General features: G+C 57.5%; 43 protein-coding genes and 2 pseudogenes (1 of these 45 running past the window's edge). 14 read left to right on the top strand and 31 right to left on the bottom strand.

The window, feature by feature from the left end; all coding sequences use genetic code 11:
• Positions 1 to 78: 78 nt before the first annotated feature.
• The 12 genes and pseudogenes from HMPREF3142_RS29945 to tssB form a co-directional block, all read right to left on the bottom strand.
• A pseudogene (locus tag HMPREF3142_RS29945) lies at positions 79 to 1,192 on the bottom strand (IS3 family transposase).
• A 168-nt stretch (positions 1,193 to 1,360) separates the two neighbouring features.
• Positions 1,361 to 1,882 (bottom strand): hypothetical protein, encoded by a 522-nt coding sequence (locus HMPREF3142_RS28290; RefSeq protein ID WP_072072276.1) that lies wholly within the window; start codon positions 1,880 to 1,882, stop codon positions 1,361 to 1,363.
• Positions 1,879 to 3,801 carry a LysM peptidoglycan-binding domain-containing protein gene (locus HMPREF3142_RS19725; protein WP_070612396.1) on the bottom strand — a complete coding sequence of 641 codons (1,923 nt, stop codon included), beginning with the start codon at positions 3,799 to 3,801 and terminating at the stop codon, positions 1,879 to 1,881. The genes HMPREF3142_RS28290 and HMPREF3142_RS19725 overlap by 4 nt, the downstream gene beginning before the upstream one ends.
• 17 nt (positions 3,802 to 3,818) lie before the next feature.
• Positions 3,819 to 4,220, bottom strand: a complete 402-nt coding sequence (locus HMPREF3142_RS19720) for a DUF4431 domain-containing protein (protein ID WP_223170026.1) — start codon at positions 4,218 to 4,220, stop codon at positions 3,819 to 3,821.
• An 11-nt stretch (positions 4,221 to 4,231) separates the two neighbouring features.
• The gene (locus HMPREF3142_RS19715; RefSeq protein WP_162823128.1) at positions 4,232 to 6,922 is read right to left on the bottom strand and encodes a type VI secretion system Vgr family protein; all 2,691 of its coding nucleotides are present in this window, start codon (positions 6,920 to 6,922) and stop codon (positions 4,232 to 4,234) included.
• 1 nt (position 6,923) lies between these two features.
• Entirely contained in the window at positions 6,924 to 9,557 is a 2,634-nt protein-coding gene (gene tssH, locus HMPREF3142_RS19710; protein ID WP_070612394.1) for a type VI secretion system ATPase TssH, read from the bottom strand.
• 264 nt (positions 9,558 to 9,821) lie between these two features.
• Positions 9,822 to 10,313, bottom strand: coding sequence for a type VI secretion system effector Hcp (gene hcp / locus HMPREF3142_RS19705; RefSeq protein WP_002902160.1), 492 nt, complete (start codon positions 10,311 to 10,313; stop codon positions 9,822 to 9,824).
• A gap of 4 nt (positions 10,314 to 10,317) precedes the next feature.
• Positions 10,318 to 12,021 carry an OmpA family protein gene (locus tag HMPREF3142_RS19700; RefSeq protein WP_070612393.1) on the bottom strand — a complete coding sequence of 568 codons (1,704 nt, stop codon included), beginning with the start codon at positions 12,019 to 12,021 and terminating at the stop codon, positions 10,318 to 10,320.
• Positions 12,018 to 12,707, bottom strand: coding sequence for a type VI secretion system protein TssL, short form (gene tssL, locus HMPREF3142_RS19695; RefSeq protein WP_048267826.1), 690 nt, complete (start codon positions 12,705 to 12,707; stop codon positions 12,018 to 12,020). Before tssL ends, HMPREF3142_RS19700 begins: the two co-directional genes overlap by 4 nt.
• Positions 12,704 to 14,047 carry a type VI secretion system baseplate subunit TssK gene (tssK, locus tag HMPREF3142_RS19690; protein ID WP_176747621.1) on the bottom strand — a complete coding sequence of 448 codons (1,344 nt, stop codon included), beginning with the start codon at positions 14,045 to 14,047 and terminating at the stop codon, positions 12,704 to 12,706. The genes tssL and tssK overlap by 4 nt, the downstream gene beginning before the upstream one ends.
• A gap of 9 nt (positions 14,048 to 14,056) precedes the next feature.
• A complete protein-coding gene (gene tssC, locus HMPREF3142_RS19685; RefSeq protein WP_008805195.1) occupies positions 14,057 to 15,601 on the bottom strand; it encodes a type VI secretion system contractile sheath large subunit in 1,545 nt (514 codons plus the stop codon).
• A gap of 42 nt (positions 15,602 to 15,643) precedes the next feature.
• The gene (tssB, locus tag HMPREF3142_RS19680; protein WP_070612391.1) at positions 15,644 to 16,135 is read right to left on the bottom strand and encodes a type VI secretion system contractile sheath small subunit; all 492 of its coding nucleotides are present in this window, start codon (positions 16,133 to 16,135) and stop codon (positions 15,644 to 15,646) included.
• 629 nt (positions 16,136 to 16,764) lie between these two features.
• Here tssB and HMPREF3142_RS19675 point away from each other — a divergent pair.
• Positions 16,765 to 17,331, top strand: coding sequence for a DJ-1/PfpI family protein (locus tag HMPREF3142_RS19675; protein WP_008805196.1), 567 nt, complete (start codon positions 16,765 to 16,767; stop codon positions 17,329 to 17,331).
• Between the two features lie 157 nt (positions 17,332 to 17,488).
• On the opposite strand, the gene HMPREF3142_RS19670 is transcribed toward HMPREF3142_RS19675, so the two are convergent.
• Positions 17,489 to 18,250: an SDR family NAD(P)-dependent oxidoreductase gene (locus HMPREF3142_RS19670; RefSeq protein WP_070612389.1), complete on the bottom strand. Its 762-nt coding sequence runs from the start codon at positions 18,248 to 18,250 to the stop codon at positions 17,489 to 17,491.
• Between the two features lie 108 nt (positions 18,251 to 18,358).
• On the opposite strand from HMPREF3142_RS19670, the gene HMPREF3142_RS19665 reads away from it, so the two are divergent.
• Together HMPREF3142_RS19665 and HMPREF3142_RS28285 are read left to right on the top strand one after the other, a co-directional pair.
• Positions 18,359 to 19,273, top strand: a complete 915-nt coding sequence (locus tag HMPREF3142_RS19665) for a LysR family transcriptional regulator (RefSeq protein ID WP_070612388.1) — start codon at positions 18,359 to 18,361, stop codon at positions 19,271 to 19,273.
• A 302-nt stretch (positions 19,274 to 19,575) separates the two neighbouring features.
• Positions 19,576 to 19,764: a cold shock small protein YmcF gene (locus tag HMPREF3142_RS28285; RefSeq protein ID WP_008805199.1), complete on the top strand. Its 189-nt coding sequence runs from the start codon at positions 19,576 to 19,578 to the stop codon at positions 19,762 to 19,764.
• A 53-nt stretch (positions 19,765 to 19,817) separates the two neighbouring features.
• On the opposite strand, the gene HMPREF3142_RS19660 is transcribed toward HMPREF3142_RS28285, so the two are convergent.
• Genes HMPREF3142_RS19660 through HMPREF3142_RS19645 form a run of 4 tightly spaced genes read right to left on the bottom strand, consistent with a single transcriptional unit; the run spans position 19,818 to position 22,119 of the window.
• Complete coding sequence (locus tag HMPREF3142_RS19660; protein WP_053091284.1) at positions 19,818 to 20,288, bottom strand: ATP-binding protein; 471 nt, start codon at positions 20,286 to 20,288, stop codon at positions 19,818 to 19,820.
• Entirely contained in the window at positions 20,281 to 20,619 is a 339-nt protein-coding gene (locus HMPREF3142_RS19655; protein ID WP_012541991.1) for an STAS domain-containing protein, read from the bottom strand. The genes HMPREF3142_RS19660 and HMPREF3142_RS19655 overlap by 8 nt, the downstream gene beginning before the upstream one ends.
• On the bottom strand, positions 20,609 to 21,823 hold the full coding sequence (locus HMPREF3142_RS19650; protein WP_008805202.1) for a PP2C family protein-serine/threonine phosphatase: 1,215 nt from the start codon (positions 21,821 to 21,823) through the stop codon (positions 20,609 to 20,611). The genes HMPREF3142_RS19655 and HMPREF3142_RS19650 overlap by 11 nt, the downstream gene beginning before the upstream one ends.
• Before the next feature lie 8 nt (positions 21,824 to 21,831).
• Positions 21,832 to 22,119 (bottom strand): hypothetical protein, encoded by a 288-nt coding sequence (locus HMPREF3142_RS19645; protein ID WP_032735379.1) that lies wholly within the window; start codon positions 22,117 to 22,119, stop codon positions 21,832 to 21,834.
• Positions 22,120 to 22,192: 73 nt separating this feature from the next.
• On the opposite strand from HMPREF3142_RS19645, the gene HMPREF3142_RS19640 reads away from it, so the two are divergent.
• Positions 22,193 to 22,627, top strand: a complete 435-nt coding sequence (locus HMPREF3142_RS19640) for a globin family protein (protein WP_070612574.1) — start codon at positions 22,193 to 22,195, stop codon at positions 22,625 to 22,627.
• Between the two features lie 2 nt (positions 22,628 to 22,629).
• A complete protein-coding gene (locus HMPREF3142_RS19635; protein ID WP_070612386.1) occupies positions 22,630 to 25,317 on the top strand; it encodes a hybrid sensor histidine kinase/response regulator in 2,688 nt (895 codons plus the stop codon).
• A gap of 7 nt (positions 25,318 to 25,324) precedes the next feature.
• Here the strand turns inward: HMPREF3142_RS19635 and HMPREF3142_RS19630 are convergent, their stop codons facing one another.
• The 3 genes from HMPREF3142_RS19630 to HMPREF3142_RS19620 all read right to left on the bottom strand — a co-directional run bounded on the left by HMPREF3142_RS19630 (position 25,325) and on the right by HMPREF3142_RS19620 (position 28,677).
• On the bottom strand, positions 25,325 to 26,194 hold the full coding sequence (locus tag HMPREF3142_RS19630; protein WP_012542000.1) for an aldo/keto reductase: 870 nt from the start codon (positions 26,192 to 26,194) through the stop codon (positions 25,325 to 25,327).
• Between the two features lie 78 nt (positions 26,195 to 26,272).
• Positions 26,273 to 27,475: an MFS transporter gene (locus HMPREF3142_RS19625; RefSeq protein ID WP_032732861.1), complete on the bottom strand. Its 1,203-nt coding sequence runs from the start codon at positions 27,473 to 27,475 to the stop codon at positions 26,273 to 26,275.
• Positions 27,476 to 27,540: 65 nt separating this feature from the next.
• Entirely contained in the window at positions 27,541 to 28,677 is a 1,137-nt protein-coding gene (locus HMPREF3142_RS19620) for an alpha/beta hydrolase (protein ID WP_032691172.1), read from the bottom strand.
• 172 nt (positions 28,678 to 28,849) lie between these two features.
• On the opposite strand from HMPREF3142_RS19620, the gene HMPREF3142_RS19615 reads away from it, so the two are divergent.
• Both HMPREF3142_RS19615 and HMPREF3142_RS19610 read left to right on the top strand, forming a co-directional pair.
• Positions 28,850 to 29,734, top strand: coding sequence for a LysR family transcriptional regulator (locus HMPREF3142_RS19615; protein ID WP_012968422.1), 885 nt, complete (start codon positions 28,850 to 28,852; stop codon positions 29,732 to 29,734).
• A 331-nt stretch (positions 29,735 to 30,065) separates the two neighbouring features.
• Entirely contained in the window at positions 30,066 to 30,452 is a 387-nt protein-coding gene (locus tag HMPREF3142_RS19610; protein ID WP_012542004.1) for a VOC family protein, read from the top strand.
• Between the two features lie 136 nt (positions 30,453 to 30,588).
• Here HMPREF3142_RS19610 and HMPREF3142_RS19605 read toward each other — a convergent pair whose 3' ends face one another.
• The 3 genes from HMPREF3142_RS19605 to HMPREF3142_RS19595 are packed head-to-tail and all read right to left on the bottom strand — an operon-like array spanning position 30,589 to position 34,708.
• Complete coding sequence (locus HMPREF3142_RS19605) at positions 30,589 to 32,376, bottom strand: aryl-sulfate sulfotransferase (protein ID WP_070612384.1); 1,788 nt, start codon at positions 32,374 to 32,376, stop codon at positions 30,589 to 30,591.
• A gap of 23 nt (positions 32,377 to 32,399) precedes the next feature.
• A complete protein-coding gene (locus HMPREF3142_RS19600; RefSeq protein WP_049157973.1) occupies positions 32,400 to 33,143 on the bottom strand; it encodes an ABC transporter ATP-binding protein in 744 nt (247 codons plus the stop codon).
• On the bottom strand, positions 33,140 to 34,708 hold the full coding sequence (locus HMPREF3142_RS19595; RefSeq protein ID WP_070612382.1) for an ABC transporter permease: 1,569 nt from the start codon (positions 34,706 to 34,708) through the stop codon (positions 33,140 to 33,142). Before HMPREF3142_RS19595 ends, HMPREF3142_RS19600 begins: the two co-directional genes overlap by 4 nt.
• 222 nt (positions 34,709 to 34,930) lie before the next feature.
• Here HMPREF3142_RS19595 and HMPREF3142_RS19590 point away from each other — a divergent pair, with 222 nt between their 5' ends.
• On the top strand, positions 34,931 to 35,998 hold the full coding sequence (locus HMPREF3142_RS19590; protein WP_012542008.1) for an ABC transporter substrate-binding protein: 1,068 nt from the start codon (positions 34,931 to 34,933) through the stop codon (positions 35,996 to 35,998).
• Here the strand turns inward: HMPREF3142_RS19590 and HMPREF3142_RS19585 are convergent.
• Both HMPREF3142_RS19585 and HMPREF3142_RS19580 read right to left on the bottom strand, forming a co-directional pair.
• Entirely contained in the window at positions 35,995 to 36,939 is a 945-nt protein-coding gene (locus HMPREF3142_RS19585) for a LysR family transcriptional regulator (RefSeq protein WP_049009845.1), read from the bottom strand. The genes HMPREF3142_RS19590 and HMPREF3142_RS19585 overlap by 4 nt on opposite strands.
• 171 nt (positions 36,940 to 37,110) lie before the next feature.
• Positions 37,111 to 37,998 carry a LysR family transcriptional regulator gene (locus tag HMPREF3142_RS19580; protein ID WP_032735372.1) on the bottom strand — a complete coding sequence of 296 codons (888 nt, stop codon included), beginning with the start codon at positions 37,996 to 37,998 and terminating at the stop codon, positions 37,111 to 37,113.
• Between the two features lie 95 nt (positions 37,999 to 38,093).
• Between HMPREF3142_RS19580 and HMPREF3142_RS19575 the strand changes: the two genes are divergently transcribed.
• The 4 genes and pseudogenes from HMPREF3142_RS19575 to HMPREF3142_RS19560 all read left to right on the top strand — a co-directional run bounded on the left by HMPREF3142_RS19575 (position 38,094) and on the right by HMPREF3142_RS19560 (position 41,765).
• Positions 38,094 to 38,882, top strand: coding sequence for a substrate-binding periplasmic protein (locus HMPREF3142_RS19575; RefSeq protein WP_070612380.1), 789 nt, complete (start codon positions 38,094 to 38,096; stop codon positions 38,880 to 38,882).
• Between the two features lie 5 nt (positions 38,883 to 38,887).
• Positions 38,888 to 39,678 (top strand): annotated as a pseudogene (locus HMPREF3142_RS19570) (amino acid ABC transporter ATP-binding protein).
• Positions 39,678 to 40,352 (top strand): amino acid ABC transporter permease, encoded by a 675-nt coding sequence (locus HMPREF3142_RS19565; protein WP_012542012.1) that lies wholly within the window; start codon positions 39,678 to 39,680, stop codon positions 40,350 to 40,352. The pseudogene HMPREF3142_RS19570 and the gene HMPREF3142_RS19565 overlap by 1 nt, the downstream one beginning before the upstream one ends.
• Positions 40,353 to 40,358: 6 nt before the next feature.
• Positions 40,359 to 41,765 (top strand): MmgE/PrpD family protein, encoded by a 1,407-nt coding sequence (locus tag HMPREF3142_RS19560; RefSeq protein WP_064171117.1) that lies wholly within the window; start codon positions 40,359 to 40,361, stop codon positions 41,763 to 41,765.
• Between the two features lie 37 nt (positions 41,766 to 41,802).
• On the opposite strand, the gene HMPREF3142_RS19555 is transcribed toward HMPREF3142_RS19560, so the two are convergent.
• Together HMPREF3142_RS19555 and HMPREF3142_RS29520 are read right to left on the bottom strand one after the other, a co-directional pair.
• Positions 41,803 to 43,419 carry a peptide ABC transporter substrate-binding protein gene (locus HMPREF3142_RS19555; RefSeq protein WP_044612819.1) on the bottom strand — a complete coding sequence of 539 codons (1,617 nt, stop codon included), beginning with the start codon at positions 43,417 to 43,419 and terminating at the stop codon, positions 41,803 to 41,805.
• Positions 43,416 to 43,532, bottom strand: coding sequence for a hypothetical protein (locus HMPREF3142_RS29520; RefSeq protein ID WP_012542015.1), 117 nt, complete (start codon positions 43,530 to 43,532; stop codon positions 43,416 to 43,418). Before HMPREF3142_RS29520 ends, HMPREF3142_RS19555 begins: the two co-directional genes overlap by 4 nt.
• Before the next feature lie 71 nt (positions 43,533 to 43,603).
• Between HMPREF3142_RS29520 and mpaA the strand changes: the two genes are divergently transcribed.
• On the top strand, positions 43,604 to 44,311 hold the full coding sequence (gene mpaA, locus HMPREF3142_RS19550; RefSeq protein WP_008805227.1) for a murein tripeptide amidase MpaA: 708 nt from the start codon (positions 43,604 to 43,606) through the stop codon (positions 44,309 to 44,311).
• Here mpaA and ycjG read toward each other — a convergent pair.
• Positions 44,308 to 45,273, bottom strand: a complete 966-nt coding sequence (gene ycjG, locus HMPREF3142_RS19545) for an L-Ala-D/L-Glu epimerase (protein ID WP_070612377.1) — start codon at positions 45,271 to 45,273, stop codon at positions 44,308 to 44,310. The genes mpaA and ycjG overlap by 4 nt on opposite strands.
• 102 nt (positions 45,274 to 45,375) lie before the next feature.
• On the opposite strand from ycjG, the gene tpx reads away from it, so the two are divergent.
• Entirely contained in the window at positions 45,376 to 45,882 is a 507-nt protein-coding gene (gene tpx, locus HMPREF3142_RS19540; protein WP_008805229.1) for a thiol peroxidase, read from the top strand.
• 71 nt (positions 45,883 to 45,953) lie between these two features.
• On the opposite strand, the gene HMPREF3142_RS19535 is transcribed toward tpx, so the two are convergent.
• The 3 genes from HMPREF3142_RS19535 to HMPREF3142_RS19525 all read right to left on the bottom strand — a co-directional run.
• On the bottom strand, positions 45,954 to 47,006 hold the full coding sequence (locus HMPREF3142_RS19535; RefSeq protein ID WP_023297459.1) for an AbrB family transcriptional regulator: 1,053 nt from the start codon (positions 47,004 to 47,006) through the stop codon (positions 45,954 to 45,956).
• A 101-nt stretch (positions 47,007 to 47,107) separates the two neighbouring features.
• Positions 47,108 to 48,649: a transcriptional regulator TyrR gene (gene tyrR, locus HMPREF3142_RS19530; protein ID WP_012542019.1), complete on the bottom strand. Its 1,542-nt coding sequence runs from the start codon at positions 48,647 to 48,649 to the stop codon at positions 47,108 to 47,110.
• 227 nt (positions 48,650 to 48,876) lie between these two features.
• Positions 48,877 to 49,037: the 3' portion of a YcjF family protein gene (locus HMPREF3142_RS19525; RefSeq protein WP_008805232.1), read on the bottom strand. The gene runs 901 nt beyond the window's last position; 161 of the gene's 1,062 nt are visible here — the last part of the coding sequence; the start codon falls outside the window, past its right edge — the gene reads right to left on this strand; it ends in the stop codon at positions 48,877 to 48,879.

The following is a 49,037-nucleotide window of genomic DNA, read 5'->3' as shown; positions in this document are numbered from 1 at the left end:
TTGGCAATTTCATCAGTGCTTGTCTTATAACGTTTGGCAATTTTTGATAGAGAATCTCCTGGTGTAAGCACACCCGTTTTAGTTCCACGCACTTTTTGAGATTTCCGGGGTTTCAGCCATCAGCCGGTATTCTTCCGGCGTCAGGTTATTCAGGGATTCGTGGGGGCGCTCGCCGTTATATTCAGCCAGCCAGCGCTCTGTAATTTCCCGTGCTTCATTCAGTGTTCTGAACAGATAAAAATCCAGTATTTCTGTTCTGTATGTCCGGTTGAACCGTTCGATAAAGGCATTCTGCGTTGGCTTGCCGGGCCTGATAAAATCCAGCATCACACCATGCTCTTCTGCCCATTGTGCCAGCGTCAGCGAGACCAGTTCCGGACCGTTATCCATCCGCATCTTTAGCGGATATCCGCGGTTTGCCACGATCCTGTCCAGCACTCTCACGACCCGCTGCGCCGGGATATTCAGGTCAATTTCGAGCGCCAGTGCTTCGCGGTTAAAATCATCCACCACGTTGAAGGTCCGGAAGCGTCTGCCGCACACCAGCGCATCGTGCATAAAATCGATGGACCTGCTCTGGTTCATCGCCTCTGGCGTCACCAGCGGAACCGGATTGCGCACTGGCAGGCGCTGTTTTCCCTTACGGCGAAAAATTCAGTTTCAGCAGGCAGTAAATCCGGTGAACGCGCTTATGGTTCCAGCTTTTGCCCTGCCTGCGCAGCACCTGAAAAAGCTTTTCAAATCCGTATCGCGGATAGCGTTCAGCCGCCACGGTCAGCGCCATAATGACTGGCTCATCACGTTGCGTATCAGGCTGATAACGAAATACCGTCCTGCTCAACGACAATATACTGCATGCCTGACGTAAGCTCATGGCAAACTGCGCGGTCAGATAGCTGACCAGCTCACGCTTTATCGCTGGTTTTAAAGCTTTTTTTCAATAACGTCTTTCAATGCGCGGCACTCGAGGCTCAGGTCCGCAAACATCTGTTTCAACCGGCGGTTTTCATCTTCGAGGTCCTTCATCTTTTTGATATCAGAGGCTTCCATACCGCCGAACTTCGCTTTCCAGTTGTAGTACGAGGCCTCAGAAATCCCCGGCTTCGCGGCACACATCTTTGACGGTGCGTCCGGCTTCGACGGACTTCAGAACGGCGATGATCTGGTGTTCGGTGAATCGGGCTTTGCGCATGGCGATCTCCTCCATGAACATAATCAGTATGCAGGAAGATCTCTAAATGTGAATGGTCCGCTTTACCGGGATGCTTACATGACATTTCCCCAGCAATGGCGCTTGAAAAACACAACATACTTATGATTAATGAAATGTATCTAAACAAAACAACTGACCCCAATATCATTAAGGACTGGAAGGGAGTATCTTTGATCTTATAGATTGGCAAATGGACCTTCCTAAAAGCTTATAGCTAATAATTCCATCAACATTCAACTCATTCGTAAAGATATGCCCAGGGGCTTTTGAATCGAACGTATAAATAAATAATTTATTATCTTTCATTGCATAAAAAAGAACTCCATCAAATCCAGAAACTTGATCATCAGAGTAAGATGATAATATTTTGGCAATCTGAGTTCTGGATGATAAGTCTGTTATGGATTTTATTAATATATTGTCATCAATACCTTTTGGGAGCGTATTCAAATATACGTTATCAATATAAGGAGTATAATCATTTTGATCGCACGAAGGAGTGTGAGGATTGTCCACACCGTAATAATTTCTAAAAAAGCCATCAAGGACATATTTATAATCACTTGCAGAAGGCAATGCCTTTACAAGTAAGGATATTCCTCCGGGATCACCTGCCATCACTCTCAATGACAACAACAGTAGCATACTTATACCTATAAAATTTTTCATCGACCGCCACCTTCATCTTTCACAGATTTAGTTTTGCTATCAAACCCGAATAAATTATTGTTTACATCGTCAACATCAACTATAGGTAATTCCGCTGAATTTTTTGAATAATATTCTTTATACGCGACAGGTATATAATATTTATAAAATTTTTGATACACAGGAGTTTCCTTTTTTTTTCTAACAGTCATGCTGAATCTAGATGTTGGTTTCGTGGTACTATACATCGATAACTTAATAGTACCTCCACCATATGCTTTACCTCCTTGATTTCCGCCTAAGCCAGCAATATCACCGTTACTCGTTTTTCCATACACAAATGTTACATGTCCATTGCCTGTAAATTCATCACTTGATTCGACATAAGTACGAAAGACCATCAATGCACCATATACAGGATTTTTTATCTCGATAAACTTAGTTTTATCATAAACTGGAAATTGAGAAGACTTTGTAAAACTCCTGGAGTAGTCATACCCTGTTTCTTTCAAGCAATAATTTGCAAACGAAGCACACCATGCCGTACTACCCAATGACCCTTTAGAACCCGTAAGATTATGATAATTATCAGTGATTTTCTTCTCTCCTGTTCCATGCCATTCCGTAACCTCGCGGATTGCAATCGCCATCCATGGTGCCTCTCTCTGATCATGGGGAAGCAAGGCTATCGGTTTATCCGATTTTTTAGAGCCTACTGATTCCAGTGTTTTTTTATCTAAATTGACCGATTGCACATTGGGTGAAGTTCTACTAACTGGGGGCTGAGGTTTGGGTGCCTGTTTGTCAGAGACTAAGACAGGGCTGCTACCTTTTGAGCAGTTTGCATCATTTGAAATCAATATCGACTGACCTGGATAGATTTTGTTTAGATCTACGATATTGTTCCAACGAGCGAGTTCATCAACAGTTACGCCATATTGTGCTGCGATCTTCGCCAGCGTGTCACCAGGTACAACGATATAGATTAAGGGGCTATTAGTTTTGGCACCATAAATCGTCAAGTGTTGACCAGGGAAGATCTTACTCACATCTTTTATATTATTGTTTTTGGCAATTTCATCAGTGCTTGTCTTATAACGTTCGGCTATTTTTGATAGAGAATCTCCTGGCATGACTATATAATCTATCGGTTTCAGAGCGCTCTTCTCACGTGGCACTTTGGGAGTCTCGGCAAGTGTTTTTGCAGAGAATTGAGAAAAGTTTCGCGTGAGCAGTATATTCTTCGTTTCATCCCCAGCAACAGCTGAATAAACAACATCCTCTTTTCCAGCAGAATTAGTATATTTGACGACAATAACCATTCCTTGTTTGGTATGAATAATTGTCTTTAGCTTGCCGTAAACGTCTGTTTTCCACTCGTAGCTAGTACTTCCTAGTGTTACCTTAAATGGCACATTAGCAATTGGGCGAGAGCCGTCTGAAACCGTCAAGTTTGTCACATATACCCATTTTTCAGTACCAGCCTTCAGGCCACCTTCTTTTTTACTGATCGCATCCACAACTTTGCCGAATTCTTTATCATTCAAGTCAGATATTTTTTTATCTTTTGCAACGCCACTCTCTGAACTTATAAAGTTAGCATAAGCTACGGGATCATTACCTGCGGTTTCAGGAGCATACTGCGACATCATCTCAGATATGGTGTCATTTCGGTATTTTCGCCTCAATAATGCACATTTCTCACGCTCCCCAGCTTCAATACTGGAAAAAATCGCAAATGTATTTTCTTTCGGATTATATACAGTGCCGGCACCTATTCGCCCTTTTTGCTTACTTGCATCAGGCAATGCCATAATATTTCCGGGGTTGTTAAATCTCCAGTTTAATGTCCCTGCAGTTTTTAGCAAACGAGTCCCATCACCAGCTTCGTACTCAACCGTCTTGGTTTCAAGATGGTATGTCGCTTTTATAAATCTCATACATCATCCTTTTTATTTTATTCTGTTGGCTGAAAGCTGGTGTCGTTTAATAAGACGGAAGTCATATGATAGCCTGTGACAGCAAGCATAATTTTTCCATCTACAGTGACATGGTGATTAAGTAGATTGCGTTTAGTTTTATAATCATCACCACTAACAATGAGCTGAATATTGCTGTTCCAACCTTTTTGCTCAGTATTAGCATCAACCACGCACTTTAGCGGACTATTTATATGCAGGATCCAGTAGAGTAATTTTTCGTCATGCGCCCTATCTTCCCCCCAATTTGGGGGGCCGTAAAATATTTCTTCTTTCATTACTCCTGTGAGTACAATCTTATCCCCCTCTTTCAGGCATGCAGCATATACACCGAAGCTATAAAATAAGATAACCAGACTCAACATAAGTTTCATAAGCATACTTAACACTATCAACTATCCTTTGTTAAACTTAATAAAGTTGAAATCATTGATTCAGTCAATGCTGATGTTCTATCATCTTCAAAACCCATTTCACTTAAATGAAGATCGGCATCAGGTGCTTCATCCTCAAAATCCTCCATACTGTCGTCTTCAGTTGATGAGACAGAAAGCTCCTCTTTACTCCAAGTTTCTCGGCCAATGATTAAATTTAATGTATCGCTTTCAGGAAGTACTATTTTGGGGAAACGACCTGAAGTGTCTACTGTTCCGGTAGACAGAATTTTTCCAGCGCTATCAGAAATACTGTACGGCTGATTTATCAGCCAGTTCATACTCTGGCTGACACTATCCGCACCTGGAAAAGCAAAACGTAAACTGTGCTCTCCAGGCTCCATTACAGGAAATACAGGCATTTTGACTTTTTCAGAAGCGCTTTCCTGACGCCCGTAATATCCTGCTTTCGTGCGATATTCGCCTGCAGTAGCAGATTCAATCGCATTTGCATCAAGTCTGATATAACTCCCCCCACCATTCAGGGTCAGCTTCTTCTTCGCGATGATTTTGATTTCATCCTCCGTGCTGACAATGCTGATTTCCTTCCGGGCAAGCAGCGCCATCAGGTCATTCTGCGCCTGCATCTGTACCGGTCCCTGATTCGCTATCAGCCTGATCCCAAGCTTTCGCACAAACACGCTCAGCGCACTGCCCACCCCGATGAACAGGTTTTTCACCACGCTGACATCCGCATTCTTTCCGGCCGTGGCAATCAGGTTATGCCCGGCTGAGACCTGCAGATGCTCCCCGCTGGTCAGCGCTATCCCCTCCGGCGCGCTGACCAGCAGTACCGATTTTTTGAGGTCCGTCAGCTGCTGCTCCAGCAGGGTAATTTGCGCCTGGAGATCGGCCGGGTTCGCGGTCGCCTTCTGCGCGTCACCGGAGATGGACATCATCTGCTCCCGGGCTTCAGCCAGATTGCTGACCGCCGGCTCTATATCCAGCACCTGCCCCTGAGCCTTCGCCTGTCCGTCCGCGCTGATAAAAATACCCTTCTGTGCCCGGATAGCTCCCCAGCTGTCGGTTCTCAGCTCAAAGCCTTCGCCGCGCGGCTGCCTGTCACTGTCCACCAGGTGCCCCAGGTTCAGCTGGCTCTTGCCGCCATACTCCGTCGACACCTTGATATGTTCTTTCCCGCGCTCATCGTCGAGGCGGATTTTGTTGTTGGCCGGGGTGCGCAGGACGTTACGTTTGTCATTGCGGATGGTGACATGGTCGCCGTGCGCCGAGTCGTGCAGCACGCCCGCGATATACGGCCGGTCGGGGTTACCATCCTCAAAGCCAATCGCCACCTCCGTCCCCGCCAGCAGCGGCAGGTGCAGACCGTAGGTGTCTCCGGCATACGGCCGCGACTGGCGGACCCACAGGCTCTCGAACCCGGTTTCCCAGCGCGCCCGGTCAAACAGCATATTCACCCGGTAGCGCCCGTGTTTGTCGATATGCCCGTAGGTGTCGTTTTCCCGGGTGCTGGTCACGCGGGCCGGCAGCGTCCCGGCCATCACCGGACGCGCGCCGGGCTCAGGCCTGTAGCCGACGTCCGGGCTGTCCGGTATGCCGGCAAACTCCACCGCAAAGTCGGCATCGCGCCGGGCGTGGCTGTGCATCGCCGTGACGAGCACGCCATCAGCAAACTCCCCGGCCACCTCCTCTCCGCCGGTGACCTTCAGCACCTGTCCCGGGCAGAGCGTCGGGCAGCTGGTGGTGGCCTGCATCCGGGTCTGGCCGTTCAGATAACGCTCATGGCGAAGCCGGGCGTAAAACGCCCCGGACTCCGGCGCCGGATGGCGGTCATGGACATTCCCCGCGGTCAGGTAGTTATCTCCCCAGTGGTAAGCCTCACCAAAGGTGGTGGTCTCCCCGCGGGTGACATCCACCTGCGCGTTCATGTCCGCCGTCGCCTCGCGGTAGTTGTAGTCGCGGGTACTGACCTGCTGCTCCACGACGCGGTGGCGGCATGCCATCTCCCACACCGCGTCCACCCCGGCCGACTGCTGCCCTGACGGCGGAACCGAAGGCAACGTCAGCCCCTTCTCATAGCCCTGCTGACTGTCGCAGAACTCAGCGACGTCGATGTGCAGCCGCGTGTCGGCGGTAAAGCGAAACCAGATCCCCACCTCACCCAGCAGCCGGGTGATAAAGCGCAGGTCATCCTCGCCGTACTGCATCACCTGCTCGCGGCGCGGATACGTTTTTGTCAGTGAGAACAGAAAATCCTGACCGCGCAGGCCGTGGCGCTCGCGGAGGATTTTTTCCACAATCTGCGGAACGGACTGGTCCTGGTAAATGGCGTTCTGGTGCGAGCGGTTAAGCAGCGCCAGGCGCGGCTGAAGCGTCAGCGCGTAGTGCGTTTCATCCCTGGAGGTACTGAGCCGTTCAAACCCCGTCACCACGCCCTGGATCACCCGCACGGGTTGCTGAACATTGATGCCGAAGCCCTGAGCCACCGGCGCCTGCAGCGTCAGGGAGGCTGCCTTCATCAGCATCATCTCTTTGCTGATGGCATGGTCTGCGCTGGTGAATTCGATACGGTAGCGGAACGGCTGGCTCAGGGCTTCATCGCCCTCAAACGCCAGCACATCAAGCCCGGCTTCACATCCCTTCACCGAAAGCAGGTGGTGGTTGTGGCTGAACAACAACGATTTCACGCTACTCATCGGATATTGTCCCCTCGTCAAACGCCATCACGACGCCTTCCTCTTCGTGATACCCCAGCGTCACCTGGCGCGGTTTCTGCCCCGCCGCCATATGGCTCAATAGCTGCTGGCTCAGCGCCGGCAGGATCTGCTGATTCAGCAGACTGTCGACGTTGCGGGCGCCGGTGTCCGGTAGCAGGCAGGCCTCGGTCAGCACGTCGAACAGGCTCTCGCTGAGGGTGGTGGTGATTCCGTAATGGCAAGCCAGACGCTGACTTACCTGCCCGAGCTTCATGCCGACAATGGCGCGCAGCGCTCCCGCCGGCAGCGGACGGTAAATCACCGTCTGGAAGCGGGCCAGCAGCGCCGGCTGGAAGTGACCGCGCAGCACCGGGCGCAGCAGCTCGTGCAGGTCTGATTCGCTGGCCTCCGGCTGTTCAGCCAGCAACTGCATCAGGAGGTCGCTACCGAGGTTGGCGGTCATCAGGATCACGGTGTTGCGAAAGTCAATTTCACGCCCCTCGCCGTCGCGCATTACCCCCCGGTCGAAGACCTGGTAGAACAGGTTCATCACATCGCGATGAGCCTTCTCCACCTCATCGAGCAGCACCACGCTGTAGGGGCGTTTGCGCACCGCCTCGGTCAGGATCCCGCCCTGGCCGTAGCCGACGTAGCCCGGCGGAGAACCCTTCAGCTGGCTGACGGTGTGCGGCTCCTGGTACTCGGAGAGATTGATGGTGATCAGCGCTTTCTCGCCGCCGAACAGCGCATCGGCCAGGGCGAGCGCCGTTTCCGTTTTGCCGGTGCCGCTCGGCCCGACCAGCAGGAACACCCCCTGCGGACCGTTCTCCGGCGTCAGGCCGGTTTTCGCGGCGCGCAGGCGCCGGGCAATAGCGCTCAGGGCCGCCTCCTGGCCAACCACCCGTTTGCCGAGACTCTCTTCCAGACTCAGCAGCTCCGTCTGCTCATCTTTCATTAGCAAGGAGAGCGGCACGCCGGTCCAGTCGGCAATCACCGTCGCCACGGTGCGGACGTCGACGTCCAGCCCGAGCAGCGGATTGCCCTGTTGGACGGCAATAAGCGCGTTTTGCAGGTCGTTAATTTCCGCCTGGCGGGAGATATCGCGGCGACAGGCCAGCAGCGCCTCCGTCAGCTGCAGCTCCTGACCATACTGAGTTTCAAGGGTATCCAGCGCCAGAATAAGGCGGATCTCCTCCTGCTCAATGGCCGCCAGCCGTTCGCCGCGGGCGCTGTTGCCCAGCGCAATATCTTCCAGCAGCGCCTGTTTCTCCATCGCCAGCGCGGTGAGCTGCGCCTTCATGCGGGTCAGCGGCTCAGGCACGGTATCGAGACTCATGCGCAGGCGGGCGGAAGCGGTGTCGAGTAAATCCACTGCCTTGTCCGGCAGCTGGCGACCGGTGATGTAGCGTCGTGACAGCGTCACGGCGGCGCGCACCGCATCATCCGTGATATGCACGCCGTGGTGGTCGGCATAGCGGGACTTCAGGCCGCGCAGCATCAGGCAGGCGGTGTCGTCGTCCGGCTCATCCACCTTGACCATCTGAAAGCGGCGCTCCAGCGCGGCGTCGCGCTCGAAGTACTGCTTGTATTCAGACCAGGTGGTGGCGGCGATGGTCCGCAGCTCGCCCCGGGCCAGCGCCGGCTTCAGCAGGTTGGCGGCATCCGCGCCGCCCGCCTGATTACCCGCGCCGATGATCGTGTGCGCCTCGTCGATAAACAGCAGCACCGGCGAAGGCGACTGCTGTACCGCCTCAATGATATTTTTCAGCCGCTGCTCGAACTCGCCTTTGACCCCGGCGCCGGCCTGCAGCAGACCGAGGTCGAGGGTGCGCACCGACACCGGCTTCAGCGCGTCGGGGACGTTGCCTTCGGCAATGCGCAACGCCAGGCCTTCCACCAGAGCGGTCTTGCCCACGCCCGGCTCGCCAACGAGGATCGGGTTGTTTTTTCGCCGACGGGAGAGAATATCCACCATCTGGCGGATTTCCGTGTCGCGTCCAAACACCGGGTCAATCTGGCCGTCTCTGGCTTTGGCGGTGACGTCGAGAGTGAATTTGTCCAGCGCGTTCTGCAGCGCCGGGTTGAGCCCATCCGCATTCAGTTCGCTGCCCGCAGGACGCCCCACAAATTCCACGTCCCCGCCATGAGGCTGCGCTGGCGGACGTTCGTCGGACTGGGCATCCAGCAAGGGGCGCAGGCGTTCCAGCTGACGCTGGCCCAGCGTTAACAGCGGCCACAGGCCATCGCACTGGATCAGATTCTGTTTTTCAACCAGCGCCATCAGCAGGTGAACACTGCGGATCTGCGCTTCGCCGCTGAGAGAGGCAATCAGCCAGGCCTCCTGCATCAGCCTCAGGGTATGGTCAGAGAGCTGGGGACGATGACGTACCGAGCGCGGCTGTTTATCCAGCCAGCTCAGCAGATCCTGCCACAGCGCATCCATATCCCATTCATAGCGCCGCGCCAGCACCGTCAGATCGCCTTCCCCCTGTTCCAGCAGTTTAAGCAGCCAGTGCTCGGGCAGGATCTCGGCATGCGCCCGCGTCTGGCACAGGGAGGCCGCCCCCTCCATTGCGCGGGCACAGCAGGGATTAAGACGGCGTAACAGGCTGGCTGGATTTTCCATGAGATCCTCTCTTATTGGTTCCGGACACGCTACCGCCCGTCGCTGTTCCCGAACAGGAACCCCAAGCGCACAAGGTCAGGCAGACAGATTGTGTTTTTCTTTGCTGAGAACCCGTATCTCAGGCGCTCAGCAAAAAACGGCGGGCAGAGAAACGCTGCCCGCATCAGGCGATCGCCCGCAATAAACCCCGGTCGCAGCGATAACGATGCGGCCGGGATGAGCGAACGTCGCCTGCGCGCCAGCGGCGCGAAATATGACGGGCAATTACGCGGTGGCGCGTTCGTTCCAGCTATCGGAGTGAATGATGTTGCCGTCTTTATAGGTCCAGGTGATCTTCTCGTAGCGCAGCTCAATCTGTTCCAGATGGTTGTGCTTCTCGTAGGCAGGGTTTTTGATGTCGTGCATCAGGGGATTCACTTTCACCACCTTGACGTTCTCAAGTTTGGTATTGAAATACTCCACTTCCTGGCCGGCATCGTTGATTCTGTACCACTTGAACTCAGCGGATTTCAGGGTCTGGCCGGTGGTCACTGCCTTGTACAGGTACGGGCTGGAGGAGTCGATCTCCTTGGTGAACAGGAACGGCGTATGGATACGCGTGCCGGTCAGTTTGCCGGTGTTGTTATCGGTCGGGATGTACAGGTTGTGCTCCTGAGCCACCACTTCGATACTGCCTTCACGATCCTGAACGTCGACAGACCCTTTAATGTCCGCGCCGCCGTCGTCTTTCAGCCAAAGATAAACAGGAATTGCCATGGAATTACTCTCCATTGTGTAGTGAAGCGCCATCATCCTGGGATGACGCAGAGGGTTGTTCCGGTAACCGGCAGGCGTCTACCTGCGGCACCAGACTGATTTCGACACGACGGTTCAGCGCACGGCCCTCCGGCGTATCGTTTGTTGCAATTGGTCGGCTTTCGCCATAGCCCTGAACGGCAAAGCAGCTGTCCGGCACGTCGCCGGTATCGCGCATCCAGTCGCGGACCGATTCCGCACGTTTCAGCGACAATAGCTGGTTGGCTTTTTCCTCACCGACGCTGTCGGTGTGGCCCGCCACCACGATCAGCCACCCGGGCCTGGCCTTAATGTCCATCAGCGAGTTGACCAGCCGCTTTGTCGAACCAGGCTTCAGTACCCATTTCCCGGTATCGAATAGCGACATGCTGTCAAGGCGGATGACGTCCGGCGCGACGCGCTGCACCGGCCTGGGTGGCGGAGGCGGCACGTAACCGCGAATCGCCTCCAGCAACGGCAGGCGAATCTGCTCCCCGCGATACAAGCCCAGACTCAGGCGCAGCGGGACGCCGTTACGCTCCCAGCTATCGAGCAGCGCGGCATCTTCACGCAGCACCCTGACAGCGCTGGCTTTTGGCCGATAATCATCCATCGCAATCCGCTCATAACGGGCAATATCGACGCCCACGCGCTGCAGCAGTTGTCGATTGTTCCAGCCACTGCTGAGCAGCGCGGCGACAGCCGCGAGGGTGAAAATCGCGAGCGCCGCGCGCCAGGCCCTGCCTCGTGGCGTGAGCCCCCGTCCCGCCGGTAACTGCGGCAGGATGAATTCCGGCAACGCTGAAGCATCTTCGGTGTCGCTCTCATCTGGCTGCCAGCCAGCTACCCGCGACAGGCCGCTATGTCGGGATAACCACGTCGTCCAGGCCGACGATGCCAGACTTCCAGGCAGCGAGGGCCCGAGCCCCCACAGCACGGCCGCTGGGGTCAGAGGCGGCAGGTCGGTATTTTCTTCCGTCAACACGGCATGGACGTGCTGTTCAAACCAGCCCATCAGGCTGTTCATCAGCACCTGCTGCTCCAGCGCGGCCGCCCCGCCGGCGCTTACCCAGGCCGGTACGGAACAGGGGGCGCAGGAGGGCTGCCAGACTTTCACCGCTTCGCCCGGCATCGCCGCCTGCCACAACAGGTCGCGACTCATCGCGCTGCCCACCTGCCCCTGCAGCGCCAGCGGTACGGCATACCCCGTCTGCTGACGCAGCTGGCTGAGTTGCCAGCGCAGGGCCAGCAGAGCGCTGGTCAGCGCATCGCTTTGCACATGCCGCTGCGGGCAGACGCAGAGCAGCACCGACAGCTGAGGCCCCCATTCCGGCCGCTGGCTCAATACCTGGCGCGCGATCTGCTGCAGCTCCTCCGTCTTTTCCACACGGATCCAGCAGCCCTGTTTGACGACCCGCACCGGTGACGCTTGCGGCCAGACAAACGGCAGATCGCCGCAGACGAGGACCACCGGCTGGCGATAAGCGACCGCCGGGAGATGGTCCAGGCTTGACGCAACGTTACGTCGGGTACGACGACTGGCGATGCGCCAGATCCCGATGATCAGGGCCAGCGTGACCAGCAGAATGAGCCACGCCCCCCAGCGGGGAACCGGCAAAAATAGCAGGCACACCATCGCACTCAGCAGACTGGCCCACAGCGCCAGCCCACGCTGCTGCGCGGGGCTCATTTCACCGACCCCGGTAACAGGGTCAGCAGCAGGTGATCGAGCCAGTGGTTCAGCCCCCACCACAGGACGAGTACCACCATCACGCTCAGGCCAATTCGCACGGGCCAGGAGGCCAGCCAGCCGCTTATCCCCAGTCCGGCACGATTCTCTACCAGTACGGGAGCGGTTGACGGGCATTGAAAAGGTGGGACATGCTCACTGAGCGCGTTGATCAGCTTCAGGCGCTCGGGATCGTTGAGGGAGCGAAAGCTGCCAACAAAACCCAGCAGCATCACCCGCTGAAAACAAGTGACCACGGCCAGGTCGGGCGCCGGTTCACGCAGCACATCACGCATCCGCTCGCACAGGGTGTCGCCGGCATCCATGGTGCCGAGGAAGTGCCCCTGCAGCGGAATGTCATACCACTGCAGGCAGGCCTCATCCTCCACGCCGCGCCCTTTCACGGCTTCATCGAGCAGCGCGCACTGGGCGGTGAGAATATGCTGACAGCTGGCGTCATCAAGCCCGCTCGCCTTCAGCTCATGTTGCACGCGCTCGACATCAGCAATACAGCGCTGCCATAGCGTGTACCCTTCCTCATCGCGGAACTGCGGGCCGTGGCGCAGGCTGATAACCTGTAGCCAGGTGTTCTGCAGCAGCGCATCAATATCAATGGACGCGGCGTTACCGCGTTTAGGCTCATTCACGTTCGTAGTACCGCAAAAAGTTCAAGTTCAGGCTCACCGAGCATCCCCGGGACGTAAAACATACAGGTGCCGCTCTGCAGCATTTCCGTCGCCAGAGGGTGGGACACATCGAGGCTGAAATACTGATTTTCCAGACGCAGCGGGATCGCCGCCGGCACATGACGCAATGGCATCAGGGGCACCCCTGTCCGCGAGGAGTTGACGATGGCTTTGACATGATCCGGACTGCCCACTTTGCACTGTCGCGGAAACTGCTCCTGCAGTCGGGCGACCGGTACCGAAGAACGAACCGACAGGTAGTAGTCAGCCCCTTCCCGCAGCCGGGCATCGTGCAGACGCGCCTGCCAGAAGTGCAGCCGGGCATCATGCTCCAGCGCAATCGCCACCACCCGCGACGGCAGGCTCGCCTCCAGCAGGTCGCTCAGTAAATCAAACAGCGGCGGAAAAACCGCGTTCAGCTGGTCATGCTGATAGATCGGGACGGCATTCGCCTGATGGGTGAGCGAAAAGGTCAGCAGGCTGCCAGCCAGGCGCGCCAGCTCCGGATAGAGGCGTTCCGGCGGGCTCTGTTGGTAACGCAGAAAGTACCCCAGCACCGGCTCGGCGCTGTTCAGCGCGTTCAGCAACCAGAACAGAGAGACATCGGCCACGGCAAAATCAGCCATCCGTTCATTGCTCTCGCGACGCATGGCCATCAGGCGCGTCAGACGAGCCCGAAGCTGAGTAAGCAGCTGTTCAAGCTGCGTCGCCAGCCAGCGGCTGCCCTGGATCTGCAGCAGCGGCGGGAGAAACGTCTCGTCGATAAGCCAGGCCCCCTGCGAGTCCCGCTGCAGGCGAACAAGCGGACAGGTCAGGTAATCGCTGTTGTCCTGATGGGCGAAACGGAGGGTCAGCTCCGGCTGCATGACGGCAATCTGTCGGGTATCTTCCCCGAACTGGTTGCGGACATCGCGCCAGTGCTGCCGGAAGCGCACCGGCCTTTCGGCCACCTCCTCCGGCTTCAGGCAGTTGCCGCCATTCGCCTGCATCAGGGGCAGCGCCAGCACGATCACCGCCTCGCCGTCCGCGCCGTCCAGTGACAGCGCGGACGGCAGCGCATCGGCATTGTCCGTATCAATCATCGTGCCATCCTGGAACCGGACCTGCAGCCTGTGAGCCTGCAGGCGGCCCAGTTTAAGCATCTCTGGTTCGAAGGTCGCCTCAACCACTCCCCATGGATGGTTAAGACCTATCCGGGCAATCACTTCCGCAGTCCAGGCTGCATACGCAGCCTGCTGTTGAAAATGCTGGGGCGACACCATAATGCCCCGGCCCCACAACGGACGTTCCGTTTTCATCATCGTCCGAACCTACGCCTTCGCCTTTGGCATCTGGCTAACCAGCGACAGATTGACGTCCATCCCCTCGACCTGGAAGTGCGGCACCGCGTAAAGCTTCACGCGGAAGAAGCCTGGGTTATCCTCAATATCTTCCACCACCACGCTGGCATCGCGCAGCGGATGGGAGGCCTGCAGCTCGTCGCCGGGGTCGGTCATTTCAGTCACCAGGCTCCGCACCCAGGTGTTCAGCTCCAGCTCCAGCAGCCGCCGGTCCTTGGTGGTGCCGATATTCTCGCGCTGGATCATCTTCAGGTAGTGCGCGATGCGCGACAGCAGGAAGATGTAAGGCAGACGCGCGTTGATGCGGCTGTTGGCGGTGGCGTCGGCGGTATCGTACAGCGCCGGTTTCTGCGCGGAGTTGGCCGAGAAGAAGCAGGCGTAATCGCGATTTTTGTAGTACGACAGCGGGATAAAGCCCAGGCTGGCAAACTCAAACTCCCGCGTTTCCGGGATCATCACCTCGGAAGGGATCTTCACCTGGTTGCCGGTGCCCAGATCGTACAGGTGGATGGGCAGATCTTTCACCGCGCCGCCGGCCTGCGGACCGCGGATCTGCACGCACCAGCCGTTATTGACAAAGCTCTTCACCATATTGGAAGCGAAGGAGAACGCTGCGCTGGTCCACAGATACTTTTCGTGGTCCGGACCTTTCACCTGCTCGACATAGTTGAAGCTGCGCACCGGCACGGTGTCCGGACCGTACGGCAGACGACCCAGCACGCGCGGCATCACCAGACCGATGTAGCGGGCATCGTCGGTTTCACGAAATGATTTCCAGCGGATATATTCCGCGCGATCGAAGTAGTTGCCGATATCCTTAATAGCAGCCACCTCTTCCATGGTCTCTTTCAGGAAGAAGGCCGGGCCGACGGCGCCGATAAACGGCATATGGGCGGCCGCAGAGACGCGGGAGATATTGCGCAGGAGCGCCACATCCTGCGGGCTGGCGTCGAACTCATAGGCCGAGATCACCGAGCCGATCGGCTCGCCGCCGGGAGTGTCATACTCCGCGGTATAGGTGTGCCAGTAGAGGCCGCTCTGGATAAGCTCCGGCGCGTCCTCAAAGTCCTGGCGCAGATCGTCTTTGGCGACGTCCAGGATCTCCGTTTTGACGTTCTGCCGATAGTCGGTGTTGTCCACCAGCTGTTTGAGGCCGCGCCACAGGGATTCGACCTGCTGAAACTCCTGATGGTGCATCACCGCGTCCAGCTGACGGCTTATCTGGAAATCCAGTTCAGCGATATGGTGGTCAATCAGCGTTTTGTCGAGCTTTTCCACCCGCTGACCGGACTGACGAATGCGCTCCATAAACACCTGCATCGCCGCGGTGAGACGCTCCGCCGCCGGCGCCTCGGAGAGCGCGGCATCGTCCAGAAAGTCGTTGATATCCCCGAGGTGAGACGCCGGGGCGAGATTAATTTTTTCAAACAGCGAGGCGTAAACGCCCTCGCCCGCCCTATTTTCTTGCAACGTGGTTTGCCCCTGAACAGGGGCGTTTTCTGTGGTAACAGACATTAGCATTTTCCCGGTTAATCCATTAACAGACTTGCCCCGCACTTATTTCGGGGCAAGCGCACTCATTTCGTCGCGTAATTCCTGGGACAGCGCCGGATCTTTCAGGATTGCCTCAAGCTCTTTTCTGAAAGTGGCGTTATCAAGCAGATTGGATTTGAGATCGCGTAATAAATTACGCATCGCCAGCATGGCGCGGAGTTGCGGAATTTGCCGGGCAACCTGCTCCGGTTCAAAATCTTTGATATCGGTAAAACGCAGTCTGACGTTCTCCTCTTCGCCGTTGCCGGACAGCGTATTCGGCACCGAGAGGTTAACTTCCGGGCTAAATTCCGAAAGTACGCTGTTAAAGTTATTTTTATTGACGTTGATTTTTTCTCTTTCCGATAGAGGCCGGTTTTCCTTACCATGACTAAAATCGCCAATGGTAAGCAGCTTCAGCGGCAGTTCGACCTTCTTTTGCGCGCCGCCGGTATGAAGAGATAATTTGAGATTAATACGCGCTTTGGGCACTTCATTCTGGAACGTATCAGCCATAGCAGTTCCTTTCCTTAAGGAATAATTATTGAAGAGTTGACGATAAAAACCGGATGATAATAGAGCAAAAACAGATTATCGATCAACTTAACAAGAATATTTCTTTAATGCATTCACAAGGCAAACAAAATTATTTTATTAGTAACGACAATGAATGTTTTACAGCAAAATATAAAGTTTAAAGCCAACACCTTCAATTAACATTGAACACATGAATATTCACATCACATATCATCAAGGCGATAAAAAAATAGATTAAATGAATATGATAGCGACAATTCCCGTGAATAATATTGTCATGAGATAATTGATATTATCGTTAGCAGATCAGGCACGCATTTAAGCCACTCCTCCTGTTTTCGTCCACGCTGAACCGTCATCAGCCCTGGCACACAGGCCTGCGGAACCCGCGATATCTTCCACCACAGACAGCCGTCAGTAACTGAAAAAGGTTATTTTCCCGGGTGACTGACCACACGGCGATGTCGGCAAAAGTTGTCGTTACCAGAAAAAACATGACCCCGATAGCAAGATGCACACGCTACCGTCTTCGGCATCCTGAGGGGGTCGCATTCTGCGGATCGCCAGGCTATATCTAAGACACCTTTCTCCCACAACGAGTAAAAATGATGAGCAAGAAGATCCTGATGCTGGTCGGCGATTATGCCGAAGATTACGAAACGATGGTCCCTTTTCAGGCACTGCAGATGATTGGCCACCAGGTCGATGCCGTCTGCCCGGATAAAGCCGCTGGCGACTATGTCATGACCGCGATCCATGACTTTGACGGCGCCCAGACTTATAGCGAAAAGCCGGGGCACCGCTTCACCCTGAACGCCAATTTTGCCGCGGTGAAGGCCGAGGACTATGACGCGCTAGTGATCCCCGGTGGCCGGGCGCCGGAGTATTTGCGCCTGAATGAGGAGGTTATTAAACTGGTACAGGCGTTCGACGCCGCGCGTAAACCTATCGCCGCCGTCTGCCACGGCCCGCAACTGCTGGCCGCCGCCGGTATTCTGCAGGGCCGCACTTGCAGCGCCTATCCCGCCTGCGCCCCGGAAGTGCGCCTGAGCGGTGGGCACTATGCGGATATTGGTATCGACCAGGCGCATGTTGACGGCAATCTGGTCACCGCCCCCGCCTGGCCGGCCCACCCGCAGTGGCTGGCGAAATTCGCCGCCCTGCTGGCGGAATAACGGCCTGTAGAGAAAGCGTTTTCTCTGGCGAAGGGAATTGGCCATCGCCGCGCTGGTGCTCTCCTTCCCACCGGCACGGCGCTGTTTGATCAGCCGTTCCCGCAGCAGCTTAACCTGACTCAACTCAGCAAAACGTTGGCCGGATAGTCCCCTCGCTTCAGATCCGCATTCCCCCGGAAACCTCAATGCGCTGGGCATTCACCCAGCGATGATCATCGGATAACAGCGAGGCGATCATCGGCCCGATATCCTCTGGCACCCCCGGTCGCCCCAGCGCCGTCATGTTCGCCACCGCCTGAGCGACCTGCGGGTTATCCCGCACCACCCCGCCGCTGAAATCGGTGGCGATGGCGCCGGGCGCCACGCAGTTCACCGTAATTGCGCGACTGCCCAGCTCAAACGCCATATAGCGGGTCAGGGTTTCCACCGCGGACTTCATGATCGCATAGGGCGCCCGGTTCGCCATCACGATACGGGTTAGCCCGGACGAGACATTCACTATCCGTCCGCCATCGGCCAGCAGCGGCAACAGTTTTTGGCTGAGGAAAAAAACGCCCTTCACGTGGATACAATACAGCGCATCGAATTCAGCTTCCGTGGCGTTAAGAAAACCCATGCCGCTGGCATTGCCGGCATTATTGACCAGGTAATGAAACCGATCGGCCCCCAGCTCCGCCAGCGCCTCCTGAAAGGCGCTGACAAATCCGTCAAAGGTATCGGTTTCGCCGGCGCTGAAGGGCAACGCAATCGCCCGGGCGCCCAGTGCTTCAACACGTTTAACCACCTCGTTCGCCTCGGCAAAATGCGCGTTATAGGTCAATACCACATTCACGCCGCGCTGAGCCAGCGCTTCAACGGTCGCGCGCCCCAGGCCGCGGCTGCCGCCTGTCACCAGGGCAATTTTTGCGCTATTGTTCATGTTTCCCCCTTTTCTCTCTGCTGAAAACATGAGCGATTATAGGCTTCTGCATGCCGACGATAAGACCGCATTGCCCGACAGGATTGTTTTGCCAGCTGGAACAATGTCATGGATAAACTGGATACCCTGACCCTGTTCGTGCGCATCGTCGAACGAGGTTCGTTCAGCGCCGCCGCCGCGGATCTGGGTTTTTCCCGGCCGGTGGCGACCGCGGCCATTAAGGCGCTGGAGGCCAGTCTCGGGGCGCGGCTGCTGCAGCGCACCACCCGGCACGTACGACCGACGGCGGAGGGCTCGCTGTATTATCAGCGCTGCGTGGCTATTCTGGCGGCCCTTGAGGAGGCCAACCGCAGCGCCGGGGGGAGCATTGCCGGTATTATCCGCGTGGACGTGGCGGGCAATCTGGCGCGAACCCTGCTGCTGCCCGCGCTGCCACAGTTTCTCGCCCGCTATCCTGCCATGACGCTGCAGATCGGCGAAAGCGAGCGCGACGTCGATCTGGTTCGCGAAGGGGTCGACTGCGTCATTCGCGGCGGCCATCTCCCCGACAGCGAGATGATTTGCCGGCCGCTCGCCAGGCTGCAGGAAATCACCTGCGCCAGTCCGGCCTACCTCGCCCGGTACGGTACCCCGCATACGATTGAAGGACTGACGGGCCACATGATGATCGGGTTTGTTTCATCGCGCACGCAACGTACCTTGCCGCTGAGCTTTACCCAGGATGGCCGCCAGAGCGAGGTCAGTTTGCCCTGTCGGCTGCTGACCTCCGATGCCGACGTCGGCGCCGAAGCGGCAAGGCTTGGCTTTGGCCTGTATCAGGCCCCCTTGCCCCGCCTTGAGGCCGATCTGGCGTCGGGCGCGTTAACGGAAGTGCTGGCCGATTTTCGCCCTGCGCCGCTCCCGCTCTCCCTGCTCTATCCCAGCAGCCGGCAGCTCTCTGCCCGGGTACAGGTATTTATCGACTGGGTGACGGCGCTGATGAAGCCTCCCCTGGCGCAGCAGGCATCCGGAAGGCTAAAATAATATTTGCTATTATTTGCGGCTCGTGCGTTAATCGTTAAGTCGATTTACCAGACGAAAAGTTATTATCTAAGTACGCGTTCTCATCTCCAGGCGTTATCCCTGATACCACCTTCCTTTGAGCAGTCCCATTAGTATTTTGCTTTTTCTGTAAACAGGCTCTGTCAGATCCCTGTTGGCTCGTTAATAAAGCCCTCCGACTGACGCCATACCCGGCTTACCACTAACAAAAATCAGCCGCGTTAATTTTCCTGAAAACGACCTTTGTCTTTTCAACAGAACATTACCCATACAAGGTTTACATTATGATTGAACATATCCATTTTAGATGCCCATGCTGCCATGGCTCCCAGTACAGAACGTCCCAGTTTGATGTGACGGAAAAAAATCCCTTTGGTGCGAAATGCATTTTCTGCAAATCGGCGATGATGACATTTGATGCTATCCGCCCTCGTCATCTGGGCGCGCAGTCTACTGCGCAGGCACAACAATAAGTATGCGCGGGTAAAGCATGCCTGTTATCCGCCAGGCGGATGACGTCTTTTTCTCAACCGCCGTTTTTGTCGGTTGAATAATTAACAGCGGGATCAGGCAACGCTTTTATCAGGGTGGTAATATTTTTCCCTGCATTCATTTCAACGTCAAAAAAGTCCACCGCACGCAGAATAAGCCGCAAGCCTCTACCGCTTTCCGCTAACGGATCGACATCGAAATGCTCATTACCACGCGCCAGCGCCAGGCGCTCGGCGGGAAAGGTTTCCCCCGCGTCGGTAAAGCGCAGCGTCACCCGTCGGTCCGCGACCCTAAACTCCACACCAAAACGACTTTCCCGATCCTCATGCAGCGCATAGCGAATAATATTCGTTGCCGTTTCACAGGCGGCGAGATCGAGCGCAAAACGCCACTCCTCCCCGACAGGCAGCGAAGCCATTTGCTGGGCAAGCCACTCCGCCAGCGGTGAAAGCGAGGTGAGTTCGGCAGGAAACATCATGATGTTGTTCACGGGCACGTCACTCATTTAACTGCGCAAGTGCCGAGGTGCGATCCTCGCAAATGCGGAAAATACGATCCATACGGGTCAGCGTGAACATATTGCGGATGCCAGGATTCAGCGCGCACAGCGTCATCTCCCCTTTCCCATTCATCATCTTCATCAGAGAAACCAGGGTTCCCAGACCGCTACTGTCGATAAAATCAATTTCGCTGAAATCAACAATCAGATCGCCGGGCGCTTCGCCTATCTCCTGGGCGATTGCCGATTTAAAGGCTACTGCGACGGAAGCATCCAGCCGACGCACCGCCGGCGTCAGGATCGTCACCGAGGCCTGCCGTTCGGTTTCAATTTTCATCACTGTCCCCTGTACGTTCAATAATCAAGAGTGAAACATCATCGGCCATCGCCTGGGTCTCCTGCGCGTCGCCATTGCGCCAGTGGATCAAGTGCCGGGCAAACCGCGGCAGCAGCGCGGGCAGCGGCTGCGTCACACTGTCCTGCAGCCACGCTTGTAAACGCGCTTCGCCAAACTGTTCACCGCTCCGGTTTTCACATTCGGTGATACCGTCGCTGAACAGGCAAAGCCGCTCTCCTGGCGCCAGCGAGAAACTGACATCTGCCCATGAGAGATGGTTTATCAACCCCACCGGCGCCCCACCGCTACCGGCCGAGCGCACACTTCCATCCACGGTGACGATAAACGGCGTGGGATGCCCGGCCTGACACAGTTTCCCCTCACCGGTTGTGAGGTCGATGACGCCATAGATCAGGGTGAAATAGCTGACAATCTCTGCCTCGTCGCTACAAAAACGACCATTCAGGATCTGCACTACCTCGGCAGGTGATGCCGGCTGGTTATCAGCAGAGAAAAGAAAACGCTCAACCGCCCTGCCATGTAGAAACTGGCGGGCGACGGCAAGCGACATCATCGCCGCCCCCACGCCGTGCCCGGAGACATCCACGCAGTAAAATCCGAGATGCTCCCCCAGCGGGAAAACATTAAAAATATCCCCCGATACCCAGGCCGACGGCAGGAAAATCCAGTCGGAGAAAAAACCCTGATAGCACAGCTGATGAGCCGGGAGAACCGACTGCTGAATGCGCGCCGCCAGCTCCAGATCCTGTTCAATCTGCCGCAGCGCTTCACTTAGCCGCGTATTGCGCGCGGCGAGGTCGGCTTCAAGGGAGAGGATCCGCGCCCCGGCGTGCAGTCGCGCCCGCAGTTCACTCTGCTCCACCGGCTTACTGAGAAAATCATCGGCCCCTGCCGCAAACCCTTGCGTTAAATCGCCCGGATCTTCGCGAGCGGTGAGCAATATCAGATAAACGTAGTGACCAAACTGGCGGCGGCGCACTTCCCGGCACAGCGTCAGGCCATTCATCTCCGGCATTTCCCAGTCGCTAATCACCAGGCTGACGGGCTGGTTTTCGAGGATCGCCAGCGCGGCGACGCCGTTTTCCGCCTCACTGACGATATAGCCCCACTGCGTCAACATCCGGCTTAGCAACCGACGATAAACCAGCGAATCTTCAACAATCAGGACGTGCTGTGCCGACATCGCGCCTCCTAAATCGGCAAGAACCAGATAAGGCTGATCGTGCCTTCACGAAACTTGCCGCTGTACGCTATCAGTTTAGTCAGTAGCGGGTTGGCTTGCTCATCAGCAATGGGGTTGTCAACCAGGCTATACTCCAACCTGACGGCAACGCCAATCGACTTTAGCGACAAACCGGCGATAAATGGCTGGTCAGCAAAAGTATCGTGTGGCTGATGCTGGATAAAGACGGGTGAGCGGCGGCCCGCTTTTCCGCAGAATGGCAACGAGGAAATCCTGTAAGGGGAAAACTCATGCATGGTCAGCGCGTGTCGCCTGCGGATCCTAACCCGCCCGGCCGCTGCCGGGCGAACGGGTCATGAGGAACGCACCATGAAGTTTTATCGCGATCTTTTTGAAGCCAGCCTGAATCGCGTCGTACCGGAGCACGATAAAAAGCGCTTTTTTCAGGCCTTCTACAGCACCTTTATCCATATGTCACCGGAAACCGAGCAGCACTTCTCCCAACGCTCCGGCGAGGAAGGCCAGCAGATGATCTTTAAAAGCTTTTTCGCCATGCTGGCGGTCAACGGCGACCTCTTCGTACCCGATTTTCTGGAACGGCTGGCACGCGAGCAGAGCGAGGAAGGCCTGCGTCTGCCACCGCGGTTTTTTGCCCTGTGGCGAGAAGCCATGCTCAAAACCGTCCGCGCCAGCGATCCACTGTGCGATGAAGAGATCCTCACTGCATGGGCAATGGCGATCGCCCCTGGTCTTGAGTATCTACGCCGCCAGGCGGAGCTCCACTATCAGACCGCAGGTCACTGATCATGCGCGCCGCTAACCGTGTCGACCTCAACGTCCTGCCCTCAGCGGTGATGATCTACGATGAGCGCGAACGACTGCAGGCCTGGAATGATAAGGTGGCGCTGTTTTATCCCGCGATCGCGCCCTGGCTGACCGTCGGCGCTCCCCTTGAGAGCCTGGCGGAGAAGTTCATCGATGCAGGGTATAACATCGACCCTGGTCGGCAACAGACGCTACGCGAGACGATTATCCGCAACTGCCGCCAGACGAACCACTGCGAGGTCCGCCAGTCGGGCAACCGCCGGATTTACGTTCAGCATCAGCGGCTGGCGGATGGTGGAATTGTCAGTCTGCATACCGACATCACTGAGCTTGACGAGGCCCGACGCGCACGTCACCAGCTTCACGACGATTTTTTATTCACTGCGGAGTCGATCCAGATCGGTATCTGGGACTGGCAGGTCTCCCACGACAACCTGCAGGTGAATGACACCCTGCTGGCGATGGTCGGCCAGTCGCGGACACAGTGGCGCTATCCGCTGCGTTTTATGCTCAATCTGGTCCACGAGGACGATCGCACTACCCTGCAACAGGCGATGATTTCCTCGCAAAACGAGCATATGCCGGTTTTTGAATGTGAACTTCGTGTCCAGCACCCAACGCAGGGCTGGCGCTGGATGCTGCTCTCCGGGCAGATCGTCACCCTCAATATGCAGCAGCAGGCAGAGCGGGTGATCGGGACGTTGCAGGATATTACCCGGCGCAAAGCCGCAGAGCTGCTGGCCATTGAGGCGGCGAAGGAGGCCCGCGAGGCGAACGAAGCGAAAAGCGCCTTCCTCGCCAATATGAGCCACGAAATCCGCACCCCGATGAACGGCATTCTCGGTATGACGCAGCTCTGCCTCGATACGCCGCTGACCGCGGAGCAGCGGGAGTACCTTTCGCTGGTGATGAGCTCAGCCCAGTCGCTGCTGCACATTATTAACGACATTCTTGATTTCTCACGCATTGAGTCGGGCAAGATGCAGGTGGACGAAGAGCCGCTGGAGATCCGCCCCTTTATCCAGTCGCTGATCCGCCCGCATATGCCTGCCGCCAGCGAAAAGGGCCTTGAGCTGCTGGTGGACATCTCACCTGCGGTACCGGAGGTGCTGATCGTCGATGGCCCCCGGCTGCGGCAAATCCTGACTAACCTGTTGGGTAATGCGCTGAAGTTCACACATCAGGGGGAGGTTCTGCTGGCGATAGCGCCGGCCGACGACGAAAGCCGCTGGCGCTTTCGCATTCGCGATACCGGGATCGGCATCGCCCCGGAGAAGCAAAAGGCGATCTTCGAAGCCTTCAGCCAGGCCGATAGCTCTACCACCCGCCGCTACGGCGGCACCGGGCTGGGGTTAACCATTTCAGCCCGCCTGGTCAGCCTGATGGGCGGCGAGCTGATGGTGGAGAGCCAGCCCGGGGCGGGCAGCGAATTTGCCTTCACCCTGCCGCTGGAAGGCCTGAACGCCACGGCCTCCGGTAGCGCTCCGCTGAGCCGCTTCAACCACCAGCGGGTGCTGGTGGTTGACGACAACAGCACCAACCTGCGCCTGCTCGACACCATGCTTCGCCAGATGGGGCTGATGCCAAGCTGCGTGGACAACGCCAGCGAGGCGTTACGTCGGGCCGCCGAAGGGCCGCCCTGGCCGCTGATCCTGCTGGATGCACAGATGCCGGATATGGACGGCGTATCCCTGGCGCTGGAGCTCTCCGCCCTGCCTGAAGCCCGGCAAAGCCAGATTATTATGCTCAGCTCCATGAGCCGCCATTTCGACGCCAATATGCTCAAGCGCATCGGCATTGCCCACTATCTGCATAAACCGGTGGCGCAGCGCGAACTGCATCAGGTTATCGCCGGTATTCTCCTTCCCACGCCGGTGGTGGCGACAGCGCCAGCCCCCGTTGCGGAACCGGTCAGGGACCAGACCGGGCTGCATATCCTGCTGGCTGAGGACAACCTGGTTAATCAAAAGGTCGCCAGACGGCTGCTGGAGCAGTTGGGTCACCGCTGCGAGGTGGTGAGCAACGGCCGGGAGGCGCTGGAGCGCTGGCGCGCCGCCTGCTGGGATTTACTGCTGATCGATCTGCAAATGCCGGAGATGGACGGTGAAACCGCCATCCGTCTGCTGCGCGAAGAGACGCCGGCGCTGGGCAGGCAACATCAGCCCGCGATGGCCATGACCGCCCATGCCATGCAGGGCGATAGAGAGCGCTGTCTGGCGATGGGCTTCGACGGCTATATCGCCAAACCAGTGAGTCTTGAGGCGCTACGGGAAGCCATCGCCCGCGTCGGCGCAGCGGAAGATAGCGATTTGGAGGAAGAGAAAGGCCTGCCGGACGAGGCCCACCTGCTAAAACAGTGCGCAGACGATCCTGAGCTGGTCGAGGAGCTGCTGGGACTCTTCGCTGAAGGGCTTGATGCTGCGATCATCGCCCTCACCCACGCCATTGATACTAATGACAGGGAGACGTGGCGCCGTACCGCCCACAAACTGCGCGGCGAGGCGGTCACCCTCGGCTTTCAACGCCTTGCCGGGGTGCTCCAGCAGCTGGAGAGCCAGGCGACGTCGCCCGACCAAACCGTGTCTGACGCTCTGCGCGACGCGCTGGCTGAGGCGATCACAGGCTGCCACTTGTGGCTGCGGCGCAGAGCGCAGGCGGCTTCACGCTAAGCTCCTCTCAGTCGTGGATTTTCACCCCCAGACAGCCGCGAACAAATTCAGGGTTAAAGTGTTTCACCGCTTCGCCAACGTAACCTAAATCCAGGGCGCCGATCTGCGCCATTTCGCTCGTGGTGAGCGAGAAATCCCAGATGGCAAAGTTCTCTTCAATACGCTCCTGGCGGGTGGATTTAGGGATCACCGTGACGCCACGCTGCACGTTCCAGCGCAGGATGACCTGTGCAATGGTTTTTTGATGGGCATCGGCAATCCCCTGAAGCATCGCCTCTTGATACGGATTATGTCTGCCACCGCCTAACGGCGCCCACGCTTCCGGCTGAACGTGATAATGCTTCATGGTTTCCAGCGCCGCAGGCTGCGCGAAATAAGGATGCAGTTCAACCTGGTTCACCATCGGCCTGATTCTGACAGTTTCGCAGAAGTTAGCTAACACATGGGGGTAGAAATTGGAGACGCCAATCGCTTTCAGCTTCCCGGCTTCATACGCGTCTTCCAGCGCGCGCCAGGAGCTGAAATAATCGCCCATCGCCTGATGCAACAGATAGAGATCGAAATATTCCAGCCCGGATTTTTTTAAGGACGCGGCAATCCCGGCTTTCGCCATCCCGGTGTTGGCCATGTCCTGGACCCACAGTTTGGAGGTTATAAACAGCGCCTCACGGGTACACAGACCTTCGGCGATGGCTTCGCGAACGGCCTCCCCCACCGCATCTTCATTATCGTAGACGGCAGCGGTATCGATAAGGCGGTAGCCGGTACGAATGGCGTTCAGCACTGACTGCTTACACTCTGCTTTATCGGTCACCTTAAAAACGCCAAAACCCAGCATCGGCATTTTAAGGTTGTTACTTAATACAGAATATTCCACGGTGAAGCTCCCCTCTTGTTAAAACATCATGGTAAGACAAGAACGCGGTCACGATTAGCCTGTCATTCCTGATTTGACTTATGCATTCAATTCATTAATCGCAGTGCGCTGAGATGATCTGATTTTGACAGAGAGCCGAAAAGTCCCCCCTGCCGCGCCCAGCAATAACAGACCGCTCAGTGCAAACGTGCTGTGCCATCCCAGACTATCAAACACCAGGCCGCCTGCCGTTGACCCGAGGGCAATCGATAGCTGGATCACAGCAACCATAAGACCACCGCCCGCCTCCGCATCTTCGGGCAGCGTCCGCGCAATCCATGTCCACCAGCCGGTGGGCGCCGCCGTCGCCAGCAGGCCCCACAGGCTTAACAGTACGGTGACAGCACCGGTATGGTGCCCGGCCAGCAAAAGCGCTCCGACAATCGCAGCCATAATCAAAGGGATAGCCACCAGCGTCAGATAAAACCGGGCGTGCAGAACGGTCGAAATGAGCAGCGTGCCGACAAAACCAGCGACGCCAATCGCCAGTAATATCAGGGGCAGACCAGAAGAACTGACCCGGGTCACCGTCTCCAGAAACGGTCGCACATAGGTAAATAAGGTAAACTGCCCCATAAAGAACAGCCCGCAGGCCAGCAATCCAAGGGATACCGTCGAGCGGCGGAACAGACGCAGCACGGTTCCCTGCCGCTGTGGTGCGCGCTGGCTTTTCATCGACGGCAGGCTAACGCATTGCCAGATGAAGGCTACCATCGCCAGCGGAACAAGACATAAAAAGGCACCGCGCCAGCCGACGGTGGCCCCCAGGTAGCTGCCCAGCGGCGCTGCCACAACGGTGGCCAGCGCGTTACCGCCGTTAAAGATGGCCAGTGCGCGGGGGACCTGGCGTTGCGGCACCAGCCGAATGGCCGTTGCCGCCGACATCGACCAGAAGCCGCCGATGACGATCCCGATGAGCGCTCTGCCCAGCATATAAACCGGGAAACTGGACGCCAGGGCAATCATCAATCCTGAGGCCGCCATCAACGCCGTGAGCCCCAGCAACAGCCATTTACGGTCCAGCGACCCGGTAAGACGGGAAATCGTCAGGCTGGTCAATACCGCCAGCGCGCCAGAAAGCGCGATCCCCTGGCCTGCTAATCCCTCGGTAATGTGTAAATCACCCGCGATGGGTGTCAACAGACTGACCGGCATAAACTCTGAGGCAATGAGCACAAATACGCAGAGCGTCATCGCCAGGACGCCGCTCCAGTATGCGCGGGTGTTATGTAATCCAGACATTATTTATCTCCGACAAAACAAAGCCGCCTGCAGGCGGCTTTGGGGATGTCTCCGGCACAGGAGAGCTATTGCAGGTTGGTTTTGAAAAATTGAGTGAATGTAGCAAAGGGAATTTTGCCCGCGACGTTGTCATAGAGATCGACGTGGTTTGCGCCAGGAACAATCACCAGCGCTTTCTCTTTACTGCCGATCGCCTTAAAGGCATCTTCGGCAAAATAGCGTGAATGGGCTTGTTCGCCGGTCACAATAAGCGTCGGAATAGTCACTTCGCTGGCGTAACTCAGCAGCGGCATATTCATAAACGACAGCGGCATCGTCGCATTCCAAGCCCCGGTTGAATTAACCGAACGCGCATGGAAACCTCGCGGCATACGGTAATAATCGAAGAACTCTTTCAGGACCGGATTGGGGTTGGCGGGCAAGGTTTCCGGCAAAATACGATCGGCAGCGCTGACGTTGCCTTTATCATCAACATATATGTCATGCCCACCGGGGGCGGAAGTGCCGTTTGCCGCATCCTTCCAGCGCTGCGCGTTCAAGTACTGCAGTACCGCTCGGCGGTCGGCTGTCGTGTAGCGGTCTTTGCCATCGCCTACCCCATGCCCCATCGCGCGGCTCATGTCATACATGACGCTGGTCGCCACCGCTTTGACGCGGGTGTCCATCGCCGCGTCGTTTAGGGCCATACCGCCCCAGCCGCAAATGCCGAGCAAACCGATACGGTTGCGATCCACCTCTTTTTGCAGGCCCAGAAAGTCCACCGCGGCACTGAAATCCTCGGTATTGATATCCGGTGAGGCCACGTTGCGTGGGTAGCCACCGCTTTCGCCCGTATAGGATGGGTCAAACGCCAGGGTGACAAACCCCTGTTCGGCCAGCGTCTGGGCATACAGGCCGCTGGACTGCTCTTTTACCGCGCCGAAGGGACCGCTCACGGCAATAGCTGCCAGTTTGCGTTCACCGCGATCCTTCGGCAGGTAGAGATCGCCAACTAAGGTTATCCCGTAGCGGTTCTGGAAGGTCACCTTACGGTGATCCACTTTCAAACTCTCAGCAAACGTTTTATCCCATTTTTCAATCAGTGAAACAGGCGCATTCGGGTTAATTGTCTCAGCAGAGCTCATCGTTGTGACTCCAGTTAATGAGGCGCAAAGCAGCATGGCGGGTATCGCGGCTGTCAGTTTTTTGGTGAAAACCGTCATCAAAATTCCCCTAAATAAACGTGATCAATGCAAGTCTCCAGTAGACAACGCTGCTGTGCTTTGTTGTCGTGCGCTTAGTGTAGCCAGCAGTAATGGTTCTTATTAGGGGGTGAAAAATGCTAAGATTAATACCATATTGTTCTAAATGGCATGCGGGTGACGAGGCGGGAGAATGGCGAAACGGGAAAACTATAATGACCTTTATCTGTTTATGCAGGTGGTGCGGGAAGGCAGTTTTACCGCCGCAGCGCAACGACTTGGCCTGGCGCAGTCCGGGGTAAGCCGTGCGGTTCGCGAACTCGAAGAGCGGCTGGGCGTTCAGCTTCTGGTGCGCACCACCCGCCGGTTGTCGCTCACTCAGGCGGGTGAGCAGCTCTATCACAATGTCGAATCCGGTTTCGACGCCTTAGATATGGGACTCGCCACGCTGGCCCACTATCGTCAAACGCCCTCCGGTACGGTACGCATCAATGCCAGCCAGCATGCCATTGATAAAGTCCTGCTGCCGAAGCTGGCAGTATTTAAACACCGCTATCCCGATATCAGACTGGAACTGATCAGCGAAAGCCGGTTTGTCGATATTATTGCGGAGCGATTCGATGCGGGCGTGCGTCTGGGCCCGGAAGTCGGGAGTGGTATGATTGCGGTACGCATTTCGCCCGATATGGAGATGGCTGTTGTCGGTACCCCGGAACATTTTCGCCGCTACGGCTTTCCACAAACGCCCGCCGATTTAGTCGCCCAGCCCTGCATCGCTTATCAGTTCGGCGACGGCAGCCTTTACGCCTGGGAACTTAATGTGGATGGCAAAAAAATCACCCACCCGCCTCAGGGACAGTGGGCTTTCGCCGATAGCTATATGGAGGCCAAAGCGGCGAGGCTCGGTCTGGGGCTGGCCTATGTCCCGGAAGAGCTGATTACCGACGATCTAGCCCAGGGCACACTTATCCGGGTGCTCCAGCGTTATAGCCAGCGTCTGGAAGGTTCATTTCTCTATTACCCGCACCGCAATGTGTCGCCCGCGCTGAGAGCGGTCATTGATACATTGCGAATGTAGCTGAGGTTGCCTGCAGGCAGCAGACCACCGGTAGCGGTTGGTGGAGGGGTCTGAACTCAGAGCTTTCGCTTAATTCCGAACCATGCAAATTGTTAGGCGAGGCGGAAATGATCTGATATCAGTATCAATTTTGCGACTTACCTATGTGATCATAAAGTTATAATACAGCACCGCTTCGTAACGAGTTAAAAAAACGCATATTTCCCTGCTACGCAAACCCTTTTTCTTCGCCTACCCACGCCTGTTGTTGAAATACCTCCAAAACGCTTAAGCATTCCTTTCCACCTCAGGGCTGCTACGCTAACTCTCAGTCAATGGCGAAGGAGGCGTAATGAAAGTCCTCAATATCCTGGTCCGTCGATGCGTGCTGATTACCCGCTTTGAAGAGACCGTTTCGTTTTATGAAAACCTCATCGCGCAGACGGCCAGGTTGCGTTTCGACTATCCCGAATACGATCTCAAACTGGCGCAGGTGGGTTCAGTGCTTTTAATCGGCGGAACCGAGCAAAGCCTGGCGCCTTTTCGCGCCACCGAGGCCACTTTCCTGGTCAACGACATTACCGCCTGGGAGAAACATCTGCCTTCCACCGGAGCAACGATTATCAATCCGGTGAAGGCCGTGCCCACCGGCTGGAACATGCTGGTTCGGCATCCGGATGGCATGATTGCCGAATACGTTGAGCATCATGACAAAAACCCAGCAGATGAGATCTTCTGATGCTTCGCTTTCAGAGGGTTGGACCTGGTATCAGTCGGCCATACTGCCAGAAAAGTGCGCTTTCTGCTGTAGCCAGAGAGGGAGAAACTGGCGCTGCAAGCCGCAGCGCCACAGTTATCCTCTTACCCGGGCAGCATCACAAACTGACACTGTTCAACCAGTTGAGCAGACTTGCCACTGAGTATTGCGTCGGTGCGCGCGATATCGGCTGCCCCGATGTTATCAACAGCAGCGTCGGCAGGCCGCGTACGCCGAGGTCGCTGGCCAGTTCCTGATGCAGGTCGGCATCCAGATAGCGCGTTTCAAACTGAGCAATCCGCTGGCTGAGTTTTTCATGGGCCAGTAGCTGCCAGAGTTTACGGCAGTGCACACAGCGCTCCGCGCCAACGAACAGCAGCCCGGGTCGTTCACCCTCCAGTTCACTCGCCGCGCTTATCGGCCGGAATGCGCTTTCCGCAACGCGGAACAGCTTCGGACTGCGGCGCAGAGTATCGTTATCGGTTGCGACGCACAGCGCATCGGCGCTTTTACTGTACGGCTGTACGCCCGCCACGCGCACCACGCTCTGCGCCGGGCCCGCCGCCGCCGCGCCCGGCTGACGCAGAGTGCGGACATCAACTGCCGCAATCGGCGTCTCCTGCGGTTGCGCAAGCTGCGGGATCCACGCGTAAGGAATGCGGTAGGCGCGGTAAACCATATTATTATTCAGCGTCTTACCCCAGAACGGCGAAATGTATTCCCAGACAATGTCGTGATCGCGGGTCACTTCAAAAATGCGGCCGTTCGAACCTTCGTTAATCAACGTATTGCCATTTTCCAGGCGCTGCATATTGCTGATATACGGACTGTAGAAGCGGTATGAATCAGTCGGTTGCGGCAGGTCCGCTTCATAAGGCGAGTAGCGCCACTCAATATCGAGGGTCAGCGGGTTGATCTCAAGGATCCGAGAATAATCGCGCCAGGCGTTTTTCACCCCATCCGCCGATGCCGGGTTAGGCGCACCGTATCCGGCCCAACCGCCGTTGTCGAAAATCAGGATATTGCCCGCCCCCGGCAGCCCCTGGGGGATCATATGCGCATGATGCTGGCCGATGATCCAGCCGATGTGCTTCAGCTCCGGTTTGCTGTAGTCCGGGCCGAGCTGCCAGACAATTTTGCCGCTCTGCTTATCGATAATGGCGATAATATTGGATTCGCGGGCGTCCCAGATAATGTTGTCGGGATGGAAGCGCGCATCGCCGGCGTCATACCATTTATTCGGCCCCAGCGCCGACATCGAGTTGATATGCATCCAGTCGCCCATTCCGCCGCCGCTGGCGCGCATATTCGGGTTATTGTACAGCGCGGTGCGCGCCGCATCGTCGAAGCCCAGCTCATGAAAATGGTCGCTGCAGCGCCACTCCCAGACCACATTGCCCTGCCAGTCGACTTCAATAATGGTGTCGTCCAGCAGCAGCTTGTCGGAGATCGCTTCATTCACCAGATTGGTGTGGGCGAGGATCAGGGTATTGCCGCCATCGACCTGCGGCTCCAGCCCCGGCGCGTAGTAGCCGACGGGGTTACCCGCTCGCTGATAGTCGTGATGAGCGCGCGCCATCCAGCGCGTTTCATTGCCAGGGTCGCTGACCTGTTCGTAGCGGTCGAATTTCCAGGTCACGTTGCCCTCCCAGTCCACCTGGATCAGATCGAGCATATCCTGCATGCCATAGCGCGGGTCGCGCTCGCCGCTGTGGCCAAGGATGGCGCCGCCGGGCAGAATTTTGTTGGGAAACCCATGCAGTTCAGGCCATTCCCGCACCACGTGACCATTCATATCCACCAGTACCGCGCCGTGTTCGGTGGCCTGGAAAAGGGTGTAGCCGCTCCAGGCGCGCTGCGGATCATAAAGTGTGGCGCTGGTCGGGTAAACGGAAGGATGTCCCATATGTTGCTCCTTAAATAATAAAATCAGACAGAAGTAATCAGGTTGCGAATGTGGCGGCAGGCGGCGGTAAACGAGTCATCATCACGCTGGCGCGGATGAGGCAGCGCCAGGTTCACGATTTCTCGTATCCGCCCCGGACGCGGGGAGAGCACGACGACGCGATCGGCCAGGGCGACGGCCTCTTCAACATCGTGCGTCACCAGTAACGTGGTGGTTCCCGCGCTTTGGTGGATCTGTAAAAGTTCCTGCTGCAGGGTGTGACGCGTCAGGGCATCCAGCGCGCCGAAAGGCTCATCGAGCATCAGGATCTGCGGGCGGGCCACCAGACCGCGGGCAATAGCCACCCGCTGGGCCATGCCGCCGGAAAGCTGCGCGGGCAGCGCGCTGGCGAACTCGCTGAGCTGCACGCGCGCCAGCATCTCCAGTGCCCGCTGGCGCTTCGTCGCCCGGGTGAGCTTTTCATCTGCCAGGCCGAGCATCACGTTGTCGAGCACGTTAAGCCACGGGAACAGGCGCGGCTCCTGAAACACAATGCCGCGCTCTTTGCCCACGCCGGTGACCGGCTCGCCGTTAATACAAATATCCCCCTGGGTGGCAGACTCAAGGCCCACCAGCATCCGTAGCAGCGTCGATTTACCGCAGCCGCTGCTGCCCACCAGCGCGACCAGTTCTCCGGCGGCGATATCCAGGTTGAAATTCTTTAGCGCCGTCACCTGTTGCCAGGATTTACGCACGTGGCGAAAAGAGACCAGAGTTGAAGAGGTCATAACTGCTCCTGTTGACGCCAGCGGGTGGCGCGCATTTCCAGTAAACGTCCGGCTTTATCCAGCGCCGCGCCGGTGATACCGACCAGCACCATGCCGCAGAGAATAGTGGGCATATCCAGCAGCTGCTGGGCATTGATCATCAGGCTGCCGATCCCGACGCCGGAGGACATGAAATATTCCGCGCCGATATTGCCAAGCCAGGCGTAAATCAGCCCCAGCCGCAGACCGGCAAAGATCCCCGGCGCGGCACCGGGAAGAATGACCCGGCGCAGGCGCGCGAATTCGCCCAGCCGCAGCACCCTGGCGACTTCATCGAGTTGCGGGTTTCGCTGAAGCACCGCCTGCAGAGTGCTGAAGAACATAGGAAAGAACGACGCCAGCGCGATAAAGACGATTTTGCCGCCGTTATCGTTACCCACCCATGCCGTCAGCAGCGGCAGCCAGGCAAACAGAGCAATATGGCGCAGCACGTTAAGCGTGGGGGTAAAAATTTGTCCGGCGCGTGGGCGCAGCGCCAGCAGCAGTCCGCAGAGCAAACCGCCGGCAATCCCCAGCGCGCCGCCGACAACCGCTCTCCCCAGACTGGCCAGCATCGCGGCGCTCAGCTCTCCGCTCAGGATCCCCTGAACAAAACGTGCCGCCACCGCCAGCGGCGAAGAGAATAATCCGCTATCAATCCAGCCCCACTGGCTGGCCAGCTGCCACAGCGCCAGCAGGACTATCGGCAGCGGTAACGCCCGCCAGCTGGCCTGCGGTTTCCACGCCAGGCGTCCGGCGGCTGGTTGCGGCCAGAACACCAGTCGGGAACAGGCCCGATTCGCCGCCCACTCCATCAGCATGCCGCTCAGGCCAACCACCGCGATGGTGACAAAGACAATATCCAGCTGAAACAGCTGGCGGCCCCAGACCATCAGGTAGCCAATACCTTCGGAAGAAGCCAACAGCTCGACAACGATAAGCGATACCCAGGCCTGCGAAAGCGCCAGACGCAGACCGGTAAACCAGCCCGGCAGGCTTGCCGGGATCACCAGCCAGCGCAGCCGCTGCCAGCGGGAGAAGTTCATCACCCTGCCGGCTTCGCTCAGGGTCTGCGGCACGCTGGCTACCGCCTGCTGAGTGTTGATGGTCATCGGCACCACAGTGGTTTTCACGATAACCGCCAGCTTGAGGCCGTTATCAATCCCGAACAGCACCATCAATAGCGGGATCCAACCGAGCGTCGGAATTTGCGCCAGCGCGTAGAACAGCGGTTCCACCCGCTGCGCGGCCGCTGGCACCAGGCCAAACAGCGCCCCGAGCAGCGTGCCGGCGATGGCGCCCAGCAGCAGGCCAAGCGCCAGATGCTGGAGACTAAATCCCCACTGCGCCAGCAGATCGCCGCTCAGCAGCGACAACGCGGTATCGGCAACCACCGACGGGGCGGGCAAAATTTGCGCGGGCATCCATCCCTCGCGGGCGGCGATGTACCACAGCAACAGCAGTAGCGCTGGCAGCAGCCACGGCCAGCCGTTAAGCCGGAAACCCGGCCTGCCAGGGGCATCGGTTCTTAAGATCATCTGCGACATATCGGTCCACTCATCGGAAAGTGATGCCGCTATGAAAACGTGACTCACGCTGCCCCGCTATTGCGTAAGGCGAATAATCCCGATGCATCGAATGCATTTCAGCCTGGCGGGCACGCGGCGTCTGATTTAGCTTTTTTTCACCCATGCTTGGCGAATAAAAGCATTTAACACACGGCCCGCCGGCTCTTTAGGGTGAGAAAAAACTCAAGGGAGCAATACGTTATGATGAAAGCATTTTTTAGCCGCACCTTGCTGGCATTGGTCGCGGTCATCGGTCTGGCGGCAAACGCCCAGGCCGAGACGCTACGAACCATTCGCATCGGCGTGCCGGATCAGAGCGCCGGCAGTCAACCTTTTATTGAGGGGCCGGTCGGCATGGCGTTTATCCGCCATCAGCTGGAAGAGGTGTTTAAACCGCAGGGTGTGGAAGTGCAGTGGCAGTTTTTCAAGGGGGCAGGCCCGGCGGTGAATGAAGCGTTAGCCAACCGACAGCTTGATTTTGTTTACCTCGGCGATCTGGCGGCGATTATCGGTAAGGCCAATGGTCTGCCGACACGCCTGCTTCTGGGCAGCCGCGGCTCGGAATCCTGGCTCGCGGTAACCAAAGCCTCGGGTATTAAAACGCTGGCCGACCTGAAAGGCAAACGGGTGGCGGTCTATCGCGGTACGGCGGACCAGCTGGCCTTTGACCGGGCGCTGCAAACCGCCGGCCTCAATGAGCGCAGTTTGCAGGTCATCAACCTTGACTGGAACGCGGGTAAAGCGGCGCTGGCGGCCGGTCGCGTCGATGCGGTATGGGGAGGCGTCTCCCTGCTGGCGCTACGCGGCGACAAAATTGATGTGGTGGTTAAAAGCGGCGATTCAGGCCGCCAGAACACCACTCAGGCGGGGTTCCTCGGCACGCAGACGTTTATCGAGACCTGGCCGCAGGCGACTCAGCAGATCGTTAATGTGCTGGTGAAGAATGCCGCTGAAATCAGCGATCCGGCTAATCGAGACGCCTGGTCTGCCGAGATGGCGCAGCAAAGCCAGATCCCCAAGGCGTTATTTCTGGAAGCGCTGCAGCCACAGGATCTGAACTTTACCACCTCACCGCGTATTGACCCGTTCCTGACCGACAGCTTCAGCAGTAGCGTCGAGCAGGCTAAATCGGGTCGTCTGATCCGCAGCGCTTTTGACGTTAAGCAGTGGGTGGACGGCCAGTTTGTCGAGCAGGCGCTGAAAACGCAGCAACTGGAAAACCGCTGGCCACCGTACGATGCCAAAGGTGAGGCGAAAAACGCCGGTTAATCCCCCTCCTCCTGCGCCAGCAGCTGAAGCTGATGCTGACGGTCGGTATGGAGGATAATCTCAATCAGCCTCTCAACCAGCGGCGGCTGAATCGCGTGAACCGGGGAGATAATGGCAAACCGGGTCTGCATTAGCCGCCACTCATCTGGCAGATCGCTAAGTTCCAGTTTCACCAGCCGATGGCTGTGCTGGCACAACGCGAAGCCGTCCTCGCTGGCGAAGCTTATCGCGTGGGTTTGCGCCAGAGTGGAAAGCAGCGCGTAAATATGGTCGCACTGGATCGCGGGCGTAAAGTCCTGTTGCTGGCTGAGGGTCGCCAGTACCTTGCGTACCCCCGGCGGCAAATAGGGGGCGGCAAAAGGGTAGCGCAACATCTCCTGAATCGAGATCGTCCCCTGTTTTGCCAGCGGATGTTCGGCATGGCAGACAAAGAAACAGCGTTGTGGGCTAAGCGGCTGCACGCGTAACTGCGGGTCAAGCTCGGCCTGCCAGCTATCGGCGACCACAAAAGGATAGTGCTGGGAGGTAAGCGCCTGATGCAGAGCAAGCCAGTTATCAATGTGAAAACGCACCCTCGCCTGCGGCAAAAGACGATGAAACTCTCCGATGGCCGTCGGAATCAGCCTCGCGCCGGGAGCCGGGCCGCAGCCAAAAGCGACCTCGCCATTTTGCGCATCGTCCGCCTCACGCAGCTGGCTACTAAGCTCAATATTGAGTTCCTGAAAACGGCGCGCATAAGGCAGCAGCTTTTGCCCGTGCAGCGTGAGCGTCGGTAGCTTGCTCTGGCGGTCGAATAAAGGATGACCGACACTCTGCTCCAGCGCCTGAATGCTGCGGCTAAACGCCGATTGCGACAGGCAAACCGCCTCCGCCGCACGATTAAAACTGCCGTACTCCACTAGCGCTACAAAATTGCGTAACTGGCGAAAATCCAGATGCATCGATCCGCTCCCTTCCCTCTACTATTCAACAAAAGTACTGGAAGGCGGCCTGGCGGTAAACCACAGACACCACTCCCGGTGGGTTAGCGCACCGTGACTGGGGTGAAAGTTCGCGTTGCAGAATAGTGATGAACCTGCATGAGCGGCCAGCCACAGAGCCTCACGCTGATCTCACGTTTCAGCCATTAATTCCGTCATCACTTTCGCAAACACTTCGCCCGGCTGCGACAGGGTGCTGTGTCCATCCGTCACCGCGACGACAGACACCGGCAACGCATGACGGAACGGCCGCACCGCCAGACCGCTGGTGTCGACGCCCTGTAGAGAAAAACTGTCAACAATAGTCATACTGTTGTTGCCGTGTCTGACAAGATTAATCGCCATGCTGTAGCGGTTGGTTTCTACCGCCGCCACCTGGCGCTGGCGGAACGCCGGCACCTCTTCGGCAATCATGGCAACCAGCCGCGCGTCGGTCGTGATATACACCAGGTCGCGTGTCGGGATATCCTGCCAATGGATTTCCGTCTGCTGCGCCAGCGGATGCTGCCCGGGCAGCACACACACCATTTCACCCCGGCAGATGGCCAACGGGTTCTCCTCTGGTTCGTAGCCGGGTTTCACCAGAAAACCGAGATCGTAACGCCCTTCTTCAACCGCCGTCTCAATTTCATTGTTGAGACACATATCCGCCACCACACCATAATCGGGAAAGGTCTGCCGAAAACGCGCCACCGCCAGCGGCAATATATTCAGCGCCAGCGCAGGCGTGGCACAGACCCGCAACTGACCAACGCGATACTGCCGGATGTGATCAACAAAACGTTCAAAACGAAGCCGGTCCTGATGCACGCGCAGCGCCTCTTTATACAGCGCTCTGGCTTCCGCGGTTGGCTGCATCTTCCCTTGATAGCGCTCAAACAGGCTGAACCCCATCTGCTGCTCGATAAGCGCCAGGCTTTTACTCACCGAAGGCTGCGACATGGCCAACTGCGCCGCTGCCGCTGTCACTGAACCTAGCTGAACGATACTGATAAAGACCTCGAGTTGCTTGGGTGTCATTGCCATTTTCCTGATAACGATATGCTGATTATGCATTTAAAAAATATGCACTCAGGGTTATAGAATCCATAATTATATTCACCAGAGGGCATAAAATGAAATTTTTCACGTCACGCTTCATGTCGATATTGTTGCTTATACCGGGGATGTTCTTAGCCCAGTCTCCTGCTCAGGCCGGGGAAGAAATCAATACGATTCTGCCAGACCATGTGATCCGCGTCGGTGCGGTCAACGCACCGCCGTGGTATCAGAAAGATCTGCTGACCAACCAGTGGACCGGGCTGGTTCCGGATGTTGTGCAGGCGATATTTAAAAACACCGATATCAAGATTGAATACGTTGATACGCAATGGGGCACCGCCGTCGCGGGTTTACAGTCCAACCGCTTCGATATTTTAGGTGGTTTTAATAATACGCCAGAAAGGGCCAAAGCCGTCGACTTTACCCGCCCTATGGGCTCGCACCAGATGGGCGTCCTGACTCTGGAAAAAGAGACGCAGAAATATCAGCGCTGGGACACCATCAACACTTCGCAGACCAGGCTCAGCGCGATTGATGGCTCGGCAGCCGTCACGCTGCTGCAGCCTCAACTGGACAAAGTCCAGTGGATTATCGTTCCCGATAGCGACAACATGCAGCTCCAGATGGAGAGCGGCCGCGCGGATGCCATCGTCACTAACGATATCCAGATGGCGCAATATATTCAAAAGCGTCATCAGGGCACGATGATTATTCCACAGCCGATCAAAGAACAGGCAACCAATATGGGCCTGCGTAAAGAACGACCGGAATTACAGGCGTGGCTGAATGGACGGCTCGAACAGCTGGATAAAGACGGCACGCTGAAAAAAATATGGCAGAAATATACTCACCCAGCGAAATAACTCTGATGAACCCACAATCATTATTACCGTTACTGAAAATTGAAGCGCTTAGCAAATCATTTTCAGGTAATAAAATTATAGATGATGTTTCCTTCGCGGTTCGTCCCTCGGAGGTGATTGGCATCATTGGCCGCAGCGGCGCGGGTAAATCCACCCTGCTGCGTTGCCTGAACATGCTTGAAGTCCCGGATAGTGGGCATATCTGGCTGGGTGAGGAAGAAATAGGCTTTCACGGCGCGCAGAGAAAACAGGTCACACAGCGCACATTAGCGCGCCAGCGTGCCTCAATGACAATGGTATTCCAGCACTTTAATCTGTGGCCACACCGCAGTGTATTGCAGAATATTATTGAAGGTCCGGTACAGGTCCTGGGCTTGCCGCGTAAAAAAGCCATCGAAAAAGCCATGGCGCTGCTCACGCGTATGGGCCTGCAAGAAAAAGCCGGAGACTTCCCGGTTCAACTTTCAGGCGGTCAGCAGCAGCGGGTATCTATCGCCCGCGCCCTGGCCATGGCCCGCAAGTGATCCTGTTCGACGAACCGACTTCCGCACTCGATCCGGAATCTGTCGGGGAGGTGCTGTCCGTTATTTCCGAACTGGCGGCCAGCGGCACCACCATGCTGGTGGTTACCCATGAAATGCGTTTTGCCCTGCAGGTATGTAGTCGGCTGCTGTTGATGGATAATGGCAAACTGGTGGAAGAAGCATCCCCTCAGGAGATCTGGTCACGGCCGCCCGATGCCCCTATCCGACGCTTTATGACGCTGTCCGGCGTAACGGCAGAGGAGCTGCGCTAATGTCTTATCACTGGGATTTCTCAATACTGTGGCAATATCACGCGGTTTTGCTGGAAGGGATATTGACCACTTTTAAAATTGTGCTGGCCTCAGTCACGTTAAGCATTCTTGGCGGAGCGCTGCTGGCCCCGTTGCGCGGCGCGTCCAGGGCGGTCATCCGCTTACCCACCCAGGGGTTGATTGAGATTGTGCGTTCAATCCCCCCTCTGGTGCTGATTGTCTGGGCCTACTACTGTCTGCCCATTTTGTTCGGCCTGACCCTCTCCTCGTATCTGACCTGTGTCCTCGCCATCTCGTTATATGGCAGCGTATTTTTCGCTGAAATATTTCGTTCTGGTATGCAATCGGTCGATCATGGTCTGGTCGAAGCGGGCCTGTCGGTGGGGATGTCACCGCTGAAAGTATTAGTTCGCATTACCGCGCCGGTAGCCTTTTTGCGAATTTTACCGGCGTTTGTCAGCCAGTGCGTGATGTCGGTTAAGAATTCCGTGCTGGCGAGTTATATCGCAACGGGTGAGATCCTCTATCAAGGGCAACGGCTGAGTACCGCCACCTTCCGCCCTCTGGAGACACTGACTTTTGTGGCGCTGTTTTTCGTCGCCACCATTCTTCCGCTGTCACTGCTGGCAAGCTATGCCGAGCGCCGGATCCGCAGCCGCTACTTCAAACGTTGAGTAACCATGACTATTTCCGCAACACGCCAGCTGGTCAATTTTGCCAATACCTTATCTGCGCCAGCTATCCCGGCTCCCGTTCGGCGCAAAATTCGACTGCATTTACTGGATGCCCTCGCCTGCGGTTGGGCGGCCAGTGGCCACCGGGTCAGCGAACCGATGATACGCGCCTCCCGGCTATTTGGCGGAAACGGTCACTGTAGCGTCTTCGGTGAGTCCGGTTTCAGCCCATTGGCGGCCGCGTTCGCGAACGCCGCCATGATAAACGGCCTGGATCACGATGACGGTGTGGAGATCGACGGCAAAGGGCTCGGCCATCCGGGGGCCACACTGGTTGCCGCCGCGATGGTTGCGCTTGACCTCAATCCTGAGCCGGTAGCTCAGGACGTGCTGATTACCACCCTGGCGGCCGGTTTCGAGGTGAATAACCGGCTCATCCACGCCATCCAGCCTTCGGCAGAACGCTTCAGCCAGGTCTACGGCGTGGCGCAGCATCAATCCATCGGCGCAGCCGTGGTGGCCGGTCGGTTGTTGGGGTTAAACCCTGAGCAATTACATCACGCGGTGGGCCTGGCCGCCGCGTTAACACCGCTCCCCAGCCTGCACCAGTATAACTGGCGACAACGGCCGCTGTTGTCGCTCAAAGATGCCGTGGCGCCCGCCGCGCAAGCCGCCGTGCAGGCGGTGATCATGGCGCAGCAAGGCCTCAGCGGCAGCCTTGATGTACTCGATGGCGAACAGGGTTTCTGGCGGATGATTGGCTCCGACCAGTTCGCGCCAGACAGGTTGACCGATGAGCTCGGCAGTCACTGGTACGCTGGCTACGGTAGCTTTAAGCGATATCCCGCCTGCCGCTGGCTGGCCTGCGCGCTGGAATGCATGGAGGGCATCATGCAGCAGACCGGCTGGTCTGTTGCGGATCTCCGCACCATTGAGGTACAAAGCTTCCCCCGTCTGGTCAACGATATGATGGACTACCGGCCGCAAACGGTGACCGACGCGCAGTTCAGCCTGCCGTGGACGCTGGCAGCGGTCGCCGCTGGCCTGCCACCGGGTGCCGACTGGTATACTGAAGACAATATGCAAAACCCAGCCTTGCTGGCGCTGGCGGATAAAGTCACGGCCACTGTCACACCTGAATTTACACAACGGATGAACGGTCCGGCACGCCAGCCTGGCGCGCGCGTTGTGGTCACAAACAGCCGTGGCGAATGTGCAGTGCAGGAACGCTACAAACCCTTGGGCAGCGCCGAACGCCCGCTTAGCGATGGGGAAATTATTGCCAAGGCGCGGCGAAATTTGCCCGGACATAAGATAAAGGTTAACGAACTGCTTACGAGCGTGATGGAGGAGGAAACGGCTCGGTATTACTCCTCTTCGGCAGACCTGATGGGCTTTTCGCTACCGGCGTAGCAAGGGTTGCCTGACATTGTCAGGCAACCACGACCGGTTAGTGCTTCACGATATACATGGTACGACTGTAGGCCACATCTTCCGGGTTGGTGATCGGGTAGCCTTTCAGCCACGGCTTAATCAGCCGGCCGTTAGTGTACTGGTAGATCGGCGCAATCGGCGCTTTGACCATAATGATCTTCTCCGCCGCGTTGTAATCGTCGTTACGCGCTTTGGCCGAATTCTCCACCGCCGCCTGGGCGAGGATTTTGTCGTACGCCGGATCGTTAAAGCGCGAGATATTTCCGCTGTGGGTGGAGGTCAGCAGCGACAGGAAGGTGGACGGCTCGTTGTAGTCCCCTACCCACGAAGCGCGGATCACGTCGAAATTGCCGGTGTTACGGCTGTCGATATAGGTTTTCCACTCCTGGTTTTGCAACTTCACTTCCACGCCGAGGTTTTTCTTCCACATCGACGCCACCGCGATGGCAATCTTCTGGTGATTCTCAGAGGTGTTATACAGCAGCGTCAGCTTCAGCGGACGATTCGGGCCATAGCCGGCGGCAGCCAGCAGGGCTTTCGCCTGGGCATTAAGTTCGGCCTGACTCATACTCTCAAACTGCGACGGCTGGGGGGTGAAGCCCGCCGTCACGTCCGGCGTGAAACGCCAGGCCGGTTTTTCCCCGGTTCCCAGCACTTTCTCCGCCATCACCCGGCGATCGATGGTCATACTCAGCGCCAGTCGCACCCGCTCGTCCGCCGTCGGCCCCTTTTGGGTATTGAAAGCGTAATAGTAGGTACCCAGCTGCGGCGGGGTATATACCTGCCCCGGAATATCCTTCAGTAGCTTCTGATACATATTTTTCGGGAAAGATTCGGTGATATCGATATCGCCAGCGAGATAGCGCTTGGTGGCGGCGGACTCCTGGTTGATCGGTACAAAGGTGACCTGCTGGATCACCGTTTTGGCGTTATCCCAGTAGTGCGTGTTCGGCACCAGCACCAGCTTTTCATTGACCACGCGATCTTTCAGAACATAGGCGCCGTTGCCCACCAGGCTGCCGGGCCGCGTCCAGTTCGCGCCGCTGTCGACATTCGCTTTTTGTACCGGGTAGAAGGCAAAGCTGGCGGTCAGGTTGCTGAACCACGGCAGCGGTTTATCCAGCTGCACCCGCAGAGTGCGGGCGTCGACGGCGGTAACCCCCAGGGTCTCCGGCGCGGCTTTGCCGTCGATAATGTTCTGCGCGTTGGCGATCCCCGCCAGCGCCGCGAACCAGGCGAACGGCGAAGTGGTTTTCGGATCCACCAGACGCTGCCAGCTATAGACGAAATCCTCGGCGGTAACCGGCGTGCCGTCGGACCAGCGCGCGTCATCGCGCAGGGTAAAGGTCCAGACGCGGTTATCGTTGCTCTGCCAGCGGGTCGCCACGCCTGGAACCAGGTTGCCTTTCGCATCCTGATTGACTAAACCTTCAAACAGATCGCGGATCACCTGGATTTCCGGCAGGCCCACCGCTTTGGCGGGATCTAACGAGGCGGGTTCATCTTTGATATGGCGTACTAACAGCTGTTTTTCCGCCAGTACCGTGCCCGGCGGTACGTCCGCCGCCCAGGCTAAAGAAGATACGCTGGCTAACCACAGCGCGCCGCATGTCAAAGCGACAGGATACTTCATAAGATCCCCTTTAAAATGAAAAAAATACCGCCAACAGAGCGATAATTATTTGTTTCATCACCTGAAATTGCAAACGACATATGATAGAAAATTGATGTGTCGTCGGATTTCACGCCTCAGGGAATGGGTTTGATCCCGACACGCTTTCGCCAACACTGAATAATAACGACACACAGGAAGCCCTATGTCTATTTCACGTCCTCGTCCGCAGCGCGGCGACTTTCCGCCGGGAACCCGGCAGTACGGCAGCTCGGAACTGGGCGCGCCGCTGCTGTGGTTTCCTGCGCCGCAGGCCGACAGCCGTAGCGGCCTGATTATTGCCGGCACCCACGGTGATGAAAATTCGTCGATTGTGACCCTCTCCTGCGCCCTGCGCACCCTGAAACCCGAGCTGCGCCGTCACCACGTAGTGCTAACGGTCAACCCTGACGGCTGTCAGCTCGGGCTGCGTGCCAATGCCCGCGGCGTTGACCTCAACCGTAACTTTCCGGCCGCTAACTGGAAACAAGGGGAAACGGTTTATCGCTGGAACAGCGCGGCAGAGGAACGCGACGTGGTGCTGTTGACCGGCGAGCAGCCGGGTTCGGAGCGGGAGACCCAGGCCCTGTGTCAGTTGATCCACCAGATCCATCCGGCGTGGGTGGTCTCCTTTCACGATCCGCTGGCCTGTATCGAAGACCCGGGCCACAGCCCGCTGGGGCACTGGCTGGCCGACGCCTTCTCCCTGCCGCTGGTCGGCAGCGTGGGCTACGACACGCCGGGCTCCTTTGGCAGTTGGTGCGCGGATATCGGACTCCCCTGCATCACCGCCGAGTTCCCGCCGGTCTCCGCCGACGAGGCAACGGAGCGTTACCTGCCGGCGATGACCGACCTGCTGCGCTGGCAGGCTTAAAGATGAAGCACGCCGGTGCTGAACCGCAGCGCCGGCTCAACGTCCACCGCCAGCCATGTCGGGCCGTCGAGGTCAGCGAAGCGCGCCAGCGGCGCCAGCGGGAGTGCGGCGGCGATCCCGCGCGAGGTGCAGAGCATACAGCCCAGCATCCGCGCATACCCCTGCCGTTCCGCCTCCCCGGCCAGAGCCAGCGCTTCGGTCAGACCGCCCGTTTTATCCAGTTTGATATTGACCATCTCATAGCGCCCGCGTAGCCGCGGCAGGCTCTCCCGGGTATGGCAGCTCTCGTCGGCGCAAATCGGTAACGGATGAACGAAGTTTTCCAGCGCCGCATCGGCGTCAGCCGGGAGCGGCTGCTCGAGCATCGCCACGCCGAGATCCGCCAGCAGCTGACAGCGCGCCGCCAGCCCCTCGCTGTGCCAGGATTCATTGGCGTCGACAATCAGCGTAGCCTCCGGCGCCGCCTGACGGATAGCGATTAACCGCTCGCTGATCAGCCGGTCGTCAAGCTTCACTTTCAACAGCTGGGCACCTTTCTGCCACAGCGCCGCGGCGCTGGCCGCCATCTGATCCGCCGTACCAATGACCACCGTTTGGGCGGTGATCACCCGGTTGGGCAACGCCACGCCCAGCAACTGGGACAAGGTTTTGCCTTCGCGCCGCGCCTGCAGATCCCACAGCGCGCAGTCAACGGCATTGCGCGCGGCGCCTGCCGGCAGCAGCCGCTGCAGCTGTTCGCGGGTGAGGCCCGCTTCCAGCTGCTCGCCGATCGCCATCACCTGGGCCATGACCGAAGAGATGCTCTCGCCATAGCGGGGATAAGGCGTGCATTCGCCCACCCCTTTCACACCGTCCTCCTCCAGTTCCACCACCACCACTTTTGCCTCGCTGCGGCTGCCGCGGGCGATCACAAAAGGGGTATGTAGCGGCCAGGCTTCCTCATACACTCGCACGTTGCGCATTCCCTTGTCCTCTCTGGTCAATGTTAAATAGGGTTTGCCGTGTAGCTGGCGGATGTCATACACTACTCGTGACGTTAACTATATGTAAACAGGAAGATAACCATGTCACAAACCGTGCATTTCCAGGGCAACCCCGTTTCTGTTCAGGGCACCATTCCGCAGGCAGGCGCTAAAGCGCAGCCGTTTACGCTGGTCGCCAAAGATCTCTCTGACGTCGCGCTGAGCCAGTACGCCGGCAAACGTAAAGTACTAAATATTTTCCCGAGCATTGATACCGGCGTGTGTGCCGCATCAGTGCGTAAATTCAACCAGCTGGCCGCTGAACTGGACAACACCGTGGTGCTGTGCATTTCCGCTGATCTGCCGTTCGCCCAGTCCCGCTTCTGCGGCGCGGAAGGCCTGAGCAACGTGGTGACCCTTTCCACGCTGCGCGGCGCGTCGTTCCTCGCTGACTACGGCGTCGCCATCGCTGCCGGTCCGCTGGCTGGCCTGGCCGCTCGCGCCGTGGTCGTTATCGATGAAAACGATCAGGTCGTCTACAGCCAGCTGGTGAATGAAATCACCGAAGAGCCGGACTACGACGCCGCGCTGGCCGCCCTGAAAGCCTGATAACAGATTGCCCGGGCGCATCACGCCCGCGGACATTCTATGTACTCAGCCCCCGCTCTGCGGGGGCTTTTTTATTGCCGTGGCGCATAGCGGGAGATAGCCCGCGCCATCGCCGGGCCGGTCAGTAAAATGGTAAACAGCCGCAACGTCTGTAGCGCCATAATGAATGACATATCCGCCCGGGTGCCGGCGGCGATAATCGCCACCGTGTCCAGGCCGCCAGGGCTGGTGGCCAGATAGGCGGTCATAAAGTCCATCTGCAGAATGTGGGTCAGGGCAAGGGCCATCAGGGCGCACATCAGGATCAGCCCAAGAATAGAGGCGATAATCTGCGGCAGCGTCTTCAGCGCCAGCAGAAAAATGGCTTTATTAAACTGCAGCCCCACCGTCCAGCCCAGCACCGCATAGGCCATCGCCAGCAGCCACTCCGGCAGCTCCAGCATCATCCAGCCGCTGCCCTGGACCAGCGCGCCGAGCAGCATCGGCAACAGCATGGCCCCGGAGGGGATGCGCAGCCGCATGCCCAGCCAACAGGCTAGCGCCGTCAGCAGCAGCGTGAAAGGGAAATTCAGGGTCAACGATGGAAACCAGACAATATCCTGAGTCATTTCCTGCGCTTCATTGCCCAACGCATAGCGCACCACCAGCGCCGCCGCGCCGACGACAAACAGCACCCGCAGATACTGCATCAGCGCCACCAGCCGCACATCGGCCCCGTACTCCTGGGCCATCACCACCATTGCCGACGCGCCGCCGGGAGAGCTTCCCCAGGCGCCGGTGGCGCCCGGCAGCGCGCTGTAGCGAACCAGCAACCAGCCGGTGAGGCCGCTAATCGCCAGGGTGGTCAACAGGATCGCCAGCACCAGCGCCCAGTTGTTGAACAGCACACCAAAAACAGAGGGGTTGATCGCCCGGGCAATCATGCAGCCGACAATGGCCTGCGCCGCCAGATAACAGGGACGAGGGATGCTCAGCTTCACTCCGCGCAGGCTCAAAATGAGACCGGCGATCAGCGGCCCCAGCAGCAGCGCTGCCGGCAAATGAAGGCGTAACAGCAGCGAGGAAAAGAGAACAGAGAGCAGCAGCAATGCCAGCCATTGCCCGATCGCGCGACGCGACGCCAAGATGCACCACCCCGGAAAAAGGATTAAAAAACCAGTATATACAGGTTTGGCCCGCTTTGCAGGCCAGGATGCCGGCAACGAGGGTCGCCGGCCTGGCGGGATTATTCGTCGCCCTTTTTCTGACTCAGACCATATTCACGCAGCTTATTGGCGATGGCGGTATGCGACACCCCCAGCCGCTTCGCCAGCTTCCGGGTGCTGGGGTAGCTGCGATAGAGCTGGGTCAGCACCGAGCGCTCAAAGCGGCGGGTGATGTCGTCCAGCGACCCTTCCATCGCCTCCTCGCCCACCGGCAGCGACGCGACGTCATGGTCCGGCAGCAGAATGTCCTGTGGGCGCAGCTCAAATCCCTCCAGTTGGGTCAGCGCGCGATAGACGGCATTCTTCAACTGGCGAACGTTGCCGGGCCAGCTGTAGCGGGTGAGCACCGTACTGAGATCGGCGGAGAGCTTCGGCCGCGGGACCCCCTGCTCATCAGCAAAGCGGGCCACGAACAGCTCCGTCAGCGGCATAATGTCCTGCGGGCAGTCGCGCAGCGGCGGCAGATACAGCGTCAGGACGTTGAGGCGATAGTAGAGATCTTCGCGGAACAGCCCTTTCTGCACCAGTTCGACCAGGTTTTTCTGCGTCGCGCAGATCACCCGCACATCGACGTGCACTTCATGATCCTCGCCAACTCGGCGGAAGGTGCCGTCGTTGAGGAAGCGCAGCAGCTTAGTCTGCATTCGCGGCGACATCTCGCCAATTTCATCCAGCAGCACCGAGCCGCCGTTGGCCTGCTCGAAGAAGCCCTTCTTACCCTGCAGCGCGTCGCCAAACAGCTCGCTCTCGACCGCGTCCTCGGGAATGGAGCCGCAGTTGAGCGCCAGATAAGGTTTGCCCGCCCGCGGGCTGGCCAGATGGCAGGCATGGGCCAGCAGATCTTTGCCGGTGCCGGTGTCGCCGACAATCAGCAGCGGCGCGCTGAGCATCGCCAGCTTGCGCGCTTGCTCCACCACGTGGCGCATTTTCGGCCCCACCGCGAGGATCTGGCTGAAGGCGCTGGTGTCCTGGCTGGTCATGGTCTGCAGCTGGCGTCCCATGCGCACGGTTGAGCGCAGCATCGCTACGGCGCCGGTCAGCACCCGTTCGTTATGCTCCCCTTCCAGATAGACCGGGGTCACTTCCAGCAGATAGTTCTGTCCATTCACCACCACATGCTCCGCATGCGTCTCCTGCGGGCTGCTCTCCAGCCAGCGCTGAACGTTAAAATCGGCGATCAACTGGGCCACCGGATGGTTGCGCAGCTTCGCCTGGCTTTGGCCAAACAGCAGGCAGCTGGCGGGGTTGGCCAGTTCCACCCTGCCTTTGGTATCCAGCGACAGCACCGGCTCCGGCATCGCCACCAGCAGCGCGCTGAGCGCCAGGTGTTCACGCTCAGACGGCATCCACGGCACGGTGCGCACGTCTGTCACGCCGGCGATACGGCGGATCTCTGCCATCAGGCTGCTGAACGTGGCGAACTCCAGTTCGGCAAAATTGAGGTAAATTCGGCCTATAGGGTCAATATCGATACCACGTAGATCAATGCCGCGCAGCACCAGCAAATCGAGCAATTCACGAGTCAGACCGAGACGGTCTTCACAAAAGACTTCAAGACGCATGGGAGTGTTCACCCTAAAAGTGCCAATGACGGGAGAATAATAGGACAGGAATGAGTTTTCGGGAAGCTAACTGTCAACAATTATTGACAGCATGGCGGAAAAATGGGCGTTGTGCCGTAAAGTCAGGCGGTCAGTGGTTAAATGAACGCCTGGGCGAGCCGGGATCCAACCTGCCCGGTAGGCCGGGCAAGGCGAAGCCGCCGCCCGGCAATGTCTCTGAGCGGAGGTTACTTCTCCGGACTGGTTTTGCTTTTCTGCAGGGTCTCTTTCAGCTGCCCAATCAGCTCGCGACGAAAATCGCCGAGCCGCGGTTTATCATCGGCAATCCACGGTAGCGGGCGGCACAGCTCCATCGCCTTGATCCCGAGGCGGGCGGTCAGCAGTCCGG

It is taken from the genome of Klebsiella sp. HMSC16C06 (assembly GCF_001808325.1).
GTDB lineage: Bacteria > Pseudomonadota > Gammaproteobacteria > Enterobacterales > Enterobacteriaceae > Klebsiella > Klebsiella variicola.
Note: the sequence above shows the minus strand (reverse complement) of the source record. Positions and strands in the feature narration are given on the sequence as shown.

What these genes read in the sequence shown, in the direction of transcription:
- HMPREF3142_RS28290 (WP_072072276.1), bottom strand. Translation starts at nt 1,882, where the DNA reads ATGAAAAATTTTATAGGTATAAGTATGCTACTGTTGTTGTCATTGAGA.
- HMPREF3142_RS19725 (WP_070612396.1), bottom strand. Translation starts at nt 3,801, where the DNA reads ATGAGATTTATAAAAGCGACATACCATCTTGAAACCAAGACGGTTGAG.
- HMPREF3142_RS19720 (WP_223170026.1), bottom strand. Translation starts at nt 4,220, where the DNA reads ATGCTTATGAAACTTATGTTGAGTCTGGTTATCTTATTTTATAGCTTC.
- tssH (WP_070612394.1), bottom strand. Translation starts at nt 9,557, where the DNA reads ATGGAAAATCCAGCCAGCCTGTTACGCCGTCTTAATCCCTGCTGTGCC.
- hcp (WP_002902160.1), bottom strand. Translation starts at nt 10,313, where the DNA reads ATGGCAATTCCTGTTTATCTTTGGCTGAAAGACGACGGCGGCGCGGAC.
- HMPREF3142_RS19700 (WP_070612393.1), bottom strand. Translation starts at nt 12,021, where the DNA reads ATGAGCCCCGCGCAGCAGCGTGGGCTGGCGCTGTGGGCCAGTCTGCTG.
- tssK (WP_176747621.1), bottom strand. Translation starts at nt 14,047, where the DNA reads ATGATGAAAACGGAACGTCCGTTGTGGGGCCGGGGCATTATGGTGTCG.
- tssC (WP_008805195.1), bottom strand. Translation starts at nt 15,601, where the DNA reads ATGTCTGTTACCACAGAAAACGCCCCTGTTCAGGGGCAAACCACGTTG.
- tssB (WP_070612391.1), bottom strand. Translation starts at nt 16,135, where the DNA reads ATGGCTGATACGTTCCAGAATGAAGTGCCCAAAGCGCGTATTAATCTC.
- HMPREF3142_RS19675 (WP_008805196.1), top strand. Translation starts at nt 16,765, where the DNA reads ATGAGCAAGAAGATCCTGATGCTGGTCGGCGATTATGCCGAAGATTAC.
- HMPREF3142_RS19670 (WP_070612389.1), bottom strand. Translation starts at nt 18,250, where the DNA reads ATGAACAATAGCGCAAAAATTGCCCTGGTGACAGGCGGCAGCCGCGGC.
- HMPREF3142_RS19665 (WP_070612388.1), top strand. Translation starts at nt 18,359, where the DNA reads ATGGATAAACTGGATACCCTGACCCTGTTCGTGCGCATCGTCGAACGA.
- HMPREF3142_RS28285 (WP_008805199.1), top strand. Translation starts at nt 19,576, where the DNA reads ATGATTGAACATATCCATTTTAGATGCCCATGCTGCCATGGCTCCCAG.
- HMPREF3142_RS19660 (WP_053091284.1), bottom strand. Translation starts at nt 20,288, where the DNA reads ATGAGTGACGTGCCCGTGAACAACATCATGATGTTTCCTGCCGAACTC.
- HMPREF3142_RS19655 (WP_012541991.1), bottom strand. Translation starts at nt 20,619, where the DNA reads ATGAAAATTGAAACCGAACGGCAGGCCTCGGTGACGATCCTGACGCCG.
- HMPREF3142_RS19650 (WP_008805202.1), bottom strand. Translation starts at nt 21,823, where the DNA reads ATGTCGGCACAGCACGTCCTGATTGTTGAAGATTCGCTGGTTTATCGT.
- HMPREF3142_RS19645 (WP_032735379.1), bottom strand. Translation starts at nt 22,119, where the DNA reads ATGCATGAGTTTTCCCCTTACAGGATTTCCTCGTTGCCATTCTGCGGA.
- HMPREF3142_RS19640 (WP_070612574.1), top strand. Translation starts at nt 22,193, where the DNA reads ATGAAGTTTTATCGCGATCTTTTTGAAGCCAGCCTGAATCGCGTCGTA.
- HMPREF3142_RS19635 (WP_070612386.1), top strand. Translation starts at nt 22,630, where the DNA reads ATGCGCGCCGCTAACCGTGTCGACCTCAACGTCCTGCCCTCAGCGGTG.
- HMPREF3142_RS19625 (WP_032732861.1), bottom strand. Translation starts at nt 27,475, where the DNA reads ATGTCTGGATTACATAACACCCGCGCATACTGGAGCGGCGTCCTGGCG.
- HMPREF3142_RS19620 (WP_032691172.1), bottom strand. Translation starts at nt 28,677, where the DNA reads ATGACGGTTTTCACCAAAAAACTGACAGCCGCGATACCCGCCATGCTG.
- HMPREF3142_RS19615 (WP_012968422.1), top strand. Translation starts at nt 28,850, where the DNA reads ATGGCGAAACGGGAAAACTATAATGACCTTTATCTGTTTATGCAGGTG.
- HMPREF3142_RS19610 (WP_012542004.1), top strand. Translation starts at nt 30,066, where the DNA reads ATGAAAGTCCTCAATATCCTGGTCCGTCGATGCGTGCTGATTACCCGC.
- HMPREF3142_RS19605 (WP_070612384.1), bottom strand. Translation starts at nt 32,376, where the DNA reads ATGGGACATCCTTCCGTTTACCCGACCAGCGCCACACTTTATGATCCG.
- HMPREF3142_RS19600 (WP_049157973.1), bottom strand. Translation starts at nt 33,143, where the DNA reads ATGACCTCTTCAACTCTGGTCTCTTTTCGCCACGTGCGTAAATCCTGG.
- HMPREF3142_RS19595 (WP_070612382.1), bottom strand. Translation starts at nt 34,708, where the DNA reads ATGTCGCAGATGATCTTAAGAACCGATGCCCCTGGCAGGCCGGGTTTC.
- HMPREF3142_RS19590 (WP_012542008.1), top strand. Translation starts at nt 34,931, where the DNA reads ATGATGAAAGCATTTTTTAGCCGCACCTTGCTGGCATTGGTCGCGGTC.
- HMPREF3142_RS19585 (WP_049009845.1), bottom strand. Translation starts at nt 36,939, where the DNA reads ATGCATCTGGATTTTCGCCAGTTACGCAATTTTGTAGCGCTAGTGGAG.
- HMPREF3142_RS19580 (WP_032735372.1), bottom strand. Translation starts at nt 37,998, where the DNA reads ATGACACCCAAGCAACTCGAGGTCTTTATCAGTATCGTTCAGCTAGGT.
- HMPREF3142_RS19575 (WP_070612380.1), top strand. Translation starts at nt 38,094, where the DNA reads ATGAAATTTTTCACGTCACGCTTCATGTCGATATTGTTGCTTATACCG.
- HMPREF3142_RS19565 (WP_012542012.1), top strand. Translation starts at nt 39,678, where the DNA reads ATGTCTTATCACTGGGATTTCTCAATACTGTGGCAATATCACGCGGTT.
- HMPREF3142_RS19560 (WP_064171117.1), top strand. Translation starts at nt 40,359, where the DNA reads ATGACTATTTCCGCAACACGCCAGCTGGTCAATTTTGCCAATACCTTA.
- HMPREF3142_RS19555 (WP_044612819.1), bottom strand. Translation starts at nt 43,419, where the DNA reads ATGAAGTATCCTGTCGCTTTGACATGCGGCGCGCTGTGGTTAGCCAGC.
- mpaA (WP_008805227.1), top strand. Translation starts at nt 43,604, where the DNA reads ATGTCTATTTCACGTCCTCGTCCGCAGCGCGGCGACTTTCCGCCGGGA.
- ycjG (WP_070612377.1), bottom strand. Translation starts at nt 45,273, where the DNA reads ATGCGCAACGTGCGAGTGTATGAGGAAGCCTGGCCGCTACATACCCCT.
- tpx (WP_008805229.1), top strand. Translation starts at nt 45,376, where the DNA reads ATGTCACAAACCGTGCATTTCCAGGGCAACCCCGTTTCTGTTCAGGGC.
- tyrR (WP_012542019.1), bottom strand. Translation starts at nt 48,649, where the DNA reads ATGCGTCTTGAAGTCTTTTGTGAAGACCGTCTCGGTCTGACTCGTGAA.